The sequence below is a fragment of the Shinella agrisoli genome (assembly GCF_046557955.1).
GTDB lineage: Bacteria > Pseudomonadota > Alphaproteobacteria > Rhizobiales > Rhizobiaceae > Shinella.
Genome location: NZ_JBJIEP010000003.1, coordinates 221383 through 279053, shown reverse-complemented (window position 1 = coordinate 279053; position 57671 = coordinate 221383). Strand labels below are relative to the sequence as shown.

38 protein-coding genes (2 of these 38 only partly in view) are annotated in these 57671 nt (G+C 67.3%); 29 read left to right on the top strand and 9 right to left on the bottom strand.

Features of this window, described 5'->3' with window-relative positions; translation table 11 throughout:
• The 3 genes in view from ACIIOY_RS04060 to apnL are tightly spaced (at most 2 nt apart) and all read left to right on the top strand, a layout consistent with a single transcriptional unit that may run on beyond the window.
• A protein-coding gene (locus tag ACIIOY_RS04060) for an ABC transporter permease (RefSeq protein ID WP_411033343.1) crosses the window boundary here: on the top strand, positions 1–729 show its 3' portion. 333 nt of this gene lie to the left of the window's left edge; only the last 729 of its 1062 coding nucleotides appear in the window; its start codon lies beyond the left edge, outside the window; it ends in the stop codon at positions 727–729.
• 2 nt (positions 730–731) lie between these two features.
• Positions 732–1766, top strand: coding sequence for a Gfo/Idh/MocA family protein (locus ACIIOY_RS04055; RefSeq protein WP_411033342.1), 1035 nt, complete (start codon positions 732–734; stop codon positions 1764–1766).
• Positions 1763–3625, top strand: a complete 1863-nt coding sequence (gene apnL / locus ACIIOY_RS04050; RefSeq protein WP_411033341.1) for a D-apionate lactonase — start codon at positions 1763–1765, stop codon at positions 3623–3625. The genes ACIIOY_RS04055 and apnL overlap by 4 nt, the downstream gene beginning before the upstream one ends.
• Here the strand turns inward: apnL and ACIIOY_RS04045 are convergent.
• A complete protein-coding gene (locus tag ACIIOY_RS04045) occupies positions 3598–4344 on the bottom strand; it encodes a transcriptional regulator NanR (RefSeq protein WP_411033340.1) in 747 nt (248 codons plus the stop codon). The genes apnL and ACIIOY_RS04045 overlap by 28 nt on opposite strands.
• Positions 4345–4486: 142 nt before the next feature.
• Between ACIIOY_RS04045 and oiaX the strand changes: the two genes are divergently transcribed.
• The 17 genes from oiaX (at position 4487) to ACIIOY_RS03960 (ending at position 33792) form a co-directional block, all read left to right on the top strand.
• Positions 4487–5743 carry a 3-oxo-isoapionate-4-phosphate decarboxylase OiaX gene (gene oiaX / locus ACIIOY_RS04040; protein ID WP_411033339.1) on the top strand — a complete coding sequence of 419 codons (1257 nt, stop codon included), beginning with the start codon at positions 4487–4489 and terminating at the stop codon, positions 5741–5743.
• A gap of 1 nt (position 5744) precedes the next feature.
• Positions 5745–7046, top strand: a complete 1302-nt coding sequence (locus tag ACIIOY_RS04035) for a four-carbon acid sugar kinase family protein (protein WP_411033338.1) — start codon at positions 5745–5747, stop codon at positions 7044–7046.
• 173 nt (positions 7047–7219) lie between these two features.
• A complete protein-coding gene (locus tag ACIIOY_RS04030; protein ID WP_411033337.1) occupies positions 7220–8320 on the top strand; it encodes an acyltransferase family protein in 1101 nt (366 codons plus the stop codon).
• A gap of 133 nt (positions 8321–8453) precedes the next feature.
• On the top strand, positions 8454–9299 hold the full coding sequence (locus ACIIOY_RS04025) for a hypothetical protein (RefSeq protein ID WP_411033336.1): 846 nt from the start codon (positions 8454–8456) through the stop codon (positions 9297–9299).
• A gap of 29 nt (positions 9300–9328) precedes the next feature.
• Positions 9329–9589, top strand: a complete 261-nt coding sequence (locus ACIIOY_RS04020) for an acyl carrier protein (RefSeq protein WP_411033335.1) — start codon at positions 9329–9331, stop codon at positions 9587–9589.
• Entirely contained in the window at positions 9586–11109 is a 1524-nt protein-coding gene (locus tag ACIIOY_RS04015) for an AMP-binding protein (protein WP_411033334.1), read from the top strand. Before ACIIOY_RS04020 ends, ACIIOY_RS04015 begins: the two co-directional genes overlap by 4 nt.
• Entirely contained in the window at positions 11102–12379 is a 1278-nt protein-coding gene (locus ACIIOY_RS04010; RefSeq protein WP_411033333.1) for a type III PLP-dependent enzyme domain-containing protein, read from the top strand. The genes ACIIOY_RS04015 and ACIIOY_RS04010 overlap by 8 nt, the downstream gene beginning before the upstream one ends.
• A 190-nt stretch (positions 12380–12569) precedes the next feature.
• Positions 12570–13931, top strand: coding sequence for an amidase (locus tag ACIIOY_RS04005; protein ID WP_411033332.1), 1362 nt, complete (start codon positions 12570–12572; stop codon positions 13929–13931).
• Between the two features lie 447 nt (positions 13932–14378).
• Complete coding sequence (locus ACIIOY_RS04000) at positions 14379–15401, top strand: polysaccharide biosynthesis/export family protein (RefSeq protein ID WP_411033331.1); 1023 nt, start codon at positions 14379–14381, stop codon at positions 15399–15401.
• A gap of 254 nt (positions 15402–15655) precedes the next feature.
• Positions 15656–17248 carry an LTA synthase family protein gene (locus ACIIOY_RS03995; RefSeq protein ID WP_411033330.1) on the top strand — a complete coding sequence of 531 codons (1593 nt, stop codon included), beginning with the start codon at positions 15656–15658 and terminating at the stop codon, positions 17246–17248.
• Positions 17245–18519 carry a capsule polysaccharide biogenesis protein gene (locus ACIIOY_RS03990; protein WP_411033329.1) on the top strand — a complete coding sequence of 425 codons (1275 nt, stop codon included), beginning with the start codon at positions 17245–17247 and terminating at the stop codon, positions 18517–18519. The genes ACIIOY_RS03995 and ACIIOY_RS03990 overlap by 4 nt, the downstream gene beginning before the upstream one ends.
• Positions 18520–18773: 254 nt before the next feature.
• A complete protein-coding gene (locus tag ACIIOY_RS03985) occupies positions 18774–26180 on the top strand; it encodes an SDR family NAD(P)-dependent oxidoreductase (RefSeq protein WP_411033328.1) in 7407 nt (2468 codons plus the stop codon).
• A gap of 83 nt (positions 26181–26263) precedes the next feature.
• Positions 26264–27571 carry an aminotransferase class I/II-fold pyridoxal phosphate-dependent enzyme gene (locus tag ACIIOY_RS03980; RefSeq protein ID WP_411033351.1) on the top strand — a complete coding sequence of 436 codons (1308 nt, stop codon included), beginning with the start codon at positions 26264–26266 and terminating at the stop codon, positions 27569–27571.
• A gap of 1 nt (position 27572) precedes the next feature.
• Positions 27573–28367 carry an SDR family oxidoreductase gene (locus ACIIOY_RS03975; protein ID WP_411033327.1) on the top strand — a complete coding sequence of 265 codons (795 nt, stop codon included), beginning with the start codon at positions 27573–27575 and terminating at the stop codon, positions 28365–28367.
• 135 nt (positions 28368–28502) lie between these two features.
• A complete protein-coding gene (locus tag ACIIOY_RS03970; protein ID WP_411033326.1) occupies positions 28503–29894 on the top strand; it encodes a sigma-54-dependent transcriptional regulator in 1392 nt (463 codons plus the stop codon).
• On the top strand, positions 29887–31902 hold the full coding sequence (locus tag ACIIOY_RS03965) for a sensor histidine kinase (protein WP_411033325.1): 2016 nt from the start codon (positions 29887–29889) through the stop codon (positions 31900–31902). Before ACIIOY_RS03970 ends, ACIIOY_RS03965 begins: the two co-directional genes overlap by 8 nt.
• 237 nt (positions 31903–32139) lie before the next feature.
• Positions 32140–33792: an OFA family MFS transporter gene (locus ACIIOY_RS03960; protein WP_411033324.1), complete on the top strand. Its 1653-nt coding sequence runs from the start codon at positions 32140–32142 to the stop codon at positions 33790–33792.
• Positions 33793–33897: 105 nt separating this feature from the next.
• On the opposite strand, the gene prmB is transcribed toward ACIIOY_RS03960, so the two are convergent.
• On the bottom strand, positions 33898–34815 hold the full coding sequence (prmB, locus tag ACIIOY_RS03955; RefSeq protein WP_411033323.1) for a 50S ribosomal protein L3 N(5)-glutamine methyltransferase: 918 nt from the start codon (positions 34813–34815) through the stop codon (positions 33898–33900).
• A gap of 90 nt (positions 34816–34905) precedes the next feature.
• Between prmB and ACIIOY_RS03950 the strand changes: the two genes are divergently transcribed.
• The 3 genes from ACIIOY_RS03950 to ACIIOY_RS03940 all read left to right on the top strand — a co-directional run bounded on the left by ACIIOY_RS03950 (position 34906) and on the right by ACIIOY_RS03940 (position 39105).
• Positions 34906–35697, top strand: coding sequence for a pseudouridine synthase (locus ACIIOY_RS03950; RefSeq protein WP_411033322.1), 792 nt, complete (start codon positions 34906–34908; stop codon positions 35695–35697).
• 176 nt (positions 35698–35873) lie between these two features.
• Complete coding sequence (locus ACIIOY_RS03945) at positions 35874–37157, top strand: efflux RND transporter periplasmic adaptor subunit (protein WP_411033321.1); 1284 nt, start codon at positions 35874–35876, stop codon at positions 37155–37157.
• A gap of 10 nt (positions 37158–37167) precedes the next feature.
• Positions 37168–39105, top strand: a complete 1938-nt coding sequence (locus ACIIOY_RS03940) for a MacB family efflux pump subunit (protein WP_411033320.1) — start codon at positions 37168–37170, stop codon at positions 39103–39105.
• On the opposite strand, the gene ACIIOY_RS03935 is transcribed toward ACIIOY_RS03940, so the two are convergent.
• The 7 genes from ACIIOY_RS03935 to ACIIOY_RS03905 all read right to left on the bottom strand — a co-directional run bounded on the left by ACIIOY_RS03935 (position 39092) and on the right by ACIIOY_RS03905 (position 46247).
• Entirely contained in the window at positions 39092–40465 is a 1374-nt protein-coding gene (locus ACIIOY_RS03935; protein WP_411033319.1) for an FGGY-family carbohydrate kinase, read from the bottom strand. The genes ACIIOY_RS03940 and ACIIOY_RS03935 overlap by 14 nt on opposite strands.
• Complete coding sequence (gene rhaM, locus ACIIOY_RS03930) at positions 40462–40785, bottom strand: L-rhamnose mutarotase (RefSeq protein ID WP_411033318.1); 324 nt, start codon at positions 40783–40785, stop codon at positions 40462–40464. Before rhaM ends, ACIIOY_RS03935 begins: the two co-directional genes overlap by 4 nt.
• The gene (locus tag ACIIOY_RS03925; protein ID WP_411033317.1) at positions 40785–41792 is read right to left on the bottom strand and encodes an ABC transporter permease; all 1008 of its coding nucleotides are present in this window, start codon (positions 41790–41792) and stop codon (positions 40785–40787) included. Before ACIIOY_RS03925 ends, rhaM begins: the two co-directional genes overlap by 1 nt.
• The gene (locus tag ACIIOY_RS03920; protein WP_411033316.1) at positions 41789–42778 is read right to left on the bottom strand and encodes an ABC transporter permease; all 990 of its coding nucleotides are present in this window, start codon (positions 42776–42778) and stop codon (positions 41789–41791) included. Before ACIIOY_RS03920 ends, ACIIOY_RS03925 begins: the two co-directional genes overlap by 4 nt.
• Before the next feature lie 12 nt (positions 42779–42790).
• Complete coding sequence (locus ACIIOY_RS03915; protein WP_411033315.1) at positions 42791–44326, bottom strand: sugar ABC transporter ATP-binding protein; 1536 nt, start codon at positions 44324–44326, stop codon at positions 42791–42793.
• Between the two features lie 62 nt (positions 44327–44388).
• On the bottom strand, positions 44389–45384 hold the full coding sequence (gene rhaS / locus ACIIOY_RS03910; protein WP_411033314.1) for a rhamnose ABC transporter substrate-binding protein: 996 nt from the start codon (positions 45382–45384) through the stop codon (positions 44389–44391).
• 50 nt (positions 45385–45434) lie between these two features.
• Entirely contained in the window at positions 45435–46247 is an 813-nt protein-coding gene (locus ACIIOY_RS03905; RefSeq protein ID WP_411033313.1) for a DeoR/GlpR family DNA-binding transcription regulator, read from the bottom strand.
• 203 nt (positions 46248–46450) lie between these two features.
• Here ACIIOY_RS03905 and ACIIOY_RS03900 point away from each other — a divergent pair, with 203 nt between their 5' ends.
• The 6 genes from ACIIOY_RS03900 to ACIIOY_RS03875 all read left to right on the top strand — a co-directional run.
• Positions 46451–48547 carry a bifunctional rhamnulose-1-phosphate aldolase/short-chain dehydrogenase gene (locus ACIIOY_RS03900; RefSeq protein WP_411033312.1) on the top strand — a complete coding sequence of 699 codons (2097 nt, stop codon included), beginning with the start codon at positions 46451–46453 and terminating at the stop codon, positions 48545–48547.
• 24 nt (positions 48548–48571) lie between these two features.
• Complete coding sequence (rhaI, locus tag ACIIOY_RS03895; protein WP_411033311.1) at positions 48572–49864, top strand: L-rhamnose catabolism isomerase; 1293 nt, start codon at positions 48572–48574, stop codon at positions 49862–49864.
• 126 nt (positions 49865–49990) lie between these two features.
• Positions 49991–50899 (top strand): cellulose biosynthesis protein BcsN, encoded by a 909-nt coding sequence (gene bcsN, locus ACIIOY_RS03890; protein WP_411033310.1) that lies wholly within the window; start codon positions 49991–49993, stop codon positions 50897–50899.
• Positions 50900–50985: 86 nt separating this feature from the next.
• Positions 50986–53154 carry a UDP-forming cellulose synthase catalytic subunit gene (bcsA, locus tag ACIIOY_RS03885; RefSeq protein ID WP_411033309.1) on the top strand — a complete coding sequence of 723 codons (2169 nt, stop codon included), beginning with the start codon at positions 50986–50988 and terminating at the stop codon, positions 53152–53154.
• A complete protein-coding gene (locus ACIIOY_RS03880; protein WP_411033308.1) occupies positions 53151–55502 on the top strand; it encodes a cellulose biosynthesis cyclic di-GMP-binding regulatory protein BcsB in 2352 nt (783 codons plus the stop codon). Before bcsA ends, ACIIOY_RS03880 begins: the two co-directional genes overlap by 4 nt.
• Positions 55503–55660: 158 nt before the next feature.
• A protein-coding gene (locus ACIIOY_RS03875) for a cellulose synthase (RefSeq protein WP_411033307.1) crosses the window boundary here: on the top strand, positions 55661–57671 show its 5' portion. It continues 134 nt past the right edge of the window; only the first 2011 of its 2145 coding nucleotides appear in the window; the start codon lies at positions 55661–55663; its stop codon lies off the right edge, out of view.

Here is a 57671-nt window from a genome sequence, read left to right as displayed (position 1 = left end):
GTCGAGGTGGCGGTCATCGTGATGGCGGTCGGCATCCTGATCGGCGCGGTCAACGGCCTCCTCATCACCCGGCTCAACGTCGCGCCCTTCATCGCGACGCTCGGCACGCTCTATGTCGCGCGCGGCATGGCGCTGCTCTATTCCGACGGCCAGACGCTGCCCAACCTCACCGGGCGCGAGGACCTCGGCAACCAGGGCTTCAGCTATCTCGGCTCGGGCACGATCCTCGGCCTACCGGTCTCGGTCTGGATCCTCATCGTCGTGGCGCTGGGCGCGGCCTATTTCGCGCGTTTCGTGCCGCTCGGCCGGCACATCTTCGCCGTCGGCGGCAATGAGCGCGCCGCCCGCATGTCGGGCATCCGCGTCAACCGCGTGAAGATGTTCGTCTACATGTTCTCCGGCTTCTGCGCGGCGATCGTCGGCCTCATCATCTCGTCCGAGCTGATGGCCTCGCATCCGGCGACCGGAACGAACTTGGAGCTCAACGCCATCGCGGCGGCCGTTCTCGGCGGCACGTCCATGTCGGGCGGGCGCGGCACGATCGGCGGCACGATCATCGGCGCCTTCGTGATCGGCATCCTTTCCGACGGGCTGGTGATGATGGGCGTCAGTTCGTTCTGGCAGATGGTGATCAAGGGGCTGGTGATCATCGTCGCGGTGGTGGTCGACCAGGCGCAGCGCCGCCTGCAGCAGCGCGTCACCCTCATGCAGCTGGCAAAGGCGGGCTGAGCATGGCGACGTTCAAGGGGGCTCTGATCGGCTGCGGCTTCTTCGCCGTCAACCAGATGCACGGCTGGCAGGATCTTCCCGGCGTGGAGATCGTGGCGATCTGCGACCGCGACCCGGAGAGGCTGAGGATCGTCGGCGACGCGTTCGGCGTGGCGCGGCGCTACCGGTCGGCGGAGGAGATGTTCGCCGACGGCGGCTTCGATTTCGTCGACATCGCCACGACGGTCGCCAGCCACCGGGCGCTGGTGGAGCTTGCCGCGCGCCATAAGGTGCCGGCGATCTGCCAGAAGCCGTTCGCGCCGACCCTCGACGACGCCAGGGCGATGGTCGCCGCAGCCGACGAGGCGGGCATCCCGCTGATGGTCCACGAGAATTTCCGCTGGCAGACACCGATCCTCGCGGTGAAGGCGGCGCTCGACAGCGGCGCGATCGGCGCGCCGTTCTGGGGCCGCGTCTCCTTCCGCTCCGGCTTCGACGTCTTCTCCGGCCAGCCGTACCTTGCCGAAGGCAAGCGCTTCATCATCGAGGACCTCGGCATCCACGCGCTCGACATCGCCCGCTTCCTGTTCGGCGATGCCAGCCGCATGACCGCCCGCACGCGCCGCATCAACCCGGCCATCGCCGGCGAGGATGTGGCGACCATGCTGCTCGACCATACGGGCGGCGTCACCTCGATCGTCGACGTCAGCTACGCCACGAGGCTGCCGGAGGAACCTTTCCCGGAGACCTTCGTCGAGGTCGACGGCGACAAGGGCACGCTGCGCCTCGGCAAGGACTATAGGCTCACCGTGCATGGACCCGGCGGCACCAGGCACAGCACCGTCGCGCCGAGCCTCAGGCCCTGGGCCTCGCGGCCTTGGCACAACATCCAGGAAAGCGTGGTGCTCATCCAAAAGCACTGGATCGAGCGGCTGGAGGCCGGCAAGGAGCCGGACACGTCCGGCCGCGACAACCTGAAGACCTTCGCCCTCGTCGAGGCCGCTTATCTCAGCGCCGAGCGCGGCGAGACCGTAGCGCTGGAGGACCTCCTGCGATGAGCGAGGATCTGCTCGGGCTCTACGGCACCCGCGAGCGCGAACCGGAAAGCCGCACGCTCGTCGCGGGCGACCTGAGCGTGGAGCTGCAGGACGGCAACCTGCGCACCTTGCGCTTCCGCGGCCACGAGGTGCTGCGCGCCGTCGCCTTCCTCGTGCGCGACAGGGATTGGGGTACCTGCGCCGCCGCGATAACCGATCTTGCCGTCGAGGAGGCGGAAGAAGGGTTCTCGGTGCGTTACAAGGCCCGCTTCACCGCCCCCTCCGGCGCCCATCTCGATTGCGCCGTCGCCATCGCCGGTGCGGCGCAGTCCGTCACCTTCTCCGCCGATTGCGTCAGCGACGCCGATTTCGAGACGGCCCGCGCCGGTTTCGTCGTGCTGCATCCCGTGGTCGGGCTGGCGGGCGAGCCGGTCGAGGTCCGCCACGGCGACGGAAGCGTCGAAGAGGCCCGCTGGCCCGACCGGATCGAGCCCTGGCAGCCCTTCAAGGACATCGCCGCCATCACCCATCGCGTCGCCCCCGGCATCGCGGCGACGACGGCGTTTGCCGGCGACGTCTTCGAGATGGAGGACCAGCGCAACTGGACCGACGCGTCCTACAAGACCTATGTGCGGCCGCTGGCGCTGCCCTGGCCCTATCGCGTGCCGGGGGGCGAACCGTTCGGCCAGCGCGTCTCCGTCGAGATCCGGGCCGAGGAGGGCGCCGTGCCCGCCGTTGCGCCGGACGTTATAACCCTGCGGCTGTCGCCGACGGAACGTGCGTTCCCCGAGATCGGCGTCGGCCTCCGCCCCGAATGCCTTGCGCAGGAACTGGCGGCACTCGACGTCCTTGGGACGATCGGCGCGCGGCACCTGGTCGCCCATTTCGATCCCGGCGCGGGCCACGGCATCGAGGCGCTGAAGGGCTACGCGGAGATCGCGGCGAGGTCCGGCCTCAGGGTGACGCTGGAGCTCGCCGTGCCGTGCGAGCGCCCGCTGGATTGGGAAGTGAAGGAATTCGCCGCGCTCGTCCGCGCGGCAGGCCTGACGCTCGACACGCTGTTCGTCTCGCCCTCGGTGGACCGCCAGTCGACGCCGCCCGGCAGCCGCTGGCCGGATTGCCCGCCTTTGGAGGATGTCTATGCCGCCGCCCGGAAGGCCTTTCCCGGCCTGCGCCTCGGCGGCGGCATGATGAGCTATTTCACCGAGCTCAACCGCAAGCGCGTGCCCGGCGCGCTCATCGACTATGTCAGCCATTGCACCAACCCGATCGTGCATGCGGCCGACGACCTTTCCGTCATGCAGACCTTCGAGGCGCTGGCCCATGTCGTCCGCTCGGCCCGTGCGATCTACGGCGACAAGCCCTACCGCATCGGCCCCTCGACGATCGCCATGCGGCAGAACCCCTATGGCAGCGCGACGAAGGAGAACCCGGCGGGCGGGCGCATTCCCATGGCCGATGTCGACCCGCGCCACAACGGCCGGTTCGGCGCCGCCTGGACGCTGGCCTATGCCGCGACGGTCGCTCCCGCGGGCCTGGAGGTGCTGACGCTCTCGACGCTGGCAGGCTCCTTCGGGCTCGTCGCGGAAGACGGCGAGGCGACGCCGAAGGGCGCGTTGCGCCCGCTCGGCCATGTGCTGGCGCGCCTCGGCGCCCTGTCGGGCGAGCCGCTGGTCGCTGTCGAGACGTCGCGGCCGGACAGGGTTCTGGGACTTGCCACGAAGGAGCGGCTGCTGCTGGCGAACATCACGCCGGCAGCGCAGACGGTCGCCCTGGGTGCCGCGCCGCGCGCGGTCGTGTCGATCGCCGGGGAGGTCGGGGGGCCGCCGGGCGCGGAGGTCGCGCTGCCGCCCTACGGCTGCGTCGAGGTCGTGCGCTGAGCCTGCCTCTGCTCCTTGAGGGCATAGAGCGCGCGGGAGCGTTCGAGATGCTTGATCATCGCCTTTTCGGCAAGGTCCGCGTCGCCCTTCTCGATCGCGCGGATGATTTCCTCGTGCTCGGCGAGCGTGAAGTTCTCGCGGCCCGTCCAGATGAGCATGTCCGTATGATAGGACTTCAGCCATCCGAGCATCGCGCCGCTGACCGCGGCGAAGATCGGATTGCCGGAAATCCGCGCGATGCACTGGTGGAACTCCATGTCCGCATCGATGAAGGCATCGGCATTGCCGAGGCTCGCCTTCTGCTTGTCGAGCAGCGCGCCGAGCTCGGCGACATGCGCCGGGGTCGCCCTGGCGGCGGCCTCGCGGACCATGCCGCGCTCGAAGAAGATGCGGGCGCTCTTCAAGTGCTCGAGCGAATCGGAGGAGCCGGAGAGCATCAGCTTAGCCGGCAGGTCGACCTGCCGGATGATGGATTCGGCGGTGATGCGCAGCACCCGGGCACGCTCGCCCTGCGAGATCTCCACGAGGCCCTTGCCGGCGAGCGCCTGCATCGCCTCGCGGATGGCGGGGCGTCCGACGCCGTAGCGCTCCATCAGCTCGCGCTCGGAGGGCATCTCGTCGCCCGCCTTCAGTTCCCCGCTCTCGATCATGTGCCTGAGGCGGGCGAAGACTTCGTCGGAGAGTTTCTTGCGGACGATCGGTTCGGAAACGACGTTCATGGGCCACCTGGTTTCGACAGGTCTGAATATGCATCAAGTTCCATTGCCGCAACAGGCTTTGACTGCGCCGGCTTGCAATAACATAAATACTCATTATACCAGTTGGCAGGCCTTAACAAGCACACGACGCGGAGGAGAAGACGTGATCCGCCTGACCTATCGGATAGAGACGCCCGGCTCCGTGGAGGCGATGGCGGCGAAGATCGCCAGCGACCAGTCGACCGGCACATTCGTGGCCCTGCCGGGCGAGACGGAGGAACTGAAGGCGCGCGTTGCGGCGCGCGTCGCCGCGGTCCGGCCCCTGCCGCCCGCGGGCCACGCCTCCTTTCCGGACGAGGCCGGCGGGGCCACGCAATTCAACCGCGCCGACGTCGACATCGAATTCCCGATGGATGCGGTCGGCACCGACCTTGCCGCGCTGATGACGATCGCCATCGGCGGCGTCTTCTCCATCAAGGGCCTGACGGGCATCCGCATCGTCGACATGAAGCTGCCGCCGGACTTCGCCGCCGCCCATCCGGGCCCGCAATTCGGCGTGCCGGGCAGTTTCGCGCTGACGGGTGTCAAGGAAGGGCCGATCATCGGCACCATCGTCAAGCCGGCGCTCGGCCTCAGGCCGCAGGAAACGGCCGAAATGGTCGGCGAACTGGTCGGGGCGGGCGTCGATTTCATCAAGGACGACGAGAAGCTGATGAGCCCGGCCTATTCGCCGCTGAAGGAGCGCGTCGCGGCGATCATGCCGAAAATCCTCGATCACGAGCAGAAGACCGGTAAGAAGGTCATGTACGCCTTCGGCATCAGCCATGCCGATCCCGACGAGATGATGCGCAACCACGACATGGTGCTTGCGGCCGGCGGCAATTGCGCGGTGGTCAACGTCAATTCGGTCGGCTTCGGCGGCCTTGCCTTCCTGCGCAAGCGCTCCGGCCTCGTCCTGCACGCCCACCGCAACGGCTGGGACATCCTCACGCGGCACGCCGGCCTCGGTTTCGAATTCTCCGTCTGGCAGCAGTTCTGGCGCCTCCTCGGCGTCGACCAGTTCCAGATCAACGGCATCCGCGTGAAATACTGGGAGCCGGACGAGAGCTTCGTGCGCTCCTACAAGGCGGTCAGCACGCCGCTGTTCTCGCAGAAGGACGTGGCGCTGCCGGTCGTCTGCTCGGGCCAATGGGGCGGGCAGGCGCCCGACACGATCGCGGCGACGGGCGGCTCGACGGACCTGCTCTATCTGTGCGGCGGCGGCATCGTCAGCCACCCCGGCGGGCCGGGCGCCGGCGTGAAGGCCGTCCGGCAGGCCTGGACGGCCGCCGCTGCGGGCATACCGCTCGAAACCTATGCGAAGGACCACCCGGAACTGGCGCAATCCCTCGAAAAGTTCGCCGACGGCAAGGCGGCTTGAGATGACCCGGCCGCTGATCAGCTACTACGGCGACGACTTCACCGGCTCGACCGACGTCATGGAGGCGCTCGCCGCGAACGGCGTGGAGACCGTGCTCTTCCTGAAGGTGCCCGATGCGGACCTGCTGTCGCGCTTTTCCGGCGCGCGCGCCTTCGGCCTTGCCGGCACCAGCCGCAGCGAGACGCCGGCGTGGATGGACGTGCATCTGCGCGCGGCGTTCGCGTGGCTGAAGACGCTCGATGCGGAACTCTGCCACTACAAGGTCTGCTCGACCTTCGATTCCGCCCCGCATGTCGGCAATATCGGCCGGGCGATCGAGATCGGCCGCGCGGTCTTCGGCGCGGCGACCGTGCCGCTCGTCGTCGGCGCGCCGCAGATCCGCCGCTACACCGCCTTCGGCGCGCTCTTCGCCGCCTATCAGGGCAGGACCTACCGCATCGACCGCCATCCGGTCATGTCGCGCCATCCCGTCACGCCGATGGACGAAGCCGATCTTCTCCTGCACCTTGCGCGGCAGACGCGGCTTTCCTCCGCGCTGCTCGATGTCGTCGCCCTCCTCGGGACGCCGGAGCCCGAGGAGGCCGACATCCTCCTCCTCGACGTGCTCGATCCCGCAACGCAGGCCGCCGCCGGCGAACTCGTCTGGAACGCCTTGCGCCGGAAGGGCCGCTTCGTCTGCGGCTCGTCCGGCGTCGAATACGCGTTGATCCCGGCCTGGCGGCGCGAGGGCCTGATCGGCGACCGGCCGGTCTTTCCCGATGCCGGCCCGGTCGACCGCATCGCCGTCGTCTCGGGCAGCGTCTCGCCCACGACGGAACGCCAGATCCGCCATGCGCTCGCCGACGGCTTCGAGGGTGTCGCGCTCGATCCGCTGGCGCTTTCCGGCGAGGACGCCGGGCAAGCCGTCGCCGCGGCCGTCGAGGCCGGCCTGAAGGCGCTGGCGGCCGGCCGCAGCGTCGTTCTCTATACGGCACTCGGCCCTTCGGCCGACAGGGGCGGGGAGATCGATTCGTCCGCCGGCGCGCGCCACCGCCTCGGCCGGGCGCTCGGCCGCATCCAGTCGGCGCTCGTCGCGCGCGGCGGGCTCGCCCGCGCCGTCGTCGCGGGCGGCGACACGTCCAGCCATGCGCTCGGCGAAATGGGCATTTCAGCCCTCACGCTGAAGATGCCGCTGCCGCAGACGCCCGGCTCGCCGCTCTGCATCGCCCACGGCGGCCCGGCCGGCGGCCTGCAGATCGCGCTCAAGGGCGGCCAGGTCGGCGGCGACGACTACTTTTCCATGATCCGGGCCGGCAAGGCGTAGCCGGAAAAAGGCGCGAGCCGCCGTTGCGGGGGTGCCTCGCTTTTGCGTGTTTACCTTAACCGCTAACAATACTCGCAACCACCGTTTGCAACGGGGGGATACATCTGGCTTGGTTCGGTTGAAGAATATCCCGCAGCACAGCCGTTGCAGCCCAACCGACGGGAAAGAACCGGATGTTTTCCCACGCTAGCCTGTCGCAGCCGCGGCATATTCACGGTATCGACCTCCTGAGATTCGTTGCGGCGATGCTCGTGCTGCTGCATCATTTCGCGACCTACGCCGCAAGCCGGCCCGAGGTCGTGTTCGACCCGGCCGAACGCGCCTATGGCTTCCTTTCCGTTTTCGAGAATATCGGGGCAACCGGCGTCGAAATCTTCTTCGTGATATCCGGATTCGTCATCTCGATGAGCGCGTTGCCGCTTGCCGGCGGGGCGGGCGCGCGCAGCTTCGCGCTCGCCCGGGCGATACGGATCCTGCCGGCGCTCTGGATTTCCGCGGCGATAAGCCTCGTCGCACTGCTCTATGCCGGAGAGGATGCCCTGCCGCTGCTGGACCGCTTCGTGCGGTCGGCCCTCCTGTCCCCTGTCGGGCCCTATATCGACGGCGTCGTCTGGTCCCTCGTGGTGGAGGCCGTGTTCTATCTGCTCATCGGCCTGGCGATCGCATTCGTCCGCCCGCTGCCCCTGGTGAAGATCGCGCTCGGGCTCGGGTTGGCCAGTTCATTCTACCTGGCGGTCCTCCTTGCCGTCACCGTCCGGGGCGACGAGCAGCTGGTCGCCCTGCTGACGCGTTTTCCGTTCAAGGTCTTCCTCCTGCGATACGGCGTTTTCTTCGCGATCGGCATGCTGCTCTGGCATGCGACGAGCCGGAAGGATCGTCCGGGCTGGGCATCGGCCCTGTCCGTGTTCGGCCTGTTCGCGATCACCGGGATCGTCCTGGAAAACTGGGGGGACATCTCCCGGGCCGTGGGATCCGTGGCCGTGTGGCTTGCCGCGATGGCCTTTCTGGCCGCCGCGATCCGCTGGAACGACCGCGTCGCACCCCACCCCGCTTTGCGCCTCCTGGGAGACATGAGCTACACCATCTACCTGAACCACTACACCACGGGCATGGTCGTCGTATACGCGCTCCATCAGGCCGGCGTCGCGGGACCGCTCTCTTTCGTCCTCGCCCTCGTCGGCGTCCTCTTCGTCAGCTTCGTCGTGCTGCGCGCCGAGAAGAAAGCGCGCAATCTCGTGCGCCGGACCCTGAAGACACAGCTGCGGCATGCGTAGGGAAGAGGCGCCCGGTCCCGTTCACAAGGTTGTCATCGGCGGCGCAAACCGCGGTGAGGGCGTGTGCCGTTTACGCTTTCAGAACGTGTCGCCAATAGAACCTTTGGAAGGAAAAGGGGGTGTCGACACGGGCATGCTGAAGCTTCGCACCATAGACGAAGGCCGTCTGGCGGAGGCGGCGGAACTTCTCACGGAGGGGTTTCCGTTGCGCTCGCTGGCCTTCTGGCAGCGCGGGCTGCGGCGGCTTGCCGACCACAACAGGACGATGGGCGAACCCGCGATCGGCAACTTCCTCGTGGCCGGAGAGGTGCCCGTGGGCATTCTGCTGACGATCCCCAGCCACGATCCGCAGACCGGGCGGAAGCTCGTCAACCTCTCGAGCTGGTACGTGAAGGAAAGCCACCGCTGGTCCGCGGCGCGCCTGATGATGGCGGCCCTGGCGGACAGGAACGTCACCTATACGGACTTCACGCCGACGAAGGCCGCCGTCGAGGTGAACGCCCGCTTCGGTTTCCGCTCGATCGGCTTCAAGCGCCTCCTGCTGTTCCTGCCGTGGCTGGCGATCGTCGGACGCCGGCGCGGCAGGCTGGTGCCGCTTTCGGCCGTGCCGGCGGGCGCCGTTCCCGACGCCCTGATGCGTGCTCTCGGCAACCATGAGAAGCTCGGCTGCATCGTCACGGCGATCGAATCGGCGGGCCGTTACGCTCCCGTCGTCTTCGATGTGATACCGAGGAAGCGCATTCCCTCGGCCCGCGTCGTCTATGCCGAAGGCACGGACGTCATCACGGACAATCTGGCGGCGCTCGCCCGCCTGCTCGTCCGGCGCGGCGTGCCGCTGCTCACGCTGCAGGTGGACGAAAGTAAGCACGTGCCCCACGCGCGGGTCTGGGAGCGCGGCCTTTGCTACCAGGTCAGGGGCGAATGGAACGACCGGATCATCAATGAGCTCTACTCCGAGCGCGTGCTGCTCAAGGTGTAGCCGCGTCGGATCATATGGAGAGGAAGACCATGACGTATAGCGCAGCCGTCCCCGTTAATGACGTCGAGGCGGAAATCTACGGATATATCGACAGGCGCTTCCCGGCGCTTGCGCCCGTGGCACCGGACACGGCGCTGCTCGACGGCGCAATCGATTCCCTCGGCTTTCTCGAGCTGATCATGTTCCTCGGCGAACGCTTCGGCATTTCCATGGAGGACGACGGTTTCGATTTCCAGGAGCTGGCGACGCCCGCAAGCCTCGTCGGCTTCGTCTCACGGGCCCGCGCGTGAACCCGGCTCCCGTTCTCCTTCATCACCTGCTTGCCCGGCACGCGGAGAGCGACCGGCGTGCGTTGATCCACGGCGGGCGGGAACTCGACTATCGCACCATGCACCGGCAGGCCGAGCGCTTCGCTTCGGCCCTGCTGCTTGCGGGCCTTGAGCGGGGGGGCAGGGTTGCGATCTTCCTGCCGCGCGGCATAGAGGAATGCGTCGCGATCTTCGCCGTCAGCCGGGCGGCGGGCGTCTTCGTTCCGATCAACGCGCTGCTGCGCGGCCGGCAGATCAGCCATATCGTCGCCGATTGCAAGGCCCGCATCGTGGTCACGAACCGCGCGCTCGCGCCCATGGTCGCCGAGTGCCTGCAAGGGGTCGCAGAGGCGCGCATCCTCCTCGTCGAGGAGATGGCGGAAGCAGAGCCCGCATCGCTGCGGGATGCCGATATCGGCGAGGATCTCGCGGCGATCCTCTACACCTCCGGCTCCACCGGCCGGCCGAAGGGAGTGATGCTGTCGCACCGCAATCTGCTTGCCGGCGTGCGGATCGTGCGCACCTATCTCGGCATAACGCCCGCCGAACGCATTCTTTCCGTGCTGCCGTTCAGCTTCGACTATGGCCTGAACCAGCTGCTGACCGCAGTGGAGCAGGGTGCGCTGACGGTCATCCTGACCTTCCGTTTCGGCGACGACATCGTGCGGGCGCTTCGCGACCACCAGATCACCGCGCTCGCCGGCGTGCCGACCATCTGGGCGATCCTGACCAAGGCCGCGCCGCTGCTGCACAAGACGGACCTGCCGCACCTGCGCTACATCACGAATTCCGGCGGTGCGGTGCCGTCGCAGACGGTTGCGAACCTCAGGAAGATGCTGCCGCAGACGAAGCTCTACCTGATGTACGGCCTGACCGAGGCTTTCCGCTCCACCTACCTGCCGCCGGAGGAGCTCGACCGGCGTCCGACCTCCATCGGCAAGGCCATTCCGGAATGCGAGATCTTCATCGTGACGGAAGACGGGCGACGCGCGCGGCCGGGCGAGCCCGGCATCCTCGTCCATCGCGGGCCGACCGTTTCGCTCGGCTACTGGAACCGCCCGGAGGAGACCGCAAGGGTGCTGAGGCAGAACCCGTTCCGCTCCAGGGAACAGGGCGGCGACATCGTCTGCTATTCGGGCGACCTCGCGGTCGAGGACGAGGACGGGTTCTTCAGCTTCATCGGCCGCAACGACGCGATGATCAAGTCCTCGGGCTACCGGATCAGTCCGTCCGAGGTCGAGGAGGCGATCATGGCGACCGGGCGGTTCCGCCAGGTCGCCGTCATAGGCCTGCCGGACGAATTCGCAGGGCAGAAGGTCCATGCGGTGGCGGTCGCGCTCGAGCCCGATGTCGCGGCCGCGCCCGTCCTGCAGGCCGTCGCCGGGACGCTAGCGCCCTACATGGTTCCACGCGCGCTGGAACTCGTCGAATCGCTGCCGGTGACGCCCAACGGCAAGGTGGACTATCGGCAGCTCGTCCGGGAGCGCACAAGCGATGGCTGATCCCGTGAACAGGGCGGCAAGCCACGGATACGCGCTCGCGGAAAGCCTTTTCGAGGTGAGGGGCGACGACCTCTGCGTCGGCGGCCTCGCCGTCCGTTCGATCGTGTCGCAGGTGGGGTCTCCGGCCTATATCTATGACGGCCGGCAGATGCGGCGGGCCTATCGCCGCCTTGCCGGCGCGCTCGGCGGTTTCGCCTCCATCTATTATTCGGCCAAAGCGAACCCGGCCGAGCCCGTCATCCGGCTCTTCCTCGATGAGGGCGCCGGGGTGGAGATCGCCTCGCTCGGCGAATACCGCGCGGCCATCGCCGCCGGCGCGGCGCCGGACTGGATCCTCTTTGCCGGCCCCGGCAAGCGGCGCCAGGAACTGGAGGCGGTGATCGAGGGCGGCATCGGCGAGGTCCACATCGAAGGCATGGACGAGATCGAGCGCATCCGTTCGATCGGCAGGCCCGTTCGCGCGTCCATCCGCATCAACCCGGTTCCGGCCGTCCAGGTCGGCGCCATGCGGATGGGCGGCAAAGCGACCGCATTCGGCTTCGACGAGGAGGAGCTGGAGGCGGCCGTCGCGGCCGTGACGACGGCCTCGAACATCAAGCTGGTCGGCATCCATGTCTACGGCGGCACGCAGATCCTCGATGCCGCAGCCCTCGTCGGCGGATGGCGCCACGCGATCGAGCTGGCCGGCCGCGTCGCCCGCATGGCGGGCAGACCGTTGAGCACGGTCGACCTCGGCGGGGGGCTCGGCATCCCCTACTATTCCAGCGACAGGCCGCTCGATCTCGATGCCGTGGCCGCCGCGATACCGGACCTGACGGCCCTCATGGGATCGGAGCCGCTGCTGGCCGGCGCACGCGCGATCGTCGAACCGGGACGTTTCCTCGCCGGCGAAGCCGGCCTCTATGTCAGCGAGATCAACGCGGTGAAACAGTCCCGCGGTGTGCGCTTCCTCGTTCTGGAAGGCGGCATGAACCACCATCTGGCCGCGTCGGGCAATCTCGGCCAGGTCATCAAGCGCAATTATCCGGTCGTGGCCCCCGCGCACATGGCGGCCGCCGCCGACCTGCCGGCGACGGTCGTCGGCCCGCTCTGCACGCCGCTCGATACGCTCGCCCGCGATACGGGGCTGCCGGATCTGCGCGCGGGAGACCTCGTGGCCGTGCTGCAATCGGGTGCCTACGGCCTGACGGCAAGCCCGGTGAACTTCCTGTCGCATCCGCAGCCCGCCGAAGTCCTCGTGGAGGACGGACGGATCCACCTCATCCGATAACGACGGCCCGGACGCGCCCGTGAAATCCGGCGCGGCAGTCGGCCTTGCCCAGCGCGGCAAGCGGTTTCTGTTGCGATGTCGATTGCGGTTCGGTACGCATCGCCGTCTGGAAAACGGCCATGGATGAACACAACTATCTCGTCCGCCGCTGGATGCAGCTCGTCGGACGGGCAGAGAAGGACATTTGACGATGCCGACAGAGCCGCGGTCGATCGCCCAGCTTTCCGTGCTCCTCCAGTCGGGCGCGCTCGATCCCGTCGCGTTGGCGGAGGAGACGCTGGCCGCCATCGGGGCGCATGCGGATGCCGCAATCTTCACCTATGTCCTGGAAGACCGGGCGAAGGCGGAGGCGGAAGCCTCCCGTCGCCGCCTTCGCGGGGGCCGCTCGCTCGGCCTGCTGGATGGGGTGCCGATTGCCTGGAAGGACCTCTTCGACATTACGGGCCTGCCGACGACCGCCGGCTCGCGCATACTCAAGGACAGCGCGCCCGCGGATCGGGACGCCGCCGTGGTGCGGGCGCTCGCCGGCGCCGGCATGGTCAGCGTCGGGCGGGTGAACATGAGCGAGTTCGCCTTCTCCGGCCTCGGCATCAATCCGCATTACGGCACGCCGCGCAATCCGGCTTCGCCCGCCGGCGAGCACCGCATTCCGGGCGGTTCCTCGTCCGGCTCGGGCGTCGCCGTCGCCGCCGGCCTCGTCCCCGTCTCGATCGGCACGGATACCGGCGGTTCGGTGCGCATTCCCGCCGCCTTCAACGGCATCGTCGGCTACAAGGCGACCCGCGGGCGCTATTCCATGGAAGGCGTCTTCCCGCTGGCAAGGAGCCTCGATTCGCTCGGGCCGCTCTGCCGCACCGCGCAGGACGCGGCCTGGATCGACGCCGCCATGCGGGGGTTCCCGGCGGCATCGGCGCTGCCGCGCCCGAGCCCGGCCGACCTTTCCTTGGTCGTCCCCGAGACGGTGTTCTTCGACGGGGCCGAGCCGGAGGTCGTCGCGGCGTTCGAGGCATCCGTCGAGCGCCTGGCAAGGGCAGGGGCGCGCATCCGGCGCCAGGCCTTTCCGGAATTCTCCGCGCTCTTCGACCTGATGGCCAGGAAGGGCGCGCTCGTGACGGCCGAGGCCTTCGCACTCCATCGCGCGCGCATCACGGGTCCGGCTGCCGCCGGGATGGACCCCCGCGTCGTCAAGCGCACGCTTCTCGGCGAGAAGATCTCGCTCGCCGACTACCTGGAAACGCTGGCCGAACGCGAAAGGCTGATAGCCGCCTTCGAGCAGCGGCTCGGGCCGGGCGAGATGCTGATCAGCCCCACGCTTCCCCATGTCGCTCCCCCCGTCGAGCCGCTGCTTGAAGAGGAGGACCTGTTCTTCCAGGTCAACGGAAAGACGCTGCGCAACACCCTCATCGGCAACTTCCTCGACTGGTGCGGCGTGTCGCTGCCCTGCGGCACCGGCGCTGACGCAATGCCGGTCGGCTTCCTGCTCTCCGGGCCGAGGGGAAGCGACGAGCGTGTCCTCGCCGCCGCAGCCACGGTGGAAGGCCTGTTGGGCTAGCGGCATCCCCAGCAAAAACGCGAAGCGGTTTTGCGTCCGAAAATGCGTAATTCCAGGCGTCGCACATGATTCTACGGGCTTTTTTGCGTTCGCTCCGTCGGCGCTGCCCCGCTTGTGGAAGAGATTGTCGCATATTTATCTCATCGATAAGAATTCTTAATCCACTTGTTCCAGATTGAGCCGAAACATGGAGGGATCGACATAGATTGAATGTTGATCAACTCCTTTCGCTGCTGTACTCATGCCCACGCAAATCCCCCGGTTGCCGTGGTGGCATGGTTGAAAGTTGAAAGTAGAAGATGGATGCAATCGTCTAGCCGATTTTTGCTCGTTCCGGCCTTGATGGCTGCGCTGCTACTTGTCTCTTCCTGCACCGTTATCCCCAGCTCCGGCCCGAGCGCCAACGCCATCAAGTCCGGCGCAAAGACCGCGGAAACGCCTTACGTGATGGTCAACGTGACCCAGTCCGTCGCGGATTTGCTGGCCAAGATGCAGGAGCGTCCGCTTTCCGTCGCCTTCGGTGGCGGGCGCAAGCTGAGCTCCTCCCGCATCGGCGTCGGCGACATCGTGACGGTGACCATATGGGAAGCCTCCCAGAACGGCCTGTTCTCGAGCGGCGAGAATCAGCAGGGCGCGGCGCAGATACCTCAGCAGCCCGTTTCGGAAGACGGAACGATCGTGGTTCCCTATGCCGGCGTGATAAGAGTCGTCGGACACACGCCGCAGGAAGTCAAAGGGCAGATCGAAGAAAAACTGAAGGGCATGGCCGTAGAACCCCAGGTTCTCGTCAATGTCGTCATGAACAACTCGAACACGGTGACGGTGACCGGCGAGGTGGCCAAGAGCGGCCTCATTCCCCTTCTTCCCGGCGGCAACCGCCTGATGGAAGTGATCGCAACCGCCGGCGGCCCCCGCATGGAGTCCCACCAGCTTGCCGTGCAGATCACGCGCGGCTCGAGGTCGGAAACCATACCGATGGAGAAGCTCATCTCGGATCCGCGCGAGAACATCTACGTCCAGTCGAACGATGTCATCACGCTCATCCGCCAGCCGCGCAGCTTCACCGTCTTCGGCGCCTCGATGGTGAACGCTTCCGTGCAGTTCGACGAATCCGAGCTCTATCTCAACCAGGCGCTGGCCAAGGTCGGCGGGCTCAATGACGACCGCGCCAACGCCAGGGGCGTATTCGTCTATCGCCGCGAGCCGGTCGGCCTGGTCCGCAAGATGGTTCCCACTGCGCAGCCGATGCATGCCGACGGAACGGTCAACGTCATCTACCAGATCGACCTCAAGGAACCGAGCGGCTTCTTCATCCTGAAGGGCTTCAAGGTCAACAATCGCGACCTCGTCTACATCGCCAACTCTTCCCTCGCCGAAATTCGGAAATTCTCGACGCTCATCAGCACGACCGTATCGCCGGTTGTCCAGGGTGCGGCCGTTGCGGCGAACGTCAACGATCTGAGCAACTGAGATCGGCGACAGGGAAGGGATCGTGAGACCGGATTCCGGCTGACGCGATAGCCGGAATTGCCCGGCTGCGCGTTTGGCCCCTGCGACGATGCACGGGCCGGGCATCCGGAAAATGGTGCTTCGCCGGCCTTCCTGAATGTCCAAGGGTTGCCTGCTGCGGCATAAATTGCCAGAACCGGCGCATAAGGTTCAGCTGGCCGCTCTCACCTGTGCGCCTGCCTGGGGACAATTGCAACGCGCATGAGCACCGAGCAATGAATTGGTTTGGTAACGTCTGGCTGCTGACCGCCGCCTGTTTCGCGTGGGCCAGTGTGGTCGTCTATCTGACGGATCCTCTTGCATTGCCGCGAGACGTGGCCCGCAGGCATCGGATCGAGCGGACTGCCCGGCGCGTCGTCATCGAAACGGCGGCGCGCCTGCCGATCATAGCGATCGTCTTCGCCGGCTTCTTCGCGATTTCCTGGCGCCCGCTCTATGCCGCGCAGGGCACGCTGAGCTTCTTCATCATCTTCACCGCGATCTCGCGCGCCAAGTTCATCTTCATCCGCGAGCCGCTGGTCTTCTCCGATATCGCGCTCGTCGCGGACGTGTTCAAGCACAAGGAGATTTTCTACGCGACGAAGCTCAACGTGCTCTTCTGGATCATCGCTTGCAGCTATGTCTTCGGCGCGTCCGCGCTCTTCTATTACTTCGAGCCGAGCATCCTGCCGGCCCGGAACCGCGTTTTCTGGATCGTCGTCGGCCTGTGCGTGGCCTTCGGCCCCCATGTCCTCATCTTCGTCAAGCCGATCAACGTCCGGCTGCGCAGGATCAGCGAAAGCCTGCTTCAGACGCTCGACGTCTTCGTCAACACCGTCCGCTTCGGCACGTTCGCATCGGTCATCTACCACTTTCTCATCTGGATCGGGACGCGCCGGGACAAGATCGTCGCCGAGCTCATGGCGAGCTTGCAGCATGCATTCCATGAAATCGTGCATGCCGACGATGCCGTAACGGCCGAAAACGCGCCGCTCGTCGTCGTCTGGCAATCGGAGTCCTTTTACGATCTGCGCCATTTCGGCGTGCCGGACCTGAACCTGCCGAATCTCGACGGCTTGAAGGCGCGCGCGGTGCAGTCCGGGCGCATGACGAGCGTGTTCGAGGGCGGCTATACGCTTCGCACGGAGTTCGCCGTGCTGAGCGGCCTGCAGCCGGAGGATGCCCATGCCGACGCCAGCTACCCCTACCTGCGGGCAGCGCACTATTCGGACATCGTCTGGCCCATGCGGCTCAAGCGGGCCGGCTGGCTCACGCATTTCGTCCATCCGTACGAGAAGACCTTCTTCTTCCGTGACAAGGCCATGCCTCTCCTGGGCTTCGACAACATGACGATGCTCGATGGCTTCGCGCACAATCCCGATACGGACGGGCCCTATGTTTCCGACCGGCGCCTCACGAAGATGGTCGTCGATATCATCGATGGCATCGGCAAGGAGCAGCCGGCTTTCGTCTTCGTCGCATCGATGGGCAACCACGGGCCATGGCTGCCGGGCCGGTGCGGTGACCTGACCGATCCGGTCGAGATCTATACCGAACTGCTGCGCAAGTCGGACGAGGCCCTCGGCCATCTCGTCGCCTACCTCGACCGCCTCGAACGTCCCGTCTGGCTGGCCTTCTACGGCGATCACGCGCCCTTGTTGAAGACGCTCGCCGATCCGTTCCCGGATCCGCGCACGGACTACGCCCTGGTGCCGCTGGCACGGGCAGGCAAGGGGGAGGCGGAGACGTCGGTCAAGGAGGAAGCGCCCTGGAATCTGCTGGGAACGCTCTTCACGCATGCCGACGTGCAACGGCGGCGAACAGAATGACGACAGACGCACTCCTTCCGCCGCAGGCGCGGGCGAAACGCACCTTCCTCTTCCTGCAAGGGCCCTCGTCTCCCCTCTTCTCCAAATGCGCGGCGGGGCTGGAGGAGCGGGGGCATGCCTGCCTGCGCATCAATCTCAATATCGGCGACTGGATCTTCTGGCGCCGCCGGGGCGGCGTCAACTATCGCGGCCGGCGGGAACGCTGGCCGGAATTCGTGCGCGACTTCATGGCGCGCAACGGCGTCACGGACCTGCTGCTGCTGGGGGAGGAGCGTCCCTACCACAAGGCGGCGGTGCTGGCTGCAAAGGCGCTTGGCATCGACATCCACGTGGTCGAGATGGGATATATGAGGCCCGACTGGGTGACGTTCGAGCGCGACGGCATATCGTCCAATTCCCACTTTCCGCGCGAGCCGCAGCGCATCCTCGCCGCGGCGGCGGGACTGCCCGATCCGGACTGGACGGTCCGTTATCGCCATCGCTTCGTTGTGGAAGCCGGCTACGACCTCCTCTATAACCTGCCGAACGTCTTCCTCTGGTTCCTCTATCCGCATTACCGCAGGCATGCGCTTTTCCATCCGCTTGCCGAATATGCGGGATGGGTTCTGCGGCTGTTGCGAAAGAAACGCACCGAAGCGCAGACGCAGGAGACATGCGGCCGCCTGCTCGGCAGCGGGGCTCCCTTCTTCGTCTACCCGTTGCAGTTGCAGACGGATTACCAGCTCCGGGCCCATTCGCCCTTCGCCAACCAGCAGGAAGCCATCTCCCGGATCGTGTCCTCCTTTGCGGCGCATGCAGCGGGGAACCACCAGCTCCTCGTGAAGCTGCACCCGCTCGACAACGGCCTGATCGACTGGAGAGCGCATATCGAAAGCGAGGCGCAACGCCACGGGATAAGCGGGCGCATCCACACGATCGACGGCGGCAACCTCGATCGGCTGATCGACGCCGCGGTGGGCCTTGTGACCGTCAATTCGACCGCCGCGCTCGGAGCCTTCAGGAAGCACAAACCGGTCAAGACCCTGGGCTCGGCCGTTTTCGATACGCCTGGTCTCAGCTATCCCGGCCCGCTGGACGCCTTCTGGAAAGATCCGTTCCCGGCAGAAAGGGCACTGGAGGATGCGTTCTTCCGGTTGCTCGCCCAGGAGTATCAGGTGCGCGGCAATTTCTATTCGGATGCCGGCTCCTCGGCGGCGGCCGACGCCATCGTGCACCGCCTGGTCGGCACGAGCGGGGAGGGCCGGGCGGCAGCACATAACTCGCAAACATGAACAGGAACGCTTGCGGACCGGAAGTGCCATATATTGGTGTTAAGCGCCCTGGTCTCAACTTATCTTATCCTCGTTTGCTTATTGTGAACTGTATATCCTTCCGTTTATGTCAGAGTGCGGCCTTGCATTGGCGACCCTGCCTCCTGTATTGCCTTGTCAGGTGAGCAACTCAGGGTGTTTCCGTGTAGGTTCTCGGGGAATGACTGGTTTCCCGGGGCTTCGGGACTGAGCGATAGTAAAAATGTTTGGTGTCCATGACGGTTGAAATTATCGGATATGCCGCTGTTGCTCCGGGGGCTGGTTCTGCGTCGCAGCTGTTCGACCTGCTGCGCCGGGGCGAATGCGCCGTAACCGATGTCCCGGCAGGACGCTGGGACAAGTCGCGTTTCTGGCATCCCCATCCCGGCAACGCGGGTAAGACCTATACGTTCGCGGCCGGCATCGTCGACGACATCGACATGTTCGATGCGCGCATTTTCGGCCTGTCGCGGCGCGAAGCGATGGCGATGGATCCGCAGCAGCGCCTGCTGCTTTCGGTGACCTGGCGCGCGCTGGAGGATGCGAACCTCTCCGTCTCGGCCCTGCAGGAGGAGGCGATCGGCGTCTATGTCGGCGCATCGAGCCTCGACAGTGCCAACCTTTCCACCGAAGACCCCGCTGCGGGCGGCCCGTATTTCATGACGGGCAACACGCTGTCCATCGTCGCAAACCGCATCTCGCATATCTTCGGCCTCAGCGGGCCGAGCCTGACGATCGACACGGCCTGTTCGTCTTCCCTCGTCGCGCTCGATCAGGCCGTCCGCGCGCTCAACCGCGGGGAAATCGACACGGCGATCGTCGGCGGCGTGAACCTTCTCAGCCACCCCTTGCCCTTTGTCGGCTTTGCGCAGGCCCGCATGCTCTCGCCGGAAGGCCGCTGCCGGGCCTACGACAACGATGCCTCGGGCTATGTGCGCGCCGAAGGCGCGGCGGTCGTCATCTTGCGCCGCAGCGACAAGGCCAGTGCCGCGGGGGACCGCAGCCGCGGCCGCATCCTTGCGACGGGCGTCAATTCCGCCGGCAGGACGAATGGCATTTCGCTGCCGTCCCAGGAGGCGCAGGCGTGTCTTCTCGAAAGGATCTACGCGGAAGCGGCGATCGATCCGAATCACCTGGCGTTCATCGAAGGTCACGGTACCGGCACGAAGGTCGGCGATCCGGCCGAGGTCTGGGCGATCGGCCAGGTCATCGGCCAGAAGCGGCATGCGCCGATCCCGCTCGGCTCCATCAAGACGAATATCGGTCACACGGAGCCGGCCTCGGGTCTCTTCGGCGTGCTCAAGGCGGTCATGGCGCTCGAGCACGACCATCTTCCCGCGTCGCTGTTCTTCGATACGCCGAACGATGCCATCGATTTCACCGGCCTCAACGTCAGCGTGACGTCGACGCCGCTGCCGCTGCTGCGCAGCCAGCGTCCCCGCCTCGCCGGCATCAATTCGTTCGGCTTCGGCGGAACGAACGCGCACGTCGTCATCTCCGATCCGCTTTTCCGGCGGGGTGCGCCTGCGGCGGAGGGGGTGGCCGGGGGCGACTACTTCATGGTCTCCGCTCACACGGAATCCGCCCTGCGGACGCTGCTGGAAGATTATCGGAACACGCTTGCAGGCATCCCGAATCAGGCTGCGGCGCAGTCGCTCGTTGCCGCCGCCGCTGCCGGGCGCACGCCGCTTCGGTACCGTTTCGTCGCGCAAGGCAGGAAGCCCCGCGACGTCGTTGCGGGGATCGATGACCATCTCGCCGGACGCGGCGGGCCGGTTGCGGCGGTCGGCGAGGCACCGGTCGGCGAGCCCAGGGTCGCCTTCCTGTTTTCCGGAAACGGCGCCCAATGGGCCGGCATGGGTGTCGACGCGCTGCGTGAGAACCCGGTATTCCGCCGCCATTTCAACGCCATAAGCGCGCTCTTCGAAGACCAGATCGGCGAGAAGCTGACGGATCTCCTCGTCGCCGACGACCTCGCCGAGCGCCTTGCCGATACGCGCGTCGCCCAGCCGCTCCTGTTCTCGATACAGGTGGCGCTGGCGCAGTGCCTGATCGGTGCGGGCATCCGCCCGGCCGTTGTCCTCGGTCATTCCATCGGCGAGGTTGCCGCTGCCCATATCGCGGGCGCCTTGTCGCTGGTCGATGCCGTGGCGGTCGTCGGCGTCCGCTCCCGCTGCCAGCACGTCACCCGCGGCAAGGGAACGATGGCGGCGGCGCTGTGCAGTGAAGAGGCCGCCCGTGATTTCATCCGGCGCAACGGCCTCGACGGGCTCGCCATCGCGGCCGTCAACGCCAGCAATTCCGTCACGATTTCGGGGCCGAAGGAGCAGATCACGGCGTTGCGGACGCTTGGGCGGCGCCAGAAGCTGGCGGTCCAGCCGCTGGACATCGACTATCCCTTCCATCACCCCCTGGTCGATGAGGCGAAGGATGAATTCCTCAAGACCCTGCCGAAGATCGCCCCCCGCGCGACGGAGTATGATTTCATCTCGACGGTGACGGGAGAGCCCGTAGACGGCACGGCCCTCGACGGCGCCTATTGGTGGCGCAACGTGCGCGAACCGGTCTGTTTCATGCAAGGCGTGGCCCGCGCCCTCGAGCAGGGCTGCAACCTGCTGATGGAGATCTCGCCCAAGCCCATCCTCACCAACTACCTGAGGGATGCGGTGAAGACGAGCGGTGCGGCCGCGCAACTGGTCCAGACGCTCGACAGGAGCGAGGACGACGGTACGACCGACCCCGTTGCCGGCTGTATCGTCCGGGCCTTGGCGCATGGCGCCGCCCTGCCGCGGGCACAGCGGAACGCGGCGATCGACCTGCCCGGCGTTCCCTTCGAGAAGGAGTCCATGGCCGGCACTCCGACGACGGACAGCTACGATCTGTTCGGACGCTACATGACGCGTGCCTATTCGCTTGCCGGCTGGCGGGCGGACCCGAACGGGACCGCCTGGAAGAACCACCTTGATGCGCAGCTTTTCCCGGATCTTGCCGAACACGTCGTCGATGGCCGGGCGATCATGCCCGGCGCCGGCTTCGTCGAGATCGCGCTTCAGGTCGCCCAGCAGGCGCTCGGCACCGACGCCGTGCAACTCACGAACATCGAGTTGCTGCGCCCGCTCGAACTCGGTTCCGCGATGGTGGAACTGTCGACGGTGATCTCGCGGGAAACCGGCACGATCGAGATTCGCTCCCGTGAAAGGCTGAGTGCGGACGACTGGACCCTCCATGTGGTCTGCCGCTGCCAGAAGGCCCTGCCTGCAATGCGCACGCCGGCACTTGAGGCGCTCGGTTCGGGCGCCGAGGACATCCCGGCGGAGCGCATCTATGGCATCGCTTCCTCCTTCGGGCTGGACTATGGCCCGGCCTTCCGCCTTGCGAAGCGTGTGCAGACCGATCAGCGCGCGCGCATCGATGTCGAACTCGCGCCCGGTTCGGCCCCCGCCCATCCGATGCTGGCCTGGGGCGTCAACCCCATGCTTCTCGACGCTGCCTTCCATGGCCTTGTCGGGTTGTTCGACCGGTTCTCGGGCGATGCCGAAGGTGCGCCCTATATCCCGGTTCATTTCGGTTCCATCTCCCTGCTCGCCGCCGGTATCGCCCCGGCGCGTGCCCGTATCGAGGTCGAGCGGGTCAGCCCCCATTCCATCAAGGCGCGCTTCGTGCTCGAAGCGGAAGATGGCCGCCCGATCCTCCTCCTGGAGGATTGCCGTTTCCGCCGGACCTGGCTCCAGCAGCACCACACACCGGCGTCGCTGACCTTCCATTATGAAGCGGTTCCCGTCGCCGAGACCATCGTGGACCATCCGTCGCGGCCGGCGGCCGGTTTCGTGATGGATGCGCCGGAACCGTCCGCGCCGGACGATGCCTCGCTCTTCCTTCAGGCTGCGGTTCTGCGCGCCTGCCACGACATTGTGCTGCCGCTTGCGGATGCCGCGGGCCGGCTGCCGCTTTCCGCCTTGCCGGGCGACAGGTCCTTCCAGGATTTCCTGTCGAATGCGCTGTACCTCCTGGGTGAGGCGGGGCTGGCCGCGCAGAGCGACGGCGTCTGGTCGGTGCAAGCCGCATCCGACCTGCCCGAGACCGGCGAAATCCTTGCCGAATTCACCGCCGAACGGCCCGACCGCGGCGCGGAAGCGGTGTTGCTCGCCGAAATCCGTGCGGGCGTGCTGCGCCATATCGACCACCTGCGCAGCGGCGGAGCGGACGCGCTGGAACTCGGCGGCAAGACCATGCGCCAGGCTCTCCGGCTGCATTCGCCGCAGGCCCGCGAGCGCAACGCGCTCGTCTTCGCCGCGGCGCGGAAGGCTGTGGCGGAGGGGGCGAAGGACGCACCGGTCATCGTTCAGGTCGGCGCGACGGCACCCGGCTTCAGCCGGAGGCTTGCCGACCTTGCCGCCCGCGCCGGCGGCAATCTCGTCATCGTGGAGCCGTCCGACGAATTGCGGCGCGCCGCCGAGGTCGCCTTCGGCGCGAGCGCGCGCGTGGCGGTCAGCGGCGCGGCGGACGTGCTGCGCGGCGCCGACGTGATCGTCAGCACCTGCGACCGGCTCCATGCCATGCTGGAGGCGGACGACGCGCTGTCCGGCGCGTGCGCCGCCGGCCTTGCAAATGGCGCCCGGCTGATTGCGGCCGAAACGCCGGCCTCCCTGCTCTACGATTTCTTCTTCGGCCTGGCGCCGGATTGGTTCTCGAACGGTCTGTCCCAGGCTTTCCCGGTCGGCCGGCTTGCGAGCGAAGCGGAATGGAGCCGGCGGCTGACGTCGTTGGCGGCGGACCGGCACGCGCTTCGCACCGTCCAGCGCCCCTATGGCCCGCTTCTTCTCATCGAGGTTTCGCCTGCCGCCCGGCAAGGCGAGGAAAGCGGCCCGCAGGATGCCGTTTCCTTCACGCCGCTCGGCGCGGTTGCCGGCTCCCTTGCACAGTTGCCGGCAATCGACCTGCACCAGCCGGCCGCCGAATTGAGCGCCGCCCTCGAAGCGGCCGTGCAGGCGGATACGGCCGCGCAACTGCTGCTTTACGTGGCGCCGGCGGACGGTTCCGAGGATGAGAGCGTGCTGGCGCGGGACGCCCACGGCCTGGCGAAGGCGGTGGAGGCCCTGCAGGCAAGTCCGGCGAAGCGCCGGCCCGGGCTCGTGCTCCTCCTGCCCGGCGGCGCGCTGGCCGGCACAAGCGAGGGCGCCGCCGCTTCGCCGCTGTCCGCGGGGCTGTGGGCCTTCGCGCGCGTGCTTTCCAACGAGTTCAGCGAGATCGACATCCACCTTGTGGACGCGGAGCGCGAGGATTGGCGCAAGGCGCTCCACCTCGTCTCCGCCGGTCACGGCGAAAGGGAATGGCGCATCGTCGGCGGTGCGCGGCACGCGGAGGCCTTGCGCGCCGTGGGCGGCCCCGTCCCCTCCTGCGACGTCTCCCGCGCCGACTTTGCCGCCGCGACCGTCCGGCAGCGCACGCCGTCGCGCGTCGACAGCCTCTACTGGGAAAGCATGGACCGGCCGGCGCCGGCGGCGGGCGAGGTTCTCGTCGAGGTCGCCGCGGCAGGCCTCAACTTCCGCGATGTGATGTGGGCCATGGGCCTCCTGCCCGAGGAGGCGCTGGAGGACGGTTTCGCCGGTGCGACGATCGGCATGGAGTTCTCCGGCCGCGTGGCCGCCGTCGGCGAAGGCGTGCAGGATCTTGCCGTCGGAGACCGGGTGATGGGCATCGGCCCGGCCGCGTTCTCCACCCACACGGTCATCAGGCGCGCCGGCCTCGCCAAGCTCCCGGACGAGCTCGACCTCGTCGCGGCCGCCACGGTTCCCGTCACCTTCCTGACGGCCTGGTATGCGCTGGTCGAGCTCGGCCGGGCCCGGCCGGGCGAGACGGTTCTCATTCACGGCGCGGCGGGCGGCGTCGGCCTTGCGGCGATCCAGATCGCAAAGGTCCTCGGCCTTACCATCATCGGGACGGCCGGCAGCGACGAGAAGCGCAGCTACCTGCGCTCGCTCGGCGTCGATCTGGTCTTCGATTCCCGTTCGCTCTCCTTCGTCGCCGACGTGAAGGCGGCGACGGGCGGCGAGGGCGTTGACCTGGTGCTGAACTCGCTGTTCTCGGACGCGATGGAGCGCAGCATCGAGCTGGTCAAGCCGTTCGGGCGCTTCCTCGAGCTCGGCAAGCGCGACTACTATGCGGACCGCAAGATCGGCCTTCGGCCCTTCCGGCGCAATGTCAGCTATTTCGGCATCGACGCCGACCAGTTGCCGCTGAAGGCGCCGGCGCTGACGAAGTCGATCTTCGAGCAGCTCGGCGCATTGTTCGCCAAGGGCGATCTTCGCGCCTTGCCCTACCGCACGTTCGAGCATGACGAGATCGCCGACGCGTTCCGCCTCATGCAGAACGCCGGGCATATCGGCAAGATCGTGCTCCTGCCGCCGCAGGCGGGCCACGATGCCGTGGCCGCGGCGAGCGGCAGGCCCGTCGCGTTCGATGCGCAGGGCATCCACGTCGTCGTCGGCGGTATCGGCGGCTTCGGCCTTTCGGCTGCCGACTGGCTCGCGGCCAGAGGCGCACGGCGGCTCGCGCTGGTGACGCGCCGCGGCATATCCGACGCCGAGACCGACGCCGCCGTTGCGGCCTGGCGGAAACGGGGCGTGGCGGCGAGCCTGCATGCCTGCGACGTGACCGATCCGACGGCGGTCGATGCGCTCCTTGCCCGCCTGCGCAAGGAAGCGCCCATCAAGGGCGTCGTCCACGCGGCGATGGTGCTCGACGACGCATTGCTGCCGAACCTCACGCAGGAGCGGTTCCGCCGGGTCATCGACGTCAAGGCGCGGGGGGCCGCGATCCTCGACAGGGCGACCCGCAAGGACAGGCTCGACTATTTCCTGATGTTCTCGTCGGCAACGACGCTGATCGGCAATCCGGGGCAGGCCAACTACGTCGCCGCCAACGGCTATCTCGAAGGCCTGGCGCGCGCGCGCCGCTCGCAAGGGCTTCCCGCCCTTGCCGTCGCCTTCGGCGCGATCTCGGACAAGGGATACCTTGCCCGCAACGACGAGGTCGGCGATCTCCTGGCACGCCGCATCGGCAGCACCGCGATGAAGGCCGCGACCGCCCTTGCCATGGTCGAGGCGCACATGCGCGACGATCCGGGCACGGTCGACGCGGCTGTCGTCGTCTGCTCGCCCATCGACTGGGCCGCCGCGCGCAACCTGAAGATCGTCGGTACGCCGCTTTTCGAGGTGCTGCTGAAGCAGGCCGGCCCGGCAGGCAGCGGCAGCGTCGGCGACACGGTGGACCTGGCCGCCCTCGTCGCGCAGAAGAGCGAGGCGGAAGCGCTCGACGCGCTCTATGCCCTTGTCGCGGAAGAGATGGCGACGATCCTGCGTGTTCCGGAGAGCGCGCTCGGCCGCGACAAGGTGTTGAAGGATGTCGGTTTGGACAGCCTGATGGCCGTCGAGCTTGCATTGAGCTTCAAGGAGAAGACCGGCTTCGACATCCCGATCACCAGCGTGGGCGACACGACGACCATCGAAAACGTCGTCCGCAACCTTTACGAAAAGGTTGCGCGTGCCGAAGAGGCGGAGCACGATGGCGACGAGATGGAGCACGTCGAGGCGCTGGCGGAGCAGCATATGGGCTCGTCCTCGGCCGCATCGAGAGGAAGATGACATCCATGGACGAATCGTCCGCGAGCCGCATGGCGCGGGAGCGCAAGGCGGCGTTGCTGCAGAAGATGCGCGGCGTCTCCACCATGGACGCCCGCCCGGCTGCCGTTTCGCTGTCGGCGGAGCGGCCCGTCCCGCGCTTCGAGGACCTGCCCGAGTACCGCCAGATCCGCATGCATGAACTGGCGGGCGAACTCACGCAGATCGGCAACCCGTTCTATCGTATGCACGACGTCGGCGCGGGCGCGCAGACCGAGATCGACGGCCGCCGCCTCGCGAACTTCGCGTCTTACGACTACCTCGGCGCCAACCAGCATCCCAGTGTCCACGAGCGGGTCCGCGAGGCGATCGACCGCTACGGCATCTCGGCCTCCGCAAGCCGGCTGGTGGCCGGCGAGCGTCCGATCCACCGGGAGCTCGAAGAGCGTATCGCCGCCTGTTACGGCGTGGAGGCGGCGGTGGTCTTCGTCAGCGGTTACCTGACGAACGTGACGGCGATCGGCACGCTCCTCGGCCCGGAAGACCTCGTCATCCACGATGAGTTCATCCACAACAGCGCGCTCGCCGGCATCAGGCTTTCCGGCGCCGCGCGCCGCTTCTTCCGCCACAACGACACGGCCCATCTGGAGGAGCTGCTTGCGGACTTCACCGGCAAGTTCCGCCGCATCCTCGTGATCGTCGAAGGCATCTATTCGATGGACGGCGATGTCGCCGACCTGCCGCGTCTCGCCGAGCTGCGCACCCGCTACGGCTTCTGGCTGATGGTGGACGAGGCCCATGCGCTCGGCGTTCTCGGCGCGGGCGGCCACGGCACCCATGAACATTTCGGCATCGATCCGGCCAATATCGACATCTGGATGGGGACCCTGTCGAAGACGACGTCGAGCTGCGGCGGTTATGTCGCGGGCAGCGCCGCCCTGGCGACGGTGCTCAAGGGCTCGGCCGGCGGCTTCGTCTACAGCGTCGGCCTGCCGCCGGCGCTTGCGGCGGGTGCCGTCGCGAGCCTGGACCTGCTCGCCGCCGAGCCGGAGCGGGTCGCGCGGCTGAGGCACAACGGCCGCCTGTTCCTCGATCTGGCCCGGCAGGCCGGCCTTAATACCGGCCTCAGCGAAGGGCATTCCGTGGTTCCGGTCCTCGTCGGGGACTCGCTGCGTGCCGTGCGCCTGTCGAACGATCTGCTCGCCGCCGGCGTCAACGTGCTGCCGATCATTCATCCGGCCGTGCCGGAGGGACAGGCGCGGCTGCGCTTCTTCATCACGTGCGAGCACACGGAAGAGCAGATCCGCGAAACGGTGGAGAAGACCGCCGAACTGCTCGGCGCGCTCGTCCGGGACAATTTCGGCCTCAACACGATCGACCGCAGCCAGATCGCGCGTCTCATGACGGGGGTCTAGCGTGCGGCATGTGCTCGTGACGGGCGGATCGAGCGGCATAGGCCTTGCCGTTGCCGATCTGCTCCTCGAGCGCGGCGACCGGGTCTGCCTCGTTGCGCGAGGCGAGGAGGGGCTGGCCGAGGCGGTGCGGACGCTTTCCCGCGGCATGCAGGCACGCGCCGAGAGGATTCTCGCCGCACCCGCCGACGTTACCGATGGAGAGGCGCTCTCGCGCGCCGTCGCCCATGCCGCATCCCGCTTCGGCACCGTCGACGTGCTCGTCGCATCCGCGGGCATCGTCGAGCCCGCCCGCTTCCTCGAGCAGGATCCGGCGACCTTCGATCGGCAGATATCCGTCAACCTGACGGGCGTCGCCAACAGCGCGCGGTCAGTCCTGCCCGGCATGCGCGAGAAGGGCGGGGGGCGGGTGCTGATCGTCTCCTCAGGCGCGGGCCTCATCGGCATTCCCGGCTACAGCGCCTACTGCGCCTCGAAATTCGCCCTCCGGGGCCTCGCCGCCGCCCTGCGGGCGGAGATGGCGCCCGCCGGCATTTCCGTCTCGATCTGCTTCCCGCCGGATACGCTGACCCCGCAGTTCGAGCGTGAGCTGCCGCTGCGCCCGCCGGAGGCCCAGGCGCTGATCGGGCGTGTCAGGCCGCGCGAGGCCGCCATCGTGGCACGGGCGATCGTCGCCGGCATGGACAGGGGCCGGCGCGAAATCCATTTCGGCCTGGCGCTCCGCCTGCTCGGTTATTTCGGCCCCTTTGCCGCCTCCTATCTGGACCGGCGCAGCGGCGCGCCGCCTCGCAGGGGCTGACACGCCGTTGCCGGGCCTAAGGGCTCGCAATTGTTGGAGGATGAGCTCCTTCGCCGTTGCGGTGCCGCCTTGTGCTCGCGGCGGCGGCTTCCTATGGTAGGCCTTTCATGCGCCTGACCATCGGGAGGAGACGAGGTGCCGACTGAAGCCGTGCGCGTCGTGCGCGATACGTCCGCCGATCCGGAATTCGGCCCGTGGCTGGCGCAGGCCTCCATCCTCGTCGTCGACGACGAGCCCGGCATGCGCAACTTCCTCCTGCGCACGCTCGGGCCGCGCTGCAAGCGGCTGGAGCTGGCGGCCGACACGGACGAAGCCTCCCGCAGGCTCGACCAGCACCATTTCGACGTTGTGATCCTCGACAACATCATGCCGAGGAAGAACGGCGTCGAATGGCTTGCCGAACAGCGCGCCATCGGCTTCTTCGCCGATGCCATCCTGATGACCGCCTATGCCGACCTCGAAACGGCGATCCAGGCGCTGCGGGCGGGCGCGGTCGATTTCATCCTGAAGCCCTTCCGCTCCAACCAGTTGCTCAACGCCGTGGCGCGCTGCCTCGACCGCATCCGCCTGCAGCGGGAAAACTACGTCCTGCGCTACGAGCTCAAGGCGACGTCGGACCATATCCTGCTGCGCGACCGGCTGATCGGCGAATCCGCCGCCATCGCCCGCGTGCGCGAGACGATCGCCCGCGTGGCGCCGCTGCCCACCTCGGTCCTGCTCACCGGCCAGTCCGGCACGGGCAAGGAAGTGGCGGCGCGGTCGCTGCACGCACTGTCCGACCGGTCGGCGAAGCCCTTCGTGCCGGTCAATTGCGGAGCGATTCCGCCGGACATGATCGAAAGCGAGCTGTTCGGCCATCTGAAGGGCGCCTTCACCGGGGCCGAGCGCGCCCGCGAGGGCCTGTTCCTGCATGCGCAGGGCGGCACGCTTTTCCTCGACGAGATCAGCGAGATGCCGCCGGCCACGCAGAGCAAGCTGCTGCGCGTGCTGGAGGATCGCAAGGTCCGGCCCGTCGGCTCGGAACGCGAGGTGCCCGTCGACCTGCGCTTCATCTTCGCCACCAATGCGGAGCTGGAGAAGGAGGTGCAGGCCGGCCGTTTCCGCGCCGATCTCTTCTTCCGAATCAATGTCATGCAGATCCACCTGCCGCCGCTGAAGGAGCGGGAGGGCGATGCGGTGGAGCTGGCGGCGCTGTTCATGAAGAAGCTTTCGGCCCAGCTCGCCATGCCGGCCGTGCCGATCGACGAGGCCGCCCGCCGGGCGCTCTCGACCTACGACTGGCCGGGCAATGTGCGCGAACTGCGCAACCTCATCGAGCGCACCTTGATCCTCGGCCGCTTCCCGGAAGGTTTCGGTTCGCCGTCCGCGGCCGCTGCCGATGGGGAGGGGGCATCGCTGGCGGATGTCGAGCGGCGCCACATCCTCTCCGTGCTTGCCGCATGCAATGGCCAGCGCGACGAGGCCGCGCGCCAGCTCGGCATTTCCCGCAAGACCATCGACCGCAAGCTGGCTGCCTGGGATGGCTGACGGCAAGCAGGGCGACACCATCCGGCCGGCGCGCTCCGTGCGCTACCGGCTGCTCGCCATCGCCCTCCTGCCGATGCTGGTGATCCTGCCGCTGCTGCTCGGCGTCACGGTCTATCGCTGGAACGCGAAGTTCGACGCGACGCTCGCCTCCAAGGTCAACGGCGACCTGACGATCGCGCACCAGTACCTCGCCCATATCCTCGACAACACGGGCGAGCATGTCACCGCGCTCGGCGCCTCGGCGCGCTTCCGCGATGTCGTCAACGACGGCAGCGCGCTGGAATCGCTGCTCGACGAGGCACGGGCCCGGCTGGAGCTCGATTTCCTCTATGTGATCGAGCCGGACGGGCGGCTTGTCGTCTCCGTCACGACGGGAACGGCGGCTTCGCTGCGCACCGATTGGCCTGTCATCCGCGATGCGCTGGCCGGCACGGCCGCGACCGGCATCGACATCTTCGACAATGCCGATCTCGAAAGGCTGTCCCCCGACCTTGCCGCCCGCGCGAAGCTGCCGCTCGTGCCGACGCCGAATGCGGTGCCGACCGAGCGCAGGGAGGAGACGCGCGGCATGGTCGTGCAGAGCGCCAGCCCCGTCACCCTCGGCGAGGGCCGCAAGGCCGTGCTCGTCGGCGGCATCCTGCTCAACCAGAACCTCGTCTTCATCGATACGATCAACGATCTCGTCTATCGCGAGGCGAGCCTGCCGGAGGGCAGCCAGGGCACGGCGACGCTCTTCCTCGACGACGTGCGCATCAGCACCAATGTGCGCCTGTTCGAGGGCCGGCGGGCGCTCGGCACGCGCGTTTCCGCCGCGGTACGCTCGGCGGTGCTCGGCGAGGGACGCACGTGGCTCGACAGCGCCTTCGTCGTCAACGACTGGTACATTTCCGCCTACGAACCGATCACGGACAGCCACGGCAAGCGGGTCGGCATGCTCTATGTCGGCTTCCTAGAGGCGCCGTTCACGGCAGCGAAGTACCAGACGGTGCTCACCATCGTCGCGGCCTTCTTCGTCATCACGGCGGCGAGCGTGCCGATCTTCCTGCGCTGGGCGCGGGGCATCTTCGAGCCCCTGGAACGCGTCGACGCCACCATCGCCAAGGTCGAGAGCGGCGATCTTTCCGCGCGTACCGGTCCCGTCGACAGCCAGGACGAGATCGGCCGCGTCGCCGTGCATCTCGACGATCTCCTGGACCAGCTCGAGCAGAATGACCAGGAGCTTCGCCGCTGGAACGAGGAGCTGAACGCCCGCGTCGACGAGCGCACCCGCGAACTCCAGCTCGCCAACCGGCAGCTGGAGGCCACCACCAAGCAGCTGATCCTCTCGGAAAAGCTCGCCGCCATCGGCGAGATCACCGCCGGCGTCGCGCACGAGATCAACAATCCGATCGCCGTCATGCAGGGCAACCTGGAGGTCGTGCGTTCCGTGGTGGGGGACAGGGCGGAACTGGCGAAGGTGGAGTTCCAGCTTCTCGACGAGCAGATCCAGCGCATCAGCCAGATCGTCACGAAACTCCTGCAATTCGCCAAGCCGGAGGAATTCGCCGGCTTCGTCGATCGCCATGCGCCGGGCGCGGCGGTGGCGGACTGCATGCCGCTCGTCCAGCATCTCCTGGCCAAAGCGGCGATAGAGGTGCGGCTGGAGAACACGGCGGAGCGCCTCGTGCTGATGAACCGCACCGAGCTCCAGCAGGTCATCGTCAACCTCATCGTCAACGCCATACACGCCATGCCGGATGGCGGCCGCCTGAGCATCGAGACCCGCGACCGCGACCGCGGCGAACGGCCGGGCGTCGAGGTCGTCGTCAGCGATACGGGCGTCGGCATGGATCCGGACGTGGCGGCAAAAGTCTTCGATCCGTTCTTCACGACGAAGCGGCAGGAGGGGACCGGGCTCGGCCTGTCGATCAGCCAGACGCTGGTGACGCGCCAGGGCGGCAGCATCTCGGTGGCCAGCCGGCCGGGCGAGGGGGCGACCTTCACCATCTGGCTGCCGGAAGCCGCCTGAGTGGACATTTTGTCCGGTCAAAGGGACAAACTGTCCTTCGCGCTCCAGAAAATTCCGGGCAAGCGGTTGATCTGAAAGGAAATCCTTCTTGGCATGCGCCTTGCAAGGGCCTCGCCGGGAGGTCGGCGCCTGTCGCCTGCACGCAGAATGCGGGCGGTCGCGCGCCGAAGGGATGACAACGCCCGGCTCCCTTCGAGAAATCTTCGCATCCGAGGGGTGCGCTGCGGAGGAGACCCAATGACCATATCGACCGAGACCTATGCCGGTTCCTATTCCGGCGGCATCCTCGACCGGGAACGCATCATCGCCAAGCCCGGCTTCAACCGCTGGCTGGTTCCGCCGGCAGCGCTGGCCATCCACCTGTGTATCGGCATGGCCTATGGCTTCAGCGTGTTCTGGCTGCCGCTTTCCAACGCGCTCGGCGCCGAGCAGCCGGCGACCTGTGCCGACATGTCGCTCGTCTCGGCGCTCTTCACGACGAGCTGCAACTGGCGCGTCTCCGACCTTGGCTGGATCTACACGCTGTTCTTCGTGCTGCTCGGCTCGTCGGCCGCCATCTGGGGCGGCTGGCTGGAGCGGGCGGGCCCGCGCAAGGCCGGCGTCGTCTCGGCCATCTGCTGGTGCGGCGGCATCGCGGTCGCGGCGCTCGGCGTCATGAGCCACCAGCTCTGGCTGATGTGGCTCGGTGCCGGCGTCATCGGCGGCATCGGCCTCGGTCTCGGCTACATCTCGCCGGTTTCGACGCTCATCAAGTGGTTCCCCGACCGGCGCGGCATGGCGACCGGCATGGCGATCATGGGCTTCGGCGGCGGCGCGATGATCGGCGCCCCGCTCGCCGACATATTGATGAACACCTTCAAGGGACCGGATTCGGTCGGCGTCTGGCAGACCTTCCTCGTCATGGCGGCGATCTACTTCGTCTTCATGATGGGCGGCGCCTTCGGCTACCGCATCCCGCCGGCCGGCTGGCGGCCGGACGGCTGGACGCCGCCGGCGAACACCAAGTCGACGATGATCACCGCGCATCACGTGCACCTGCGCGACGCCCACAAGACCCGGCAGTTCTGGCTGATCTGGGCCGTGCTCTGCCTCAACGTCTCGGCCGGCATCGGCGTCATCGGCATGGCCTCGCCCATGCTCCAGGAAATCTTCGGCGGCCGCCTGATCGGTCAGCCGGAGCTGACCTTCACCCAGCTCGACGCCAACCAGAAGGCGGCGATCGCGGCCATCGCCGCCGGTTTCGCCGGCCTCTTGTCGCTCTTCAACATCGGCGGACGCTTCTTCTGGGCGTCGCTCTCCGACAAGCTCGGCCGAAAGAACACCTACTACACCTTCTTTATCCTCGGCATCGTCCTCTATGCGCTCGCCCCGACGGCCGCGCATATGGGCAGCCAGCTGCTCTTCGTCAGCATCCTGTGCATCATCCTGTCGATGTACGGCGGGGGCTTCGCGACGGTCCCGGCCTATCTGGCGGACATCTTCGGCACGCAGTTCGTGGGCGCGATCCACGGCCGGCTGCTGACCGCCTGGGCGACGGCCGGCATCATCGGCCCGGTCGTGGTGAACTATATCCGCGAGTTCCAGATCGCCGCCGGTATCCCCCGCGAGCAGGTCTACGACTTCACCATGTATATCCTCGCGGGCATGCTGGCGCTCGGCCTCGTCGCCAACGCGCTGGTTCGCCCGCTTTCGGAAAAGTGGTACATGAAGCCGGAGGAGGTCGCCGCCCTCCAGGCCAAGAGCGCGGCCGCCGAGTCCGGCCCGACCGGCTCCTTCGGCATCGGCAAGGGCAGCCTCGACGGCAAGGCGGTGGTTGCCTGGGCCATCGTCGGCATTCCGATCCTCTGGGGCGTGTGGATCACGCTGCAGAAGACGGCAGCGCTGTTCTAGGGCAATTCCAGCAAGAGTGCGTGGCAGTCTTGCGTCCATGATGACAGGCCCCCGGCGGCTGGTTCCGCCGGGGGCCTTCTATAGCCTTCGTTCGTGTGCGGCCCGTCACGCCGCGCCGAGCGCCTCGGCGGAAATCCAGAAGACCGCATCCTGCGACTCGGCCGTTTCCAGCCAGAGGAAATCGAGATGGGGGAATTCCTCTTCGAGGATTTCCCGTCCCGAACCGATCTCGCAGATCATCCCGCCCTCGGGGTTGAGGTGGTCCGGCGCCTCCGCGATGAGCCGGCGGACGAGATCGAGCCCGTCCTCGCCGCCATCGTGCGCCATGGCCGGCTCCGCGCGGAACTCCGGCGGATAGGCTTCCAGCGCCGCATGATCCACATAGGGCGGATTGGTGATGATGAGGTCGTATTTCCTGCCGGCAAGCGGCGTGAAGAGATCGCCTCGGTGGAGGCTCACCCGATCGGCGACATCGTGTTCGGCCAGGTTCAGCCTGGCGACCTCCAGTGCGTCGGCGGACAGGTCCACCGCGTCGACCTGCGCATTCGGGAAGAATTTCGCGGCGAGGACCGCAAGGCAGCCCGAGCCGGTGCAGATGTCCACGGCGCTTTCCACCGCCATCGGATCCGGCAGGTAGGACGAGCCGTGCTCGCCGAGATATTCGCTGAACAGGATTTCCCCGATATGCGAGCGCGGCACGATCACCCGCTCGTCCACCAGGAAGCGCACGCCCTGGATATAGGCGCGGCCCGTGAGGTAGGAAGATGGCTTCCGGGTGGAAACGCGCGCCTCGATCCGCTCGGCAAGCAGCCTGCGCTCGGCCGGCAGCAGGCGGGCGTCGAGGAAGGGATCGAGCGTATCGATCGGCAGGTCCAGCGAATCGAGCAGCAGGAACGCCGCATCGTCGCCGGCCGTCGTCGTTCCATGGCCGTAGCTGAGTTCGGCCGCATTGAAGCGGGAGATCGCATAGCGCCAGTAGTCGCGCAGCGTTACGAGTTCGCTTGTAATGTCGTCTGTCGTCAACGGCGTCTCACTTCGATGGCTGCGGAAATTTGGCTGGACGACCCCGGCTTTAGAATGGCAAGGGCCTGTGGGTCAACCGAGGACGGGGACATGAAGGGCATCCGCAAGCCGCAGAAACCGAAAACCGGCCGCAGGGCGGATGCGCCTTCCGGCGGCAAGCGTGTCACCCTGCCGCGCGCGCTCTCCAAGCTGGGCTTCTGTTCGCGCACGCAGGCCGAAGCCCTGGTGCGCGACGGGCGGGTCACGGTCGGCGGCCGCGTGACGACCGATCCAGAGACCTGGGTCGACCTTTCCCATGCGGTGATCGCGGTGGACGGCAAGCGCGTCGCCGCCGAAGAGCGCGTCTACCTGATGCTCAACAAGCCGCGCGGCCTCGTGACGACCCGGCACGATCCGCAGGGGCGGCCGACGGTCTTCGATTGCCTCAGGCACCTCGACCACGCGCACCTTTCTCCCGTCGGGCGCCTCGACAAGGCGAGCGAGGGGCTGCTGCTCTTCACCAACGACACGGAATTCGCCCAGGCGCTGCTCGACCCGCAAACGCATGTCGCCAAGACCTATCACGTCCAGATGGACCGCCTTGCCAATCGGGAGATGCTGGATGCCATGGTGAACGGCATCCGGCATGACGGCGAGTTGCTGCGCGCAAGGCGCGTGCGCGCGATCCGCCAAGGGGAGAAGAACGCCTGGATAGAGGTCGTCCTGGACGAGGGCAAGAACCGCCAGATCCGGCGCATGCTGGAGGCGATGGACATCACCTGCCTGCGCCTCGTCCGCGTCGCGATCGGCGACCTCCTGCTCGGCGAATTGGAGAAAGGCGCGGTCCGGCCGCTATCGGGCGAGGAGGTCGAAAATCTCCGCCGCCTCGTCACGCCGCGGTAGGCCCCGGGGCGCGGGATCGTTTCGGCGGTTGCGGCCGCCGATCGGGCCCGCGAGCGCCCCCGTGCGGCGAACATTACGAAAATATAATGATCCCAAGGGCTTCTCCTTGGGGCTTTCCGGTGTCACATGTCAATCAAAGGGACGCGAGAGGCACGGCCTCGACACGTGGAACGCCGATGACCAAGACCGCACGACCGAAAACGGATGAGAAGGCCGCCGACGAGGCCGGCCGGACGAACGTCACCTTCATGCCCGGCGCAGCGCCGCCCGCCCGCCGCAAGCGGCGCTCGCGCGCCTGGATATGGCTGCCCGTGCTGGCCGTCCTCGCCGGCGCCGGTTATTACGGCTGGCGCGCCTATGCCCCGGCCCAGACCGCGACGGCGATCATCACGCAGCCTGTCGTGCGCGGCGACATCGAGAATGCGGTGACGGCCGTCGGCACGCTGGAGGCGGTGAAATCCGTCGATGCCGGCGCGCAGGTCTCCGGCCAGCTCAAGGCGCTGCATGTCGCGATCGGCGACACGGTCGCGAAAGACCAGCTCCTTGCCGAAATCGATCCTGCGACGATCGAGAACCGCATCGAGATCAACCGTGCGGAGCTTGCCAACCTTCAGGCGCAGCTCGAATCCAAGAAGGCGCAGCTCGCCCTCAGGCAGGCGAACATCGCCCGCCAGCGCAACCTCGTGGCCGGCAATGCCGCCGCCCGGCAGGCGCTCGACCAGGCCGTCGCCGACCTTGCCGCGGCGGAGGCGGACGTCAACGCCACCGAGGCGCAGATCCGCAAGCAGCAGGCGACGCTCGCCGGCGACGAGGTCGACCTCGGCTATACGAAGATCTACGCGCCCATGGCGGGCACCATCGTCGCCAACCCGGTGAAGGAAGGCCAGACGCTGAACGCCGTGCAGAGCGCGCCCACCATCGTCACCATCGCCGACCTTTCGACGATGGCCGTGCGCGCCGAGGTCTCCGAGGCCGATGTCGGGCGCCTCAAGGTGGGGATGGAAGCCTATTTCACGCTGCTCGGCCAGCCGGGCAAGCGCTTCACCGGCAAGCTCCGCCAGATCGAGCCGTCGCCGACGGTCGAGAACAACGTCGTGCTCTACAACGCGCTGTTCGACGTGCCGAACCCGGACGGCGAGCTGATGATGTCGATGAGCGCGCAGGTCTTCTTCGTGCAGGCGGCCGCCCGCGACGTGCTCCTGGTGCCGGCCGGCGCCGTGACCATGAAGCGCGGCGAGGGCCGCGGCAGGCCGCAGGCGGAGGTGACGGTCGTTTCGGCCAGCGGCACGCAGGAGGTGCGCAAGGTCGAGACCGGCATCCGCAACCGCGTCAGCGTCGAGGTGAAGAGCGGGCTTGAGGAAGGCGAGAAGGTCATCGTCAGCTCCGGCTCCGCCGGCGGCGGCTCGGCCGGCGGCGACCGGGGCTCGCGCCGCGGCATGCGCATGCCGCCGATGTTCTGAGGGCAGGACCATGACGGCGCTCATCTCGCTCCGGGACGTCACCAAGACCTTCTACAACGACGGCTTCGCCGTGGAGGTGCTGCACGGCATCTCGCTCGACATCGAGGCGGGGGAGTTCGTGGCGATCATCGGCCAGTCCGGTTCGGGCAAGTCGACGCTGATGAACATCCTCGGCTGTCTCGACCAGCCGACCTCCGGCGACTATCTGATCGACGGCGAGCCGGTCGCCGATTTCGAGAGCGACGAGCTTGCGGCGCTGCGCCGCCGCACCTTCGGCTTCGTCTTCCAGAGCTACAACCTCATCCCCACGGCGAGCGCCCGCGAGAATGTCGAGGTGCCGGCGATCTATGCCGGCATCCCGGCGCGCGACCGGCAGGAGCGGGCGGAGGCGCTGCTCGGCTCGCTGAAGCTGGGCGACCGGCTGGACCACCGGCCGAACCAGCTCTCCGGCGGCCAGCAGCAGCGCGTCTCCATCGCCCGGGCGCTGATGAACGGCGGCCGCGTCATCCTGGCCGACGAGCCGACCGGCGCGCTCGACAGCCAGAGCGGCGAGGAGGTGATGGCGCTCTTGCGCCGGATGCACGAGGACGGCCACACGGTCATCCTCATCACCCATTCGCGCGAGGTGGCGGAAGCCGCCGACCGGCTGATCGAGATCCGCGACGGCCGCATCATCTCCGACCGCGCCCGGAAGAGCCCTCCGTCCCCGGAGGCAGCCGGCCTCGGGAAGCCGGTAAAGGAAGGCTCGGCGGCGATCGCCGACATTTCCGAGGCGATCAAGATGGCCTTGCGGGCCCTGCACGCCAACCTGTTCCGCACCGTGCTGACGCTGCTCGGCATCGTCATCGGCGTCGGCTCCGTGGTGGCCATGCTGGCGATCGGCACGGGCGCGCAGAATTCCGTGCTCGACCGCATTTCCGCGATGGGCTCGGACCTCCTGCTCGTCCGCCCCAGCATGGCGAATTTCCGCGGCGGCGGCAGCGCGCCGGTGACGCTCATCCCTGCCGATGCGGATGCGATCCTCGACCTGCCGAACGTCGCCTTCGCCGTGCCGGAAATGACGAGTTCGGTCACCGTGCGCTACGGCAACATCGACTACCAGACGACGGCGAACGGCACCGTGCCGGCCTTCCCGCGCGCCAAATCCTGGAGCGTCGGCTCCGGCGAGTTCATCAACGCGGACGACATGGACACCTATGCGCCGGTCGCCGTGCTCGGCCAGACCGTGGCCAGGACGCTCTTCCCGGACGGCGCAAGCCCGCTCGGTGAGTACGTGCTGGTCAACAAGATCCCCTTCCAGGTCATCGGCGTGATGAGCGAGATGGGCGCGAGCGCCGGCGGCAACGACCAGGACGACGTGATCCTCGTGCCGCTTTCCACCGGCAGCATGCGGCTCTTCGGCCAGCGCAACGTGCGCACCATCACCGTCCAGGTGCAGGATGCCTCGGCCATCGACCTGACGCAGGACGCCATCCAGGCGCTGCTGAACGAGCGGCACAAGGCCGAGGACACGCAGATCACCAACATGTCCTCCGTGCGCGAGGCCTTCACCGAGACGTCGAACACGATGAAGCTCTTCCTCGGCTCGGTCGCGGCGATCTCGCTGCTCGTCGGCGGCATCGGCGTGATGAACATCATGCTGGTCAGCGTGCGCGAGCGCACCCGCGAGATCGGCGTGCGCATGGCGACCGGCGCGCGGCGGCGGGACATCCTCCTGCAATTCCTCATCGAGGCGCTGGTCGTCTCGGCGATCGGCGGCGCCATCGGCGTGGTGCTGGGCCTTTCGGTCGGCGGGCTCGCCCAGGCCTTCGGCATGCCGGTGAGCTTCACGGTCGGCCCCGTCGCGCTCGCCTTCGCCTGCTCATTCCTGACCGGCCTCGTCTTCGGCTACCTGCCGGCGCGCAACGCCTCGCACCTCCAGCCGGCCGTCGCGCTCAGCGCCGACTGAGCGCCGCAAGCCAGGCCGCGCGGTAGGCGTCCAGCCCCGCGATGGCCGAAGGCTCCGTCCGCGTCTCCAGTGTTGAAACCGGCGCGATGCCGGTCAGCAGGGATGCGCCCTGGCTGGTGCCCGTCGAGCCGGGTACGGCGATCACCGGGCGCCGCGTCAGCGCGGCGAGCAGGGTCAGGTAGAGACCGTTCGCCGCGAAGGGCCCTTCGACGATCGTCGGGCCGCCCGCGCCGATCAGTCCGAGGCAGGCCTCGTTCATCAGCGCGAGGTAGAGGCAGGCGGCGGCGTGGCGCTCGGCGGGGCGCGCACCCTCCGCGTTCACCCATTCCCTTTCCCGCCCGGGAAAGGGGCCGGAGCCCGGCGCGACATTGGGCGTGAGCATCAGCACCCTTGCGATTACCGCGGGCAGGGCAGCGCGGACATCCTCTTCCGCCACATCGCCGATCTCCGCGGACAGGATCTCGAACTCGCGCCCGCCCATGAAGCGGGACGAGGGCACGGCACGGCCGTAGGCGTCGACATTGGCGAGCGTGTCGCGCGCCGGATCGAGATGCTCCAGATCGCCGCCGACGGCGAAGTTGATCACCCACGTGCCGGTCGAGACCACCGAGAAGGGCGCCTTTCGCGCCACCAGATGCGGCAGCAGCGAGGCATTGGAATCGTGGATGCCGCAATAGACCGGGACCGAAGCGCCGATCGTGCCGGCGATCTCCGGCAGGACGGGGCCGAGCGCGTCGAAGGCCGGGCGGATCGGCGCCATCAGCGGGCGGATGCCGAGCGTGTCGACCAGCGAGGAATAGGCGCCCGTCTGCGGGTTCCAGAGGTCGGTATGGCAGCCGAGCGAGGTCACCTCGTTCGCCGCGACGCCGGTCAGCCGCGCCGCCCAGTACTGCGGGTAGGTGACGATGGCCGCGACCTTCGCGAAATCGTCCGGAAAGGCGGTCTTCTGGTAGTGCAGCTGCGCGCCGATATTGAGGCCCATCGACAGGCGCGGCGAACGGGTCTCGCCGAAGGGCGGGCGAAGCGCGTCATAGGCGTCGCGGATCGCCTGCGGATATTCGTGCTCGTAATCGATCACCGGCATTGCGAGCCGGCCATCCGCGCCGATGAGCGCGGCGGAGGCGCCATGGGTGGTGATCGAGATGGCGTCGAAGCCGGGCTCCTTCGCGAAGCGGCGCAGGGCATCGAGCGTGAAGGACCACAGGGCCTCCACGTCGTAGTGCGGGTAGGGGCCGTCCCTGCGGACGGTGTTGGCCATTTTCGCGGCGGTGATCTCGGCGCCCGTCGCGGCGTCGAGGACGACGACCTTGGCATTGGTCTTGCCGATGTCGAGGACAGCGATGCGGCGGTAGTCGCTCATGGCATGTGGAAGACGGGAACGAGGTCGCTCTGGACGGGGGAATTGTCCGGGTTCGTCTCCATGATGTCCGCCATATGCGCCCACCAGCGCTTCATCACCGGATGGTCGGGCAGGGCCGCCATGCCGTGCTCCTTCGGCCGGCTGAGGATGCCGAAGAGGATGTTCGTTTCCGGATCGAGATGGATCGAATAGTCGGAAACCCCGGCCGCGTGCAGCAGGTCGACCAGCTCCGGCCAGATCTCGTCGTGGCGCTTCCTGTATTCCGCCTCCATGCCGGGATGGAGCTTCATCTTGAAGGCATGTCTTTCCAGTTCGGCCATCACGCTTTCCTCGCCTGCTTGATCCGGCGCGCGACGATCGGCAGGGCGATGGTGACGATCAGCAGGAGGCCGATGAAGATGGACATGACGATGCCGGGCACGTTGAGAAGGCCGAGGCCGAAGGTGACGAGCCCCATGACGAAGGCGGCGATGACGACGCCGGCGATGGTGCCCGCCCCGCCGAGGATCGAGACCCCGCCGAGCACGACCATGGTCACCACTTCCAGCTCCCAGCCTTGCGCGATGGAGGGGCGCGTAGAGCCGAGGCGCGAGGTGAGGCAGACGGCGGCGATCCCGCTCATCAGGCCCGTCAAAAGGAAGAGGATGAACTTCACCCGGTCGACCGGGATGCCGGAAAAGCGCGCCGCCATGGCATTGTTGCCGATGACGTAGACGTGGCGGCCGAAATTCGTTCTGTGCAGCAGCACGGCGAAGAGGGCGGCCATGACGAGGAACAGCACGAACTCGAAGGAGAACACCCAGACGACATAGCCCTGGCCGAAATAGGCGAAGTCGGCGGGGTACTTGCCGTAGGCCTGGTCGCCGAGCACGATGTAGGAGATGCCGCGGAAGAGGCTCATCGTGCCGATGGTGACGACGATGGAGGGCAGCTTGAGGCCGGCGACGAGCAGGCCGTTGAAGGCGCCGCAGAGAAGGCCGGTGCCGATGCCGATGGCGACGAGCCCCGGCGTGCCGACGCCCGCCTGCGCGGCCGCGCCCATCGCCGTCGAGGCGAGCGCGATGATCGCAGCGACGGAAAGGTCGATCTCGCCGGCGATGATCAGGAGCGCCATGGCGAAGGCGATCAGCGCCTTTTCGGTGAAGTTGAACGTCGCGTCCGAGAGGTTCCAGGCGTTGAGGAAATAGGGGGAGGCGAGCGAGTTGGCGATGAAGATCGCCACCGCCACGCCGAAGAGCAGCACTTCCCAGCTCGCCAAGAGCCGCTTCATGGGCGTGCCGAGCCGGTCCGGGATCTGGCGGCGGGTCGCGGTCGTTTCGGTGCTCATGCCGGCATCTCCTTGGCGGCGCGGTCGCGCAGGATGATACGGCCCTTCTTCTTCTCGGCGCGGGCGTTGAAGACGACGGCGAGGATGATGACGACGCCGGAAATCGCCATCTGCGCGAAGGGCGAGATGCCGATGACGGGCAGCGCGTTCTTGATGACGCCGAGGAAGAGGGCGCCGAGCACGGTGCCGATCACCGTGCCGATGCCGCCGGCAATGGAGATGCCGCCGATGACGCAGGCCGCCACGCTGTCGAGCTCGAAGCCGGCGGCGATGTCGACATAGGCGACGGCATAGCGCGACACCCAGAGATAGCCGGAGAGGCCGGCGAGCGCGCCGGACAGCACGAAGGCGAGGAAGCGCGAGCGGCCGACATCGATGCCGGCATAGACCGCCGCCGTCGGGTTGCCGCCCGAGGCATAGGCGGCGCGGCCGAAGGGCGTGCGCGTCAGCACGAACCACATCGTGAGCACGATGGCGATGGCGACCCAGGAGAGGATCGGCAGGCCGAGCACCGGCAGGCGCGGCAGGTTGAGGAAGTCCGGCGTCATCTGGTGGGCGTTCACCCAGCCGCCGCCGGAAAGCACGAAGGCCATGCCGCGGTAGATGGTGAGCGTGCCGAGCGTCACGACGATGGGCGGGATCTGCAACAGCCAGACGAGGAAGCCGTTGATCGCGCCGAGCGCCGCGCCGATGGCGATGGCGAGCACGATCAGCAGCGCCAGCGGCAGGCCGGGATAGGCCGCGTCCAGCATGGCGACGGCCATGCCGGTGAAGGCGAGGTTCGCCGCGACCGAAAGGTCGATCGACTTCGTCAGGATCACCGTCATCTGCCCGAGCGCCAGGATGATCAGGATCGAGGTGTCGTTGAAGATGTTGGCGAGGTTGCCGGGGGCGGCGAAGCCGGCCGCCCGCGTCGCAAAGCCGGCGATCATCGCGACGATGATCAGCGCCAGCAGGAGTTCACGGTTCTTGAGGAGACGCTGCATGGTCAAATGCCCTTATGCATTGCCGGTCGCCGCGCGCACCAGCGTTTCCGCCGTCAGCCCCGCGCGGTCGTAGATGCCGGCCATCAGGCCCTCGCGCATCACGAGGACACGGTCCGACATGCCGAGGATTTCCGGCAGCTCGGAAGAGATCATGATGATCGAGAGGCCCTCGCCGGCAAGTTCAGAGATGAAGGCGTGCACGGCGGCCTTCGAGCCGATGTCGATGCCCTTGGTCGGCTCGTCGAGGATGATGACCTTCGGCTTGGTGGCGAGCCACTTGCCGATGACGACCTTCTGCTGGTTGCCGCCCGAGAGCGTGCCGACCGGGACGGAGAGCGCGGCCGCGCGCAGGTCCAGCCGCTCGGCATATTTGCGGGCGAGTGCGAATTCGTTGACGGCCTTCAGGAATCCCCGGGCGGAGGTGTGCGCCAGCGAGGGCAGCGACATGTTCTGGTAGATCGGCATTTCGAGCGCGAGGCCGTGCCGCCCGCGCTCCTCCGGCACGTAGACGATGCCGGCGGCGATGGCGTCGGCGGAGGAGCGGATGACGATCTCGCGCCCGTCGAGAAAGGTTTTTCCCGAGGCGGGAGCGGTCATGCCGAACAGCGACTGGCAGAGCTCCGACCGGCCGGCGCCGATGAGGCCGTAGACGCCGAGGATCTCGCCGCGCCGGAGCGCGAAGGAAACGTCGCGGAACTCGGTGTCGTGGCAGTAACCCTCGACCCTGAAGACGGTCTCGCCGATGGCGACCGCGGTCTTCGGGAAGACGTCGTGCACGTCGCGGCCGACCATCAGGCGCACGATCTCCTCCTGCGGCGTTTCCTTGAGCCTGCCGGCGCCCACCATGCGTCCGTCGCGGAAGACGGCGTAATTGTCGGCGATCTCGTAGAGCTCGTCGAACTTGTGGCTGATGAAGAGGATGGCCTTGCCCTTTCTCTTCAGGGTCTCGACGATGCGGAAGAGGTCGTCGATCTCCTTGCGCGAAAGGGCGGCCGTCGGCTCGTCCATGATGACGATGCGCGCTTCGACCGAGAGCGCACGCGCGATCGCCACCAGATGCCGCTGGGCGATCGACAGGTCCTTCAGCTTGATCGTCGGGTCGATGTTGCTTTCGAGCTGGTGCATCAGCGCGCGGGCGCGCTCGTTGATGGTCTTCCAGTCGATGAGGCCGAAGCGCGTGCGCGGCGCATGGCCGAGAAAGATGTTCTCCGCGACCGTCAGCTCGTCGAAGAGCACGGTCTCCTGGTGGATGGCGGTGACGCCGGCGTCGATGGCGGCCTGGGCGTTGGCGAAGGTGACGGGCTGGCCGTCCATGACGATCTCGCCCTCGTTCGGGCGGTAGATGCCGGTGAGGATCTTCACCAGCGTCGACTTGCCGGCGCCGTTCTCGCCGATCAGCGCCGTCACCTTGCCGGGATAGAGCGCGATGTCGACGCCGTCGAGCGCTTTCACGCCCGGAAAGACCTGCGAGATGCCGCGCATCGCCAGGAGGGGCGTTTCCAACGCCTCGGCCTTTGCGGCCATCATGGAAGCTGCAGCGCTCGTCATCATCCACACCGGAAAAGGGAAAAAGACCCGGCGGCCGAAGCCGCCGGGAAGGCTTGGAAGGATCAGAAGATCTTCGAGAACTCGTCGATGTTCGAGGCGTCGTAGACGAAGGGATCGGCCATCGCGGCCTCGCCGTTGTCGCCCACCTTGATCTTGCCCATGCGGCCGGCTTCGATTTCCGCGCCCGGCGCGCCGTCCGTTTCGCCCTTGACGAGGCGATAGGCGATCTGGGTCGCGGAATAGCCGAGGTCGATCGGGTTCCAGATGGCGAATTCCTTGGTCGCGCCGGACTTGATCGCGCCGGCCATCTCGGAGGGAAGGCCGAGGCCCGTCACGTAGACATCGCCGATCTTGCCGGCATCCTTGACAGCCTGCGAGGCGGCGAGAACGCCCACCGTCGTCGGCGCGACGATGACCTTGACGTTCGGCTGCGAGGTCAGGAGGCCGTTGGCTTCGCGATAGGACTTGTCGGCAAGGTCGTCGCCGTAGACGGTGGTGACGAGGTTGAGCCCCGGGAAGTCCTTGAGCTGCTTCTTCATCTCCTCGATCCAGGTGTTCTGGTTGGTCGAGGTCGTCGTCGCCGAGAGGATCGCGAAGTCGCCCTTGCCGTCCGGCAGGTGGTTGGCGGCGAGCTGCAGGCACATCTTGCCGATCAGCTCGTTGGAGGACGGGTTGAGGTGCATGATGCGGCCTTCCGGCGCAACGCCGGAATCCCAGGAGATCACCTTGATGCCGCGCTGCTGGGCCTTCTTCAGCGCCGGAACGACGGCGTCCGGATCGTTCGCCGAGATCGCGATGGCATCGACGCCCTGTGCGATCAGCGAGTTGATGACCTCGATCTGGCCTTCGGCCGTCGTGGTGGTCGGGCCGGTATAGATGATCTCGACGTCGCCGAGCTCCTTTGCGGCCTCCTGCGCGCCCTTGTTGGCGGCCTCGAAGAAGCCGTTGCCCAGCGACTTGACGAGAAGGGCGATCTTCACGTCCGCGGCGCTGGCCGAGGACATCATGGCGGCGAGCGCGAGGGCGGCGCCGGCGAGCAGTTTCGTGGTCAGTCTCATGTTCTTCCTCCCAGTGTTGAAACAATCACTCCTCCCGGCCGCCGCTTTCCTCAGGCGGCCGAGGTGGAATCCTCCCTTTCGGCCGAAGCCATCGGCTTGACCGTGATGAGCTTTACGCCGGCATTGGCGACCATCGCGGCCGCCTCGTCCGAAATCCTGTCGTCGGTGATGATCGTCGTGACGTTCTCCAGCGGGCAGAGGATGAGGCTGGAGCGCCGCTCGAACTTGCTGGAGTCGACCATCACGATCAGTTCCTCCGCCTGCCGCATCAGCTTCTGCTCGCTCTGGATGACGAGCGCGTCCGATTCCATGATGCCGAGCGCGTTGACCCCCTGAGCGCCGATGAACATGCGCCGGGCATAGAAGTTGCGGATGGCGTCATTGTCGAAGGGCGAGAGGATCAGGCTCTGGTCGCGGTAGATCGCCCCGCCCGGAACGCTGACCGTGCACTTGGAATGCTTCACCAGATGCTCGGCGATCGCGAATGAATTGGTCATGACCTGAAGGCGGCGGGCCGACATGAAATGCACCATCTGGAACGTCGTGGTGCCGCCGTTGATGATGATGGAATCGCCTTCCTCGCACAGTTCCACGGCGCGGCGGGCGATTGCGCGCTTGCGATCGATATTGATCGATTCGGAGACCTTGAAGGGACGCGCCGCCAGGTTGCCGAGCTGCGGCGGATGCACCGCCTCCGCGCCGCCGCGCACGCGCCGCAGCTTGCCCTGCACGTGCAGGGCGGCGATGTCGCGGCGGATCGTGGCTTCGGATGCCTCGGTCAGTTCGGCGATATCCTGCACCGTCACGACGGGCTTCTCCTGGATAGCGCTCAGAATGATGCGATGGCGTTCGCGTTCGTGCATGGGCTCCTCCTGGGCATGATTTATTCGCATTCCCTCTAAGCTGTCAATCATAAACGATCAAAAAAGATCATATTGCATTGCACAATGATTTTTAATGATCAAAATTGATTGACATTGCGGCTTGGAATGCGTCATAGCTCCGAAAAGAAGGAGACGGGGGCCGGCTGCGGCGTCCCGCAAACCGACAAGCCAGGGAGGATGTCATGACGGGCCAGCCCCGCCTTCTCGAAAACCGTTGGGATGATGCCTATGCGGCCGGGCTCGACGAACCGGGCAAGCTGCTCTACCGCTCCAACCTCCTCGGCGCCGACAAGCGCATCACCAATTACGGCGGCGGCAACACGTCGGCCAAGGTCGAGGAAACCGATCCGCTGACGGGCGGGAAGGTCCGCGTCCTGTGGGTCAAGGGCTCCGGTGGCGACGTCGGCACGATCAGGCTCGACGGCTTCGCCACGCTCTACATGGACAAGCTCGAAGCCTTGAAAGGCCTCTACAGGGGCGTGGAGGACGAGGACCGCATGGTCGGCTTCCTGCCGCACTGCACTTTCAACCTCAACCCGCGCGCCGCCTCGATCGACACGCCCCTGCACGGCTTCGTGCCGTTCACGCATGTCGACCACATGCACCCGGACGCGATCATCGCCATCGCCGCCTCGAAGAACTCGAAGGAGCTGACGGCGAGGATCTTCGGCGAGGAGATCGGCTGGCTGCCCTGGCGCCGCCCCGGCTTCCAGCTCGGCCTCGATCTCGAGGCCTTCGTCAGGGCGAACCCGAAGGCCAAGGGCGTCGTGCTCGAAAGCCACGGCCTCTTCACCTGGGCGGACGACGCCAAGGACTGCTACCTGCTGACGCTCGACATCATCAACAGGGCGATCGAATGGTTCGCGAAGGAGACGGACGGCAAGACGATCTTCGGCGGCGCGGTCGCAAAGAGCCTCGATGCCGCTGAGCGCCGCGCGGTCGCCGCGAAGCTGATGCCGGAAATCCGCGGCCGCATCGGCAAGGCCGAGCGCAAGCTCGGCCATTTCGACGACCAGGACGCCGTGCTCGAATTCGTCAACTCGAAGGACCTGAAGCCGCTCGGGAACCTCGGCACCTCCTGCCCGGACCACTTCCTGCGCACGAAGATCCGCCCGCTGATCGTCGATTTCGACCCGGCGAAGCCCGATGTCGATGCCGTGATCGCCGGCCTCGACAAGGCGCTGGAGGACTACCGCGCCGACTACACGCGCTACTACGAGGCCTGCAAGCACGACAATTCGCCGAAGATGCGCGACCCCAACCCGGTCATCTTCCTCGTTCCGGGCGTCGGCATGCTCTCGTTTGCCAAGGACAAGGCGACGGCCCGCATCGCCGGCGAATTCTACGTCAACGCCATCAACGTGATGCGCGGCGCCTCCACGGTTTCCGAATACCAGGGCCTGCCCGAGCAGGAGGCCTTCGACATCGAATACTGGCTGCTGGAGGAGGCGAAGCTCCAGCGCATGCCGAAGCCGAAGAGCCTTGCCGGGCGCGTCGCCTTCGTGACGGGCGGGGCCGGCGGCATCGGCCGGGCGACGGCCGAGCGGCTGGCGGGCGAGGGGGCCTGCGTGGTGCTGGCCGATATCGATGCCGATGCGCTGGATGAGGTCGGCGCGGATTTCGCGAAGGCGTACAGCCGCGATGCCGTGCGCACGGTCAAGCTCGACGTCACGGACGAAGCAGGGGTCGTCTCTTCCTTCGCGGAGGCCTGCGTCGAGTTCGGCGGCGTCGACATCCTCGTCTCCAATGCCGGCATCGCCTCGTCGGCGCCCATCGAAAGCACGGAGCTTTCGATGTGGAACAAGAACATCGACATCCTGGCGACCGGCTATTTCCTCGTCTCGCGCGAGGCGTTCCGGCTGTTCCGCCGCCAGAACCTCGGCGGCAACGTGGTGTTCGTCGCCTCGAAGAACGGCCTCGCCTCCTCGCCGAACGCCTCGGCCTATTGCGCGGCGAAGGCGGCGGAGATCCACCTCGCCCGGTGCCTCGCGCTCGAAGGGGCGGAAGCGGGCATCCGCGTGAACACGGTGAACCCGGACGCGGTGCTGCGCGGATCGAAGATCTGGAACGGAGAATGGCGCGAACAGCGCGCGGCCTCCTCCAGGATCGAGGTCGACGAGCTGGAGGAGCACTACCGCAAGCGCTCGATGCTGAAGCTCAACGTCTTCCCGCAGGACATCGCCGAGGCGATCTATTTCCTCGCCTCGGACCTTTCGGCGAAGTCGACGGGCAACATCATCAACGTGGACGCCGGCAACGCGCAGAGTTTTCCGCGCTGATCCGCGCGCATCAGGGAGGATGGAATGGCAGAGTTCAGGATCGCGCAGGATGTGATTGCCGCGGATAACGACAGGCGGGCGCCCGCGCTCGCGGAGGACTATGACGCGCTCGGCGCAAGCCTTGCCCGCCGCGGCATCGACATCGAGGAGATCGTCCGCAAGGTGGAGACATTCTTCGTCGCCGTTCCCTCCTGGGGCGTCGGCACCGGCGGCACGCGTTTCGCGCGCTTTCCCGGCACGGGCGAGCCGCGCGGCATCTTCGACAAGCTCGACGACTGCGCGGTCATCCACCAGTTGACGCGCGCCACGCCCACCGTCTCGCTGCATATCCCGTGGGACAAGGCGGACCCGAAGGAACTGAAGGCCAAGGGCGATGCGCTCGGTCTCGGCTTCGACGCGATGAACTCCAACACCTTCTCCGATGCGCCGGGCCAGGCGCATTCCTACAAATACGGCTCGCTCAGCCACACGGATGCGGCGACCCGCGCCCAGGCGGTCGAGCACAATCTCGAATGCATCGAGATCGGCAAGGCGATCGGCTCGAAGGCGCTCACCGTGTGGATCGGCGACGGCTCCAACTTCCCCGGCCAGAGCAACTTCACCAAGGCCTTCGAGCGCTATCTCGCCGCGATGGCGGAGATCTACAAGGCGCTGCCGGACGACTGGAAGCTCTTTTCCGAGCACAAGATGTACGAGCCGGCCTTCTATTCGACGGTGGTGCAGGACTGGGGCACGAACTACCTGATCGCCCAGACGCTCGGCCCGAAGGCTGAGTGCCTCGTCGATCTCGGCCACCACGCGCCGAACACCAATATCGAGATGATCGTCGCCCGCCTCATCCAGTTCGGCAAGCTCGGCGGCTTCCACTTCAACGATTCCAAATACGGCGACGACGACCTCGACGCCGGCGCGATCGAGCCCTACCGCCTGTTCCTCGTCTTCAACGAACTGGTGGATGCGGAGGTGCGGGGCGTCGAGGGCTTCCACCCGGCCCATATGATCGACCAGTCGCACAACGTCACCGACCCGATCGAGAGCCTGATCAACAGCGCGAACGAGATCCGCCGCGCCTATGCGCAGGCCCTCCTCGTCGACCGCGCGGCGCTCGCCGGCTACCAGGACGACAACGATGCGCTGATGGCGACGGAAACCCTGAAGCGCGCCTACCGGGTCGATGTCGAGCCGATCCTCGCCGAAGCGCGCCGCCGCGCCGGCGGGGCGATCGATCCGGTCGCGGCCTACCGCGCCAGCGGCTATCGCGGGAAGGTCGCCGCGGAGCGTCCGGCATCCGCCGCGGGTGGCGGCGGCATCGTCTGAAGGCCGGCCTCCCAAGATTGTGGGAGGCTGTCGCCATATCTTGGGATTCCTATTTGCGCCGGGGCGAAATATGACTTCCGCATGGATGATTCGGCGGCGATTCGTTTTTTCCGCCGTGGCGGCCTGGTGCTTCGCGCGGCATCGCTGCTGACGGCATGTGCGGCGATGGCGCTCGCCGGCTGCGCGGCGCGTCCCGGCACGGGCATCGCCACGATGTCCACCGCCGTTCCGGCCACCAGCGCGCTCGTGCTGCCCGCGCCCGGTACGCTGTCGATCGTCGGCGTGATCCAGCGGCAATATACCAATGCGATCGAGCAGCAGATCGCGCTTTCCGCCTCGGCGGCGACGCCCGGGCAGAATTTCCTGAGCATCCAGGCCTTCGGGCCGGCGCAGACGGTGGCGATGCCCGGCGGCGCGCTCGCCTTCAAGCCGGTGCGGCACTCGGCGATCCGGGGCGAAATCGCCGCCCATTTTTCCGGCCGCCGGCTTTCGATCTCCCCCAATTTCGTGCGCAACGGTTATGGGCCCTTCGGCTATGCGTACGGGCGCGGTGCGGGCGATGACGGCTGCCTCTACGGCTGGCAGCAGATTCGCTCCGACGTGATAGAGCGCGACAGGATGAGGGACCTGGGCATGATCCAGATCCGCCTGCGCGTCTGCCAGGCGGGCGCCTCGGAGAAGGAGCTGGTGGAACTGATGTACGGCTACACGGTCGTCGGCGGTTTCTCGGGCGCGACGTGGAACCCCTATGGCACGCCGGCTTCCGTCGACAGCCGGATCGGCGGCGGCGAACCGCTGCGGGTGGCGGTCGAGGAGAAGGCGCCCGTCACGGTGGTCACCACGCGCCAGCACGTTCCGGTGACGCGCCGTTCCGCCGAAAGGAGGCCCGCTCGCCAGGCGGATGCCGCCGATACGGGCGATGCCGTCGTCGTTCCCTCGCCGGCGGGCGGCGCGTCGGCTTCGGACGACGAGGCCGTCGTGGTGCCGTCCCCCGCCTGTGTTGCAGGAGCCTCGGGGTCGGCAACCTGTAATTGAAGTTTCGGCCGGCTGTTCTAATTTTTCCTTAACATTATGGTGGGTAAGGTCCGCCCAACACGCGCTATGACGGCGAAGGACGGTGCATGAGATATACCGGCACGATTATCCTGTGGGCGCTCGTCTCCGCTCTCGTGATCCTCGTGATCACCCTGCCCATCAATCTCCAGACCCAGCTCATCGCCAGCATCGCCGTGGTCACCTTCATGGCGGTGATCAAGGTGCTGCGCGCGGAAGGCATCTGGCGGCTCATCGCGCTCGCCTTCGGCACGGCGGTGGTCCTGCGCTACGTCTACTGGCGCACGACGAGCACCCTGCCGCCGCTCAACCAGCTGGAGAACTTCATTCCCGGCTTCCTGCTCTATCTCGCCGAGATGTACAGCGTGATGATGCTGGCGCTCAGCCTCTTCGTCGTGGCGATGCCCCTGCCGCCGCGCAAGAGCCGCATGGCGCAGGAAGGGCGCCTGCCTTCGGTCGACGTCTTCGTGCCGAGCTACAACGAGGACACGGGCCTTCTCGCCAACACGCTCGCCGCCGCCAAGGGGATGGACTATCCTGCCGGCCGGCTCACCGTCTGGCTGCTCGACGACGGCGGTACGGAGCAGAAGCGCAATGCCACGTCGGTGGTCGAGGCCCAGATCGCCGAGGCGCGGCACCGGGAGTTGCAGGCGCTCTGCCGCGACCTCGGGGTCAACTATCTCACCCGCGCCCGCAACGAGCATGCCAAGGCCGGCAACCTCAACAACGGCATGCAGCATTCGACGGGCGATCTCATCGCCGTCTTCGACGCGGACCATGCGCCGGCGCGCGACTTCCTGCGCGAGACCGTGGGATATTTCGCCGACGATCCGAAGCTCTTCCTCGTCCAGACGCCGCACTTCTTCCTGAACCCCGACCCGCTGGAAAGGAACCTGCGCACCTTCGAGACGATGCCGAGCGAGAACGAGATGTTCTACGGCATCATCCAGCGCGGCCTCGACAAGTGGAACGCCGCCTTCTTCTGCGGCTCGGCGGCGGTGCTGAGGCGCACGGCGCTGAACGAGGCCGGCGGCTTCAGCGGCCTTTCGATCACCGAGGACTGCGAGACGGCGCTGGCGCTGCATGCGCGCGGCTGGAACAGCGTCTATGTCGACAAGCCGCTGATCGCCGGCCTGCAGCCCGCCACCTTCGCCAGCTTCATCGGCCAGCGCAGCCGCTGGGCGCAGGGCATGATGCAGATCCTGCGCTTCCGCTTCCCGCTCCTCAAGCGCGGGCTCTCCCTGCCGCAGCGCCTGTGCTACATGTCCTCGACGCTGTTCTGGCTGTTTCCCTTCCCGCGCACGATCTTCCTCTTCGCGCCGCTCTTCTATCTCTTCTTCGACCTGGAGATATTCACGGCCTCCGGCGGGGAGTTCCTCGGCTACACGCTCGCCTATATGCTCGTGAACCTGATGATGCAGAATTATCTCTACGGTTCGTTCCGCTGGCCTTGGATTTCCGAGCTCTACGAATATGTGCAGAGCGTGCACCTCCTGCCCGCCGTCGTCTCGGTCATGCTCAATCCGACCAAGCCGACCTTCAAGGTCACGGCGAAGGACGAGTCGATCAAGGTCGCGCGGCTTTCCGAGATCAGCCGCCCGTTCTTCGTGATCTTCGGCGTGCTCTTCATCGCCTTCCTGATGAGCGTCTACCGCTTCTATTCCGAGCCGTACAAGGCCGACGTCACCTTCGTCGTCGGCGGCTGGAACCTTCTGAACCTCATCATCGCCGGCTGTGCCCTCGGCGTCGTCTCGGAGCGCAGCGAGCGGGCGGCGAGCCGGCGCGTCACCGTCAAGCGCCGCTGCACCTTCATCCTCGACGGGCGGGAATACCCGGCGACGCTGGAGAACGTCTCGGCCCACGGCGCGCGCGTGCAGGTCTTCGGGCTGGAGGGCGAGGCGGCGCAGGGCGCCCGTGCCGACCTGCGCTTCACGCCTTACGGCGCCGAGCAGGAGGATACCCTGCCGGTCGACATCCGCAATATGGAGAACCTCGGCAGCGTCGTCGCCATCGGTTGCCGCTTCATGCCCGAGGAAGCGCGGCACCACTCGCTGGTCGCCGACCTCATCTTCGCGAATTCCAATCAGTGGAGCGACTTCCAGATCTCGCGCCGCTACAATCCGGGCCTGTTCCGCGGATCGCTGTGGTTCCTCGGCATCGCCGCCTACCAGACGAGCCGCGGGCTGCTCTACTTCCTGCGCAGCTTCCGCGCGCGCAGGGAGGAGGCCGCATCGTGACGCTCCTTGCGAAAAAGGCGAGGCTCCTCGGCCTTGCCCTCGTCCTTTCCGCCTCGGCCGCTCTCGCGCAGGAAGAGGCCGTCCCCTTCGACATGTCCGGCGAGCGTGGCCCGGCCGTCGAGACGAACCCGGCGGCGGGGGATGGCAAGCCGGTCACGACGCAGACGGGCGAGCCGGCAAGGAAGGCGGCGACGCCCGATCCCGCCCTGCGGCGCTACATCATCCCGGCTCCGTCCCTGCTTCTGGAAGGAGAGGTCGCCAGCCAGTCCTTCCCGGTGTTCCTCACCAAGCAGCAGGCGGCCGCCGCCACGGCGATCAACCTCGGTTATTCCAACGCCGTCGTGGTCGCGCCCGAATCCTCCACCCTCACCGTCATCGTCAACGACGTGACCGTCGGCGAGATTCCCGTGCAGTCGGCGGGAGGGACGAAGGATATCCGCTTCGACCTGCCGGCCGGCCTGCTGCGGCCGGGCGTCAACCGCGTGACCTTCAACGCGGTACAGCGCCACAGGACGGACTGCACGATCACCTCGACCTATGAGCTTTGGACGGCGCTCGATCCCGCGCGCACCTTCCTGGCGGCGCCGGCCGACACGGGCGGGCGGCCGCTCACGACCGACGACATCGCGGCCATCGGCCTCGGCCCGACGGGCCAGACGAAATTCGTTATGGTCGTGCCCGAAATGGGCCAGCCGGCCGCCACGAACGCGCTGATGCGGCTGAGCCAGGGCCTCGCGCTGATGGCGAAGATGCCCAACCAGACCTTCGACGTCGTCGATGCCCTGCCGGCGAGCGCCGGCGCGGGCGAACTGACGGTGCTGGTCGGCACGGCCGGGGATCTGGCACCGCTGCTGCCGGGCCTGCCGGCGGCCGCGCGCTCCTCGGCGATCGCCTCCTTCATCGATGCGCCGTCCGGCGACCGGAAGGTCTTCGTCGTCAGCGGGCCGGACTGGCCGTCGATCGAGGGGGCGGTGGAGGGCATGGTCTCGCCCGTCGACCGGCCGCTCGGCGTGATGCGCGAGGCGCTCAGCGTGCGCCAGCGCAATGCCGCGGACATGCCGCTTCTGACCGGCGAGACGTCGCTGACGCTCGCCTCGCTCGGCGTGCGCACCAACGAATTCAGCGGCCGGCGCTTCCGCACCGGTTTCGACATCGGCATCCCCTCCGATTTCTACGCCGACGCCTATGGCGAGGCGATGCTGATGCTCGATGCCGCCTACTCCCCCGAAGTGCTGCCGGGCAGCCATGTCGACATCTACGTGAACGGCAACATCGCCTCCACGGTGCCGATCACCAGCCGGAACGGCGGCATCTTCCGCCACCTGCCGATCCGGGTGACCATGCGGCACTTTCGCCCCGGCCCGAACCGCATCGACATCGAGACCGTGCTGTTGACGCAGGCCGACAAGGTCTGCGCGCCCGGCGCCAGCGCGCTGGAGGAACCCCGCTTCGCGCTGTTCGACTCGTCCGAATTCCGCATGCCGCGCTTTGCCCGCATCGCACAGCTGCCCAATCTCGCCGCGCTCGCCGGCACCGGCTTTCCCTATAACGGCCAGGTCGACCCGATCGCGCTCTATCTCGACCGCCTCGACGCCGAGACGCTCTCGGCGAGCGCCACCTTCCTCGGGAAATTGGCGGTTTCGAGCGGCCGCGCGCTGCAGGTCAGGCCGGAAGCCTCGGCGCTCGCGATCGGTGAGCGGAACGCCATCGTGGTCGGCACGATCTCGCAGCTTCCGCCGCTCGTTCTCGGCCAGATGCACATTGCCGGCGAAAGCGCCTCCTCCTGGGGCGCGGCGGCTGCGGGCGGCACCCGGCAGGGCGCGACGCAGGACGCCTTCAACGAATGGCAGTCGCGCGTGCGCGGCGGGTCCTGGCGCGGGCAGATTTCCGCGCTCGAGGCCTGGCTTCAGGATAAGTTCGACATCTCGCTCTCCTCGCTTCGCCTCCTGCCCGGCGAGGAGGCGCCGATCACGCCCGGCGAGAACGCCCGCTTCCTCGTCGCGCAGGGCGACAGCCCCGGACGCACCGCGACCTGGATCGTGCTCTCCGCCCCGACCGGCGCCGACCTTCGCGCCGGCATGAGCGCGGTGGCGCAGGATGAGCGCTGGCGCCAGCTCGACGGTTATGCCAGCCTCGACGGCAAGGACGCGCAAGCGCTCGAAACCCGCGCCGTGAGCCGAACCCGGTTCGTCGCCACGCAGCCCTGGACCTTCACGAACATGCGCCTCGTGGCGGCGAACTGGCTTTCTTCCAACATCCTTGCCTATGCCGTCCTGTTCTGCGTGCTGGCGATCCTGCTCGGCGTTGCCACATCGGGACTGCTGCGCCGCTTCGGACGGGGAACGTGAGCGGCCCGTTTACCAGCGGTTAACCCTATCGCGGTTTTATCCAGACTGGTTGGCTCTCCTTGGGGGACATGGCGCCATGTCCCGTCGTTCATGACGCATGGTATCGTCGCGGTCCAAGCCGGAGCTGGGTGTTTACGATGTACCGAAGGAAATTCGGGATGAAGTCGATCCTGATGGCGTTCGTCCTCGTTTCCGCCGGCGCGGCCAGTGTCGCCGGCGTTTCCTTCGGCGTGCCGGACGAACTGGTGAAGGGCCTGTCGCGCCTCGGCACGGGCGCGCAGAAGCAGTCCCGCGTGGAGCTGGCGCAGGCCCAGCAGAGCGGGCAGGGCGCGCAGCAGACCCAGACGCAGGACGCAGAAGCCGGCCAGCGCGGCCCTGTCGTCGACGAAAGCGCGCTGCGTTATTTCGCGGCGCGAGGAGATACCGCCCGGCTCAACGCGGAGATCGCCCGCCTGCGCGCGCTCTATCCCACCTGGACGCCGCCGGAAAATCCGCTCGCCGTGCCGGTGAACGAGGACAGGCAGCTTGAGGAGATGTGGGCGCTCTACAGCCAGTCGCGGTTTGCCGACGTGCGCGCGGCGATAGCGCGGCGCCAGCAGGAAGACCCGCAATGGATTCCGCCCGCCGATCTCGTGGAGCGTCTCGAGGTGGCGGAAAAGCGCGCCGCGCTCGTCGCCGCCTCGAATGCGGGGCGGAACGAGGAGGTGGTGCGCATCGGCGCGGAAACGCCGAGCCTGCTCACCTGCTCCGATGCGGATGTGCTCTGGCGCGTGGCCGAGGCCTTCGCGAAGATCGATCGCCTGCAGCGTGCGAAGGATGCCTATGGCTATATGCTCGACAACTGCTCGGATGCGCCGATCCGGGTGGCGACCGTGCAGAAGGCCTCGACCGTGCTCGGCTATGCCGACATGCAGGATCTTCTCGCGCGCGAGCGCACGGGAGCGGACGGCGTCAAGGAATTCGACGGAATCCGCAGCGACCTCGCCCGCCGCTTCGTCGGCGAGGGCGACGGGGATCCGGCGATAACCGTCGCCCCCGCCTATCTGAAGATCGTCGAGAAGCTCGTGGCGGACGAGGGGCTCGCCTCCGACGCGCTGCTGCTCGGCTGGTATTACCTGCGGCGCGATCAGAACGCCGCCGCCGAACCCTTCTTCCGCAAGGCGCGCGCCACCGAGGATTCCGCCTCGGCCTCGCAGGGCCTCGCGCTCATCCTGCTTGCCCGCAAGATGCCCGCCGAGGCGGAGGAGGTGATGTACGCCTGGCGCACGAGCTCCGACCAGGCGATGCAGACCTATCTTGCCGCCACCGCGAACCTGCTTGCCCTCGACCCGCTGCCGAAGCTCGACCCGAAGGTGCTGAACCGCATCGCGCAGGTCACGCTGGAGGAGAAGAGCCCCGAGACCGGCGAGCAGTTCGGCTGGTATGCCCTGGCCATGAACCAGCCGCGGACCGCCGAGGAATGGTTTTCCGAGGTGCTGAAGTGGAAGACGGATTACGAGCCCGCCGCCTATGGCCTCGGTGTCGCGCGGCTGAGGCTGGAGGATCGCGCCGGCCTTGCCGCCGTCAAGCAGGCGTGGGGCGGCCGGTCCCAGCGGATCGCCCGGCTCGGCGAGGAAGATACGAGCGGCGAGGCTGCACCCGCCCGCCGCGATGGCGCGGAGCGGGCCGTCCGCAGCGAGCGGCGCGTACCGGCCCGCGAGCGCACCGTCGAAGAGCGTGCGCGGACCGTGGAAGAGGGTGCCGCCGGGCCGCAGCGCGCCGTCCGCGCGGCGCGGCGGGAAGGCGCCGTGAATTGCCGCACCACGACGCGCGACCCGGGCGGCCTGTCGCCGGTAAGTGCGCTCTCGCTCGGCTGGTGCCTGATGGAGATCAACCGGCCGATGGAAGCGGCGCGGGCCTTCGAGGCCGCGCTGGCCGGCGGGGGACGGGTGAGCAGCGACGCCGCCTACGGCCAGAGCCTTGCCTATCTGAGGGCAGGCCTCACCAGCGAAGCGGCCGTGGCGGCCACCAAGGCGAAGCTCGACCGCAGCCGCGGCGCGGAGCTGCAGGCCGCTATCCTCGCCGACCGCGCCGTCAGCAGCTTCCGGGCGCAACGCTATCGCGAGACGCTGGTCTTCCTCGACCAGCGCAGCCAGTTCCGCGCCGAGCCGGCGGACCTGATGGTGATGC

Coding starts and splice junctions, on each gene's coding strand:
- ACIIOY_RS04025 (WP_411033336.1), top strand. CDS start 8,454: ATGCTGAAGCTTCGCACCATAGACGAAGGCCGTCTGGCGGAGGCGGCG.
- ACIIOY_RS04010 (WP_411033333.1), top strand. CDS start 11,102: ATGGCTGATCCCGTGAACAGGGCGGCAAGCCACGGATACGCGCTCGCG.
- ACIIOY_RS03980 (WP_411033351.1), top strand. CDS start 26,264: ATGGACGCCCGCCCGGCTGCCGTTTCGCTGTCGGCGGAGCGGCCCGTC.
- apnL (WP_411033341.1), top strand. CDS start 1,763: ATGAGCGAGGATCTGCTCGGGCTCTACGGCACCCGCGAGCGCGAACCG.
- ACIIOY_RS03945 (WP_411033321.1), top strand. CDS start 35,874: ATGACCAAGACCGCACGACCGAAAACGGATGAGAAGGCCGCCGACGAG.
- ACIIOY_RS04030 (WP_411033337.1), top strand. CDS start 7,220: ATGTTTTCCCACGCTAGCCTGTCGCAGCCGCGGCATATTCACGGTATC.
- rhaM (WP_411033318.1), bottom strand. CDS start 40,785: ATGGCCGAACTGGAAAGACATGCCTTCAAGATGAAGCTCCATCCCGGC.
- ACIIOY_RS04000 (WP_411033331.1), top strand. CDS start 14,379: ATGGTCAACGTGACCCAGTCCGTCGCGGATTTGCTGGCCAAGATGCAG.
- ACIIOY_RS03950 (WP_411033322.1), top strand. CDS start 34,906: ATGAAGGGCATCCGCAAGCCGCAGAAACCGAAAACCGGCCGCAGGGCG.
- ACIIOY_RS04005 (WP_411033332.1), top strand. CDS start 12,570: ATGCCGACAGAGCCGCGGTCGATCGCCCAGCTTTCCGTGCTCCTCCAG.
- ACIIOY_RS04045 (WP_411033340.1), bottom strand. CDS start 4,344: ATGAACGTCGTTTCCGAACCGATCGTCCGCAAGAAACTCTCCGACGAA.
- bcsA (WP_411033309.1), top strand. CDS start 50,986: ATGAGATATACCGGCACGATTATCCTGTGGGCGCTCGTCTCCGCTCTC.
- rhaI (WP_411033311.1), top strand. CDS start 48,572: ATGGCAGAGTTCAGGATCGCGCAGGATGTGATTGCCGCGGATAACGAC.
- ACIIOY_RS04020 (WP_411033335.1), top strand. CDS start 9,329: ATGACGTATAGCGCAGCCGTCCCCGTTAATGACGTCGAGGCGGAAATC.
- ACIIOY_RS03900 (WP_411033312.1), top strand. CDS start 46,451: ATGACGGGCCAGCCCCGCCTTCTCGAAAACCGTTGGGATGATGCCTAT.
- ACIIOY_RS03905 (WP_411033313.1), bottom strand. CDS start 46,247: ATGCACGAACGCGAACGCCATCGCATCATTCTGAGCGCTATCCAGGAG.
- rhaS (WP_411033314.1), bottom strand. CDS start 45,384: ATGAGACTGACCACGAAACTGCTCGCCGGCGCCGCCCTCGCGCTCGCC.
- ACIIOY_RS03915 (WP_411033315.1), bottom strand. CDS start 44,326: ATGACGAGCGCTGCAGCTTCCATGATGGCCGCAAAGGCCGAGGCGTTG.
- ACIIOY_RS03925 (WP_411033317.1), bottom strand. CDS start 41,792: ATGAGCACCGAAACGACCGCGACCCGCCGCCAGATCCCGGACCGGCTC.
- ACIIOY_RS03995 (WP_411033330.1), top strand. CDS start 15,656: ATGAATTGGTTTGGTAACGTCTGGCTGCTGACCGCCGCCTGTTTCGCG.
- ACIIOY_RS04055 (WP_411033342.1), top strand. CDS start 732: ATGGCGACGTTCAAGGGGGCTCTGATCGGCTGCGGCTTCTTCGCCGTC.
- ACIIOY_RS03960 (WP_411033324.1), top strand. CDS start 32,140: ATGACCATATCGACCGAGACCTATGCCGGTTCCTATTCCGGCGGCATC.
- ACIIOY_RS03985 (WP_411033328.1), top strand. CDS start 18,774: ATGACGGTTGAAATTATCGGATATGCCGCTGTTGCTCCGGGGGCTGGT.
- ACIIOY_RS03920 (WP_411033316.1), bottom strand. CDS start 42,778: ATGCAGCGTCTCCTCAAGAACCGTGAACTCCTGCTGGCGCTGATCATC.
- ACIIOY_RS03990 (WP_411033329.1), top strand. CDS start 17,245: ATGACGACAGACGCACTCCTTCCGCCGCAGGCGCGGGCGAAACGCACC.
- ACIIOY_RS04035 (WP_411033338.1), top strand. CDS start 5,745: ATGACCCGGCCGCTGATCAGCTACTACGGCGACGACTTCACCGGCTCG.
- ACIIOY_RS03965 (WP_411033325.1), top strand. CDS start 29,887: ATGGCTGACGGCAAGCAGGGCGACACCATCCGGCCGGCGCGCTCCGTG.
- ACIIOY_RS03935 (WP_411033319.1), bottom strand. CDS start 40,465: ATGAGCGACTACCGCCGCATCGCTGTCCTCGACATCGGCAAGACCAAT.
- ACIIOY_RS03940 (WP_411033320.1), top strand. CDS start 37,168: ATGACGGCGCTCATCTCGCTCCGGGACGTCACCAAGACCTTCTACAAC.